Here is a 51,325-nt window from a genome sequence, read left to right on the forward strand (position 1 = left end):
CACAGGTGGGGTTGTTTTTTCTTAATCGGATTTTATTTAGATTTTTAAAATTTAGCAGATTTCACGACGAAGAACAACAATAAAAAAAGCCCCTCTCTTCATAAAAAGGGCTTCAGAAGTAAAACGGAGAGGGAGGGATTTGAACCCTCGATACAGGAATTAACCTGTATGGCGGTTTAGCAAACCGCTGCCTTCAGCCTCTCGGCCACCTCTCCAAAAAAGGTTTATAATTACGACATAAATATTATAACAAATAATGAAAAACTTTTGTTATTTTTTATATCAAACAGTTAAAAACTTTTTTTAAGCCCTTCATCTAAAGAGGTAAATTCTTGTTTACTCAATTGACGCCATTTTTGGCTGGAGCAAATCCAATGACCGTCGATAACGGCTTCCTTTACTTTGTCATAATTCAACGCAGGTTGAGCCCCGCTCAGACGGGCCGTAAGAGAGTAAATGCTGGCAGCCAATTTTAGCAACCATAACGGGGCATTGGGCATAAACGGCTTACGCACGCCCATAGCAGAGGCCATTTTTTCGATAAATACAGGCCATAAATAGGTGGTCTCTTCGCTAATGAAAAAAGTTTCTTTATTTGTACCTTGTAGATGCGTAAGCATGACTAAGGCTTTGACTAAATCTTCTACATATACAAAACTAAATAAACCTTTTCCGGAAGTGTTTACCATCAGCCCTCTGCGTACCCAAGAAGCAATTTTGGAAACGCCGGAATCATTTCTCCCGTACACAATGGGAGGGCGCACAATCGTCCAAGAAATAGATTCTTTTAATGTTTTAACGGCCTTTTCCCCTCCCAACTTGGTAATGCCATAGTCCGAGCATGGGTTGGGAATATCGGCCTCCGTACGGGGATGGTCTGCACTGTCGGCATATCCGCTGGCTGCTAAACTTGATACATAAACAAAACGTTCCAAACCTTCAGTTTGGTTGGCGGCTTTCACCATATTTTGTGTGGCAATGGTGTTTGCTCTTTCAAAATCTTCAAATTTAAATCCAAAGATGGCCGCTGCCAAATGAAATACCCCGCTGCAGCCTTTCATGGCATTTATTAAAGAATCCACATTCTGATAATCGGCTTGTACGACAGAAATATCCGGATTAGCCGGTTGTTTGGTAGGAGCACGTCGGGAAACTACCTTCACTTTATATCCGGCTTGCAATAAAGCATCCGTCAATTTTTTACCAATAAATCCATTGCCGCCAGTCACTAAAATTGTTTTTTTCATTGGAGATTTTCCTCATCGGCCTGCTCAACAATAATATCCAGCACATCTTGTGTTTTTTCTACCGCTTTTTGGATTTTTTTCTTTTGAGAGGAGGCTTTTTCCATTTGTTGATTAATGTAGTTAGCGTCGTTTTTTACATTTCTGCGTACGAAATCAAAATTAAAAGTAAGGCGCTTTATCCCAGCTTTTGCATCGGCAATCGTGGGCCAAACATTATTTTGCATGCGTTGGAAAGGAGTTTGGTTGTTTTCTAATGGGAAGTAATAAATTAATGAGGCCACTAAAGCAACCAAGAATGTTAAACTGATAAGACGGTTTAAAAATTCAAATTTATATAGAGCAAAAATATTGCCGACAATGGAAATCAAAAGAATAATACATGTCCATAGTACGGCTAACAATGCCATAAACTGCAAACTTTCTCTGTTGTATTGAGGCCATAAAATTAAGGTAAAAATACAACATACAAACAATAAAAAGAATTTAGCCCATCCATTCATATTATTTCTCCTGTTTAAACTCTACCGTCACGGTAAGTTCATCTTTTTCATACAACATAGGAAGCGGCGGGAAAGGTCCCGCATTAATAACAGCCGATTTTGCTGCAAAATCAAAACTGTCATCTCTCCGAAGATTTTTCTATTTTTAAATCTTTAATTTTTCCGTCTCTGGCAATGGCAAAAGATACCAAAGTACCCAACGTGACACCAACAGGACGGCGTTTTTCCCACTGACTCCATAAATTATTACGCACTTGTGTAATATACCAAGGATATGGGAAAGTGGCAAAATCAGTTTGAATATTCCCCCCCTCAAACTCTCCTTCACCACCGCTTCGGTTAGCGGTAGTGGCTGAAGACGTACTCTCTTTTTTGGCAGTATCATCTACTTCATCTAAAATACTTGGTGCTTCCAGCGGTGCAGGGGCGGGAGTAGCCTTTTTCTTAGTTTGTTTTTTAGTAGAAATTTCACTTTTGGATTGATAGGCTTTTTTATCTGCCTTTTTGGTGGTTTCGGCTTTTTTGGCGGGGGCCTGTGCTACTTCTTTTTTGGGTTCTGCCTTTTTGGGGGCGTCGGCTTGCTCTGCAGCAGCCGGTTTAGCCGTTGCTTGCATAGACATCACTTTTCCGCTGCCTATAAAATCAATGGTGTAGGTAGTCTTGGCTTTTTTAGTTGTAGGAGCCAACAACACCACAATAAGCAACGCAAGCGATAAATGCAATAAGCAAGAAAGTACAAAATAACGATTCATTAGTTCTTAGACAGCACCCCAATTCCTAACTTGGCGGCACCCAATTTTTTGGCAATGTCAAATACATCTACCACCGTCTGTATCGGCACGTTTTTGTCGGCCTCTACCATGATGGTTTTTTTGTTGGCTTTGCCCATACGCAAAATTAATTCTTTTTCTAAATTAGCAAGCGTATAATTGCGGTTTTCAATGCGGATTATGCCATTTTTTTGTACTTCAATGCGGATCACATCATCTTCAGCGGTGGTGTTGACCGCGTTAGACTTAGGCAAATCCACGTTCATTTGCATTTGTACCAACATGGGACTCATGACCATAAAAATAATCAACAAAATCAAGGTGATGTCTATAAAAGGCACCATATTAATTTCGGCCATGACGGTTCTTTGTTTATGAGCCATATTCTATTACCCGCGACGTTGAAAAATGATTTCGTCTGCTATATTTTCTAATTCTTTGGCAAAATAATTAGTTTTGGACAAGAAATAGTTGTAAGCGATAACCGCCGGAATAGCCACAAACAAACCGGCAGCCGTATTAATCAAGGCTTCGGCAATACCGGCTGCTACTACGGAAGCACCCCCCGTAGCTGCAGTGGCCCCGGCTAAATCTTTAAAGGCATGCATTACCCCAATAACCGTACCGAACAAACCGATAAACGGGGTAATACTTCCCAAAGTACCTAATACAGTCAGTTTGCGTTGAAGTTTTGTTATTTCCCAATCAATGGTGGAGGCGGCAATTTCTTTGAGTTCGCTTTTGGGAAGATCTATTTGGGTAATCAAAGCCATAATAACTTGGGCCGCAGGCGTATTTTTGGTTATTTCTTTTCTACAGGCATCTTTCACTTTTTCAAGGTTAGAAGAATGCAACGGATGACGGCAGTAATTAATGAGTTTACGGGAAATACCGATGTTTTTTCTAAAGTTAAAGAAACGTTCTAAGATGACGGATAAAGAATAAACGGACAGTAATAATAAAACTATTAATACCGGTCCTCCTGCTGCGAATAATTCGCGCAAATTGCTCATGTTGGAAAAGTCCATGTCAGTATCTCCTTAATATTGTGAAGTCTTTTAAAATCGGCATTCGCTAAGAATGCAAACGCATATACTAAAAAATACCTGCGCGGGAAAGCATTACAAAAATTTGTAAAACGAGATTAGCCAGCAATCCGGCGGAAACATCATCAAAAACAACTCCAAAAGCATTGGGCATACGGTCAAAGTATTTAACAGGCCAAGGTTTTAAGGTATCAAAGGTGCGAAATAATACAAAGGCGGCTAACAAATAACCCCATGTACGCGGCAAAAAGATCATTGCCGTAAAATATCCTGCTGCTTCATCAATAACAATTTTTGGATTATCATGCCCTTTAAACGTACCGCCCAACTTTGCTTTTTGACAAATCCAAATACAAAAAATCCAAAAAACCGCTAATACCGCCAAATATAAAATGCAATTATGTGGAAAGAGCAATACAAAAGGTACAGATAACGCAGTTCCTAAAAATCCGGCACCGGTATTTTTTTTAAAGGGAATAACAAGCGCCGGCAAATAGCTGATAAAAAAGCCGGTGGCTAAGGCATTGATTATTTTTTGCACGGTAAACTCCAAGATTTTTTGAGTAATTCCCAATTATTTTTTAAATAAGAAATGGCGCTAATCCATGTAATGACGGCGGCAATAGCCGTAATAGCATAGGGAATCTGGCGCAAGGTACCAAAAGCAATTTGGCAAACAATTTGCGCATTACCTTTTAAGAGGTGAGAAAAGTGATATAGGTCTAATACAAAAAAGATAGTACCTACCGCTACCATTTGAATGACCGTTTTAAATTTTCCCCATCTTTCTGCAGCCATTACTTTGCCTTCCAAAGCCGCTATAACGCGCAACGTAGAAATCATTAACTCACGCAAAAGAATAAAAAATACAGCCCAAATAGGTACATCTAACTCTTTAATTCCTACAAAGGCAAATAAGGCTGCCGCTACTAAAATTTTATCTACAAAAGGATCTACAATAGCCCCAAAAGGAGTAATGGTGTTGGTCTCTCGGGCAATTTTTCCATCTACCCAATCTGTACTAGCTGCTACAATAAAAATAAGCGTGGCCGTCAAACGAGCCCACGCAAAAGGCAGTAAAATAAACACAAACATCACTATAGACAAGGCTGCACGCGTAAGCGTAATTTTATTGGCTAATGTCATCATATTATTTAATCCTCTTAAATAAACCTTCGTTTAGTTTGGTATTAATCTGCGTATCAGAAAGTACCGCAGACGTTTTCATTAAGTCTGAAACAATCCGTATGTCCGTAGGAAAACAATCGCTCTGTTTGATAGCCACATAAAGCGTATAATTTTCTTGTTCAGATTTAGGTGTTAATTTTAACAAAACGGTGTCTTGCTTATATTCTAAAACAGTAGCATTATGGTTGGCAATAAGGGCCGTATAATTACCAAAATCAAATAAGGCTTTGTTAGGCTGGCCGGCACTCCATTCTTGCCATGATAAAGAAGATATTTCCTTTTCTTTATCATCTAAAATCCAAATTTTCTTTTTATCCGTTAATGCCGTTTGGGTAATATGTTCACCGTCTAAATTATCCAAACGCAACTTAGAGCCGTCTTTTTGATAAGACAGTTCCCCTTCCGAGCGGCTGATGAGTAAGCCGTCAAATTCAGTCGTTTGGATAAAATGCGTTTGTAAAGTGTGCAATTTATTATCCCACTGAGTAAAGCAAGAAATATAATCTTTTTTGTTCTGCGGTTGAGAGGGTTTTTCCGCCTCGTTTGCCCAAAGCAAAGCCGTAGAACATATTATCAATAATAAACTATTTATAAACCGTTTCATATTCAGGCTCCTGATATTTGTCGGTATCTTTGTTTTGAAGGGATTGTATTTGTGCTTCAATTAAGTCGTAATGAATTTCCCAACGGTTGGACCCTTCGGGTTTGGTGATAAATCCTTTCATTTCCAATACACTTAAAATGTTGGTAGCGCGGGCGGAAGAACCGAAATTGGCTTTTAGCAAGTCTTGAGAAACACGTCTTCGTTCCATGATTAATGTCAAAGCCTGCAATAATTCCTCAGGTGAAGTGCCTAATCCGTCTTGAGGGCGCACCATAGAGTGGTCTGCCATGATTTGCACCGGATAGTCTGGCCCGCCTTGACTGCGCAAGAAGTCGGCCACCGCTGTAATTTCGCTTTCGCTTACATAGGCACCTTGTATACGCAGAGGGTCTTTGTCAGAAGTGCTTTGATAAAGCATGTCCCCTTTACCCAATAAGTTTTCCGCGCCCATCGCATCTAAAATAACTTTTGAGTCAATGCCGGACGCTACCTGCAAAGCAATACGAGAAGGACAGTTGGCCTTGATATTACCCGTAATTACTTTGACAGACGGACGCTGCGTGCATAAAATTAAGTGAATGCCAAGAGCGCGCCCCATTTGTGCTAAACGTTGTACAGAATCCTCAATAGAGGCTTTGGTTTGCAACATTAAGTCTGCCATTTCATCAATAATGACAAAGATGTAAAACATCTTTTCTTCGTTGTGTTCTTTAGCCCACTGATTGTAGCCTTCAATATTTTTTACCTTAGCAAGTTGCATAATATTGAGGCGTTTTTCCATAACTTTCACTAACATTTGCAGCGATTTTACTGCCGCATTGGCATCGGTGATGACAGATACATCATCACAAGACGTCTTGGGGTCATAGAGATGAGGAATTCCTTCGTATAATGTTAATTCTACACGTTTGGGGTCAATCATCAGAAATTTTACTTCATCGGGCTTGTGTTTAAACAACAAAGACATGATGATAGTATGCAGACAAATAGATTTACCGCTGTTAGTGGCACCGGCAATTAAAATATGAGGCCATTTTTCAGCTACAGAACCCGCAGGGTTTCCGTCTGCATAGCGACCTAAGGCAATAGGAAGTACCGCTTTTGAGGCGGCATAAACGGGGGATTGCAAAATCTCTTTCATCGTCACCATAACGGGGCGCGCATTTGGAATTTCAAACCCGACGGCATTTTTGCCCGGAATGGGTGCTTCTACACGTACAGAGCGAGCCTCCATATTGGCTTGAATATCTTTGGCCAAAGAAGCAATGGCAGAAATAGATACGCCCGAATCAGGTTTGATTTCATAACGGGTCACTACCGGACCGGGAGAAACCCCCGTCACATGTGCGCCCACTTCAAAATCTTTTAAAGTTTGTTCTAAACGTTTGGTAGATTCTTTGATTTCTTCGTCGGTAGGCCCCACTACACCGTTGTTGACGGGATCTGTTAATAAATCCAAAGAGGGCAATTGAAAAGTAGCCGGATTAAAGGGTTTTACTTCGGTTGTTTCGGGTTCTTCTTTTGAGGCTTCCGGTTCTTTTTTGGCTTTGGTTTGCGTCGTACGCGGCAATTCTTTCACCATGCCGGCTACGGGTGCTTTAACCTGAGTAGCTGGACGATAAATTTTAAGTTTAGTCGGTTCTTCTTCCGGTTCAGATTCTTCCACAGTATCGGTAGATGCTTTTTTAGAAGTTGTTTCCTTTTTCATTTCTTCATTGGCTTCTTTTACTTTTTCTTTCAATTCTGCGCGCGCATCCATCCAACCTTGAAAGTCATCACGTAAAAACTCAACCGTTTTTTGGAGAATGGTTTTCCAAGGAATAGCCACCAACATATGTAGCCCCACCAATAAAATGGCCAAAGAGAATAAAGAGGCACCTATCGGTCCGGTAAAATCAGCAAAGCAATAGAAAAGTTTTTCCCCTATTGCGCCACCGGTAATCTGGGAATCGGTGAAAATAAGTTTGAGCATGGTAAGGACGGCAGAAAAGGCCGAAAGGGTAATTAATGAACCCATTAAAAAGAAAAAGAAGGCAGTTGTTTTTTTGACGAGACTGCGCACCAACCAATAGGTCAGAAACAAAGGAATCAGTGGGGCACTTTGCCCAAAAACCTGATAAAACCAACTGTAAATCATTTCGCCGATTGTGCCTTTAGTGCGCCCAAACCATAACATGGCAAACAACCATGCATCAATGGCAAAGCCCAAAATATACAAGGCTGAAGCCAACCAATGGACGGAAGATTGTTTTTTTTGCGTTTTTTTCTTGGATTTTTTACGTGCGTAATAGTAGTTTGCCATATAAATACATTTTAGCACTTTTAGCACGTAAATAAAAGCGAATTTAGTATAAAAAAGCCCCGCATAAACGGGGCTTTAAATTAAAATTGCGGTTGTTGTTCGATATCCGGCTGAGGGAGGGATACTTTGTAATTGATTCCGTCTGCTTCAAGGCGGATTTTTCCCTGATTTAAAAGTACGCCCAAAGACATATAAAGCACAGAACTAGATAAATGCAAAGCCAACTTGAGCTGCCAAGAAGAAGCCTCTTTTTTATCCTGTAGATATTCCAACATACGACCACAAGTAGCTTGAATGTTTTCTTGTAGAGGGGTCATAATTAAATCCTTTCAATGGCAAATAACGCATCACCCTGTTTGATGGGTTTTCCGTTTTCTACCAATACTTTTTGAATTACACAATTAAAATCGGCACGTACTTCATTGAAAACCTTCATGGCTTCAATCAAGCAGATGACTTCTCCTTTCTTAACTTCTGCACCTTCTTTTACAAACGGAGGAGCACTGGGAGAGGAACCGCGAAAGAAGATACCCATTAAAGGCGCTTTAATAGTTTCTTTATACTGCTCTTGCGCCACAGCGGCAGCCGCACCGCCAGCAGTGCTTACAACGCCCGTCGCCACCGGTACGGGTACAACGGCAGGTTTAGATTTTACTAAACGCAGGTAGAGACCATTTTGATCATACTCAATGGTGTCAATATTGTTATCCTGCATAAAGGAGTACAACTGTTTAACATCTTTCAAAATTGGGGATTCTTTCGCCGCTGTTTTAGGGGAAGTGGAATTTTTAGGTGCAGCTTTTTTTGCAGTTTTTTTCATAAAGAAAATACCCTCATTTAAAGTCAGGCCACAAACGGCCTTATCAGCATCTTATATATTCTACATAATTTGAAAAAGTTTGGGTAAACCTTATCAATATTAATCAATGGAAACAGATTTGGAATCGGGTGTTTCAAATTGCATTATTTCTAATGTTCTTTCCACTTCAAAAGAGGAAATGGCAAAGGCAATATTGTCGCCTATATCATCTAGAGATTGGGCCCTTTTTCCGTAAGTATTTACGCCTAGCACTTTTCCGCTTTCCAAAGAAATAAGAGGCCCTCCACTATTGCCGGAATTAATGGCGGCATCAGTTTGTAGTACATCACGTCCGTTGTCATCTCGCACTGCTCCGATAATCCCTTCCGAAACACTCCACTCTATGCCAAAAGGTGCCCCGATGGCAACCACTTTTTGACCGGTGAGGTATTGGTTGCGGTCAGTTTCCAATTCTAAATAAGGAAAGTTTTCCCCCTCTATTTTTAGCAGAGCCAAATCTCGTTGTTTGTTGGTTTTTAACACTTTGGCAAAACGAACTTTGTTGCCAATAGATTTATTATCCATTTCTTGCAACGGACGAGTTTTATCCATTAATTTTCGTTCTTCATAGAGGACTACGGCCACATCTCGGTCTTTGCCCACTACGTGGCGATTGGTAATAATATAGCCGTCTGAACTGATTAAGAAGCCGGATCCAAGACCTTGTGAATTTTGAATAAATACGGTTGCCTGCATGAACGGGATAAATTTTCCGTCTATGCGAATATTTGTTTTTTCGGTTTCGTGTTGTTTGGTAAAGTTAACGCGGTCTTCTTTCATGGCTGGCATGATTTCTTTAGCCAAACAATTGTGTAATGTTTCCTCAATTTTATTTCTTACCTTTCCGCCATATATTTGTATATCCAACGGCAATAATACCCCAAAACTTACAATGGACATAATATTGCTTAACAACAGTGCCGGATCTGAACGGTAGGTGGGCAATAATGTTGCTGACTGGGAGGCATATCGCGCAACGGCATACTCGGTGTGCGGATTACGTACCGTTAGTTGTAATCGGGTAGCTAAAACGGGGCTGAAAGTATAATCAGCCGACAGTACACCTTTTCGTCTATATTTTGCAAACCCCATATCCACCATAGACTCATAATCTATTTCTACCACATAATCATAATTTTGGCGGTATTTAAATTCGTTTACTTCCACTTCCGTAAAAAGCGTGGCTAAGGCATCGGCTACGGCTATCGGCAAGCCGTCATTAACTTGAAATGTATAAATGTGGTCATTATCCAAATAAATCGTTTTTTCATAAAACTTATCAGAAACGATCATCACGCGGGCCTGAATTTTTTCTGGATAATCTTTATGGTTTTTATAGATGTCGTGTCGAATAATACCCCGATAACTACAACCTTGTAAAAAGGTTATACAAGTAAACTAAAATAGAAATAAATAAGGGAAAAGTTTCTTCATAAACTAGATTTTAACTTATTTATAAGTACAAAATACGAACTATCTATTTTTTCTTCTCATAAACATAAAAAAACACGGGGTTAAACCCGTGTTTTTTTATAAAAGGGTGTTCTTATTGGATCTTTCTTAAAATAGGGGCAGAAAACGTATGAACACCGGATTTGGTGACACCAGCATGTTGCAAGGCAAATTGATAGATCGGAGATTGACCATTATCTAAGATTATTTTTACATTTGCAATATGCATTACTCCCTCAGTAAGTTCTTTCGGAGCAACAAAGTCAAGCAATTCAATAGAATCAATGAGTTGAATTTGATGTAAAGAATGTAATTGCAATAACGGCTGCAAGAAAGTTTTTGAGGCATTACCAAAAGGATAGGATTCATCTAATTGTTCTTGCAACTTTTTAAATAAATCTCTTTCTTCTTTCATGATGGCTTTGCCATATTTAAAGATGCTTTGTGTAGAACCAACAGAAGTTGTTTTTTGGTGCAAGAGTTTGACGTCTCTTAATTCATAAGTCTCCCCACGACGATACAAGTCTACCTGATAATAATAATTGGTAGCCGCACTACGATGAGAGGGATAAGACACATGGAAATAGTAAGACAGAAAGTGCTCATTGCGAAGTTCGGTGGAAGTGACAGACAAATCATACATAGTACCGATATTAAATACGGCAACCGCGTGAGCGTGTTTTTCGGCCAGTTTGCTTAAGATTTGTTTGCGGACTTGTTTGTCTTTTACAACTCCGTCTAAGTTAACAAACGGTTCTGTTTTAAATTCAACAAGTTTTTCTTCGGTTTGTATCTGCGGAATGAAGTTTCTTTCCAAGTTAGCCAATTTCTCTTCTAAAGAAAAAGCCCCTGCAGAAACAGATACAGATAATAGCAGGAAAACAACTATTTTTTTCATCTTTTTTTCTCCTTAATTAAAACAACAAAACAATTTTATTAAAAATTAATTTTTTCTGACAAGGGCCAAAAGACCTATTTTGTTATGGGACCTAAAAAATCCCCCCGTTTTGGGAGGATTTAAATGTTAGATGAGTTTTTCCATTTCACTGAAAAAGTGGCAAGCTCTGGAAGTTTGAAAGATTAACTCTTTATTTTCATTTTCTATCGTTTGCATCTGGTTGCACAGTGCTTTTGAATCCTCAATAACATCATTTTCGGACATTCTGCTTTTTTGTATTAAAAAGCTCATCTGCGGAGAATCCAAAAAGGTCAGTTGCCCCCCTTTAAGCATCAAAATCAGTTTCCATTGATACTGCAAGGAGCAGATCCCTTGATCCGAAAAGGGTTTATCTGAAGTACGCTGAGCTTGCAATGTCCCAACTTTACTTGTCAAAACAAGCGCCTCGTCAGAAGGCTCCAGCGGATTGATGGTTGCAAAGTATGTAGTAGTACTCAATGGGCTTCTTTGATTATTAAATAACACTTCTACAGAGAAATTAGGCGCAAGAGGCAGGGCGACTTTGCATAGATTTTCCGACAATTCTACAGACGCCATTCTGTCTTGATAAGGGAAATCCCATATCACTTTTCCATCTTCCTCTTCTTGTCGGTTCGCAAATATCTTATACGGCCCACTTATAAACTTAAGGCCATTTTTCTCTTGAGAAATATCCCATTCTTCATCTTCTGGTGTTTTTAATTGCCAATATCCTTTTTTTATCTGGGAATTGATCTCAATATTTTCATGCAAAAAAGGATGTTTGTATTGAGTGCTTTTTAAATCTCCTTGTGCAGTATAGTCATATCTTCTATTTCCGATCATATAAGGATCGCGATTAACTACTTTAGCATTTTTGTACAGAGTGTTATCACAGAAACTTCTCCAACCTCTTTTGGCTCTTCCGCTATAAGAACCGTTTGTTTGTGCCAGCGTATAATCTATTAAATTAATAAAGCCGTCCACATCATCACAAGCCAAATCTTTACCTGTATCCATAATTCCCATTTCTTTACCAATTCTATCGGAAGTAGAATGTAGCACAGAAGCATTGTCCTCGGCTCCTTGATAATATTGGTCTGCCATCCCATACCAGTGGCCTATTTCATGCGTCAAAATGCCCAAGATAGTATTATAATTGTTTTCATTTGTTTCTTCGTTTTGCTCTAATTCAGGAGCCAAAATCCATGCATTAAAGATAATACAACCCAAAGACCCACTTCCGCATTCTTCAGCAATACTGTCTGGCGAAGTAAAAAGCAGTTGCACATCAGACTTGCCTTGATCAGAAGTTTTGTCTATTTTTACGGGTTTATTTAGCAACGGTAAAATATCGGCAAATTCTTCCTCCCGCCCTGCATTTTTAATTTGTTGAGCGCTATAGGAAAACCAGGAATTAATGGCTTGAGAAACAATGCTAGGATAGGCAATATGTTCCTGCGAGGTGAAAACGTCTTCCCCCATCAAATAATAATAAATCGTTTCTTGGGAGATTATTTTTTTTAATGGGGACGATTCCGGTTTGAAATCATGCACAATCCCCCATGGTGCGCCCGCCATCAACGGCAACGCACTCAGAAGAAAAAGAAAAAGGGCGTAGATCTTTTTTGTCATATATGAAGTATACAACTGATTTAAGGTATTTCAATACCTCTATTATAACAAAAAACCCCTAGTCCTAGAACTAGGGGTTTTGTAATTAAGTTGAAAAGAATTATTTCAACAAGGCCTTTCTGGAAAGGCGAACTTTACCGTTGTTGTCAATTTCAATACATTTGACTTCCACTTCATCACCCATGTGCAATACATCTTCCACTTTGTTGATGCGGTGTTTTTCAATTTCAGAAATATGCAACAAACCATCTTTTCCCGGTAAAATTTCCACAAACGCGCCAAACGGTTGAATGGATACCACTTTGCCTTTGTAGACCTTTCCTACTTCGGCTTCGGCAGTAATCATTTCGATTTCGGCTTTGGCTTGGTCCAATTTATCACCGTTTCCGGCAGCAATGGTGACAGTGCCGTCTTCTTGGATATCAATTTTGGTATCCGTAGATTCGGTAATACGTTTGATGTTTTTGCCACCGGGTCCGATTAACATACCGATTTTGTCTACCGGAATTCTCATTTTGAAAATTACCGGAGCAAAGCGGGATACATTTTTGTTCGGTTCGGCAATGGTTTTTTCCATATGGTCCATGATATGCAAGCGGCCGCGCGTAGCTTGAGCGATAGCTTGACGCAAGATGTCCAAAGGAATACCCGTTTTAAGTTTTACGTCCATTTGGAAGGCCGTAATACCCTGACGGGAACCGGTTAATTTGAAATCCATATCGCCCAAGTGGTCTTCTAAGCCCATAATATCGGACAATACGACAAATTTTCCGTCACCAGAGATGGCACCCATTGCAATACCGGAGCAGGCCGCTTTCATCGGCACGCCGGCATCAAACAAGGATAAAGAACCACCGCATACGCTGGCCATAGAGGAGGAACCGTTAGATTCCATGATGTCAGACACCACGCGAATGGTGTACGGGAACTCAGCCTCGCTGGGGATCAACGGCAATAACGCTCTGCGAGCTAACTCACCATGACCGATTTCGCGGCGACCGGGACTGCGGTCCGGTTTGCACTCACCTGTGGCAAAACCGGGGAAGTTGTAATGCAACATAAAGCGTTCATAGCTGGTTTCATCCAAGCCTTCCACCATTTGTTGATCGTCAGGTGTTCCCAACGTGGCAACGGCTAAAGATTGGGTTTGACCACGTGTAAACAAGGCAGAACCATGAACACGAGGCAAGAGACCTACCATAGAACTTAAAGGACGAATTTCGTCCGGTTTGCGGCCGTCTACACGTACATTTTCATGAAGAACCATATTGCGGGATTCTTCATACATAATGTTTTCTAAGGCAAAGGCAGCATAGGTAGCAGCATTATCGCCATAGTTAGCGGTCAATTCTTCAGTGAAAGAGGCTTTGAGCTGAGCAACCTGCAAATCGCGGGTTTGTTTGTCAGCAAAAGCATGTAAGATCTTTTTGGCTTCTTCGCGGAATTTGCCGTTAGCCAAATCAGCCACTTCTTGCGGCAATTTTTCTACGGTGTAGGCAAATTTGGGCTTTCCGGCCAATTCACGCAATTTGAGCTGTACGGCGCAAAGTTTGTCAATTTCCGGTTTTGCCACTTCCATTGCTTTGATGATGGCTTCTTCTTCTACTTCTTTAGCACCGCCTTCTACCATCAAAAGACCTTGAGCAGAACCGGCGATGACTAAATCCATATCGCCTGCTTCTTCTTGGGCTTTGGTAGGGTTGACGATGTACTCACCGTTTACGCGGCCAATGCGCACAGCGGCTACGGGCTCGTTAAACGGAATAGAAGATACCACAAGGGCAGCGGAAGAAGCGAGTACGCTTAAAATATCGGCACCGCGTTCTTCTTCGTAAGAAAGCACCATAGCCGTGACGTTGGTTTCGCAAGCAAAACCTTCGGGGAAAATCGGGCGTAAGGTGCGGTCAATAATACGAGAACAAAGAGTTTCTTTTTTGCTGGCGCGGCCTTCACGTTTGAAAAATCCACCCGGAATTTTGCCGGCAGCATAAGTGCGTTCTTTGTAATTTACGGTCAAAGGCATGAAATCAGACAAGCCGGGTTTTTGCTCTTTGGTACTGACGGCGGTGGCTAATACTTTAGTATCACCCAAAGTGGCCATAATAGCACCGTCAGACTGTCTGGCAATTAAACCGGTTTGCAAGGTAATTGTCTGACCGCCGACTTCCACTTCTACGGAGTGGATGTCAAAATTATGGTTAAAATTTTCCATTTAAATTATTTCCTCAATTTGAGTTCTTTGGTCACTTGCTGATATTTTTCGAAGTCAGATTTTTTCAAGTAAGCGAGCAAGCGTTTGCGTTGTCCAACCAATTTGTTTAAGCCGCGTTCACCGGCAAAGTCTTTCGGATTGGATTTGAGGTGGTTAGAAATGTAGCTGATGCGTTCGGTAATCAAAGCAATTTGCACAGCAGCAGAACCGGTATCGCCGGGTTTGCTTTGAAATTTACCAATAATATCTTTTCTGTCTTGTAAAGAAAGTACCATCTTATTTTACACTTAGGTTGAAGACTAATAACGACCAAGCGTACCATCACCTTAGGTCACGCCGAGCCGAAGTCCAACCTTCTCCTTTTTTAATATTTTTACAACACTACAGATTTATTATACAAAAAAATACCCCTTGTAGGGGTAGAATTATTATACAGAAAGGAAAGAGTTTGAAAGTTTAAACTACAAGGCCACAGATAAAGCAAGCATTCTCTGCATTTCTGCTTTCAATAATCTGCTTGTAAAGGATAGGTTTGAGACAGTGTGAAATCTGCAATGGAAATGGCCTTTTAAAAATCAAGAATTTCTGCAAAGATCGTTTTTCTGTCTAGATTTATCTTACCATAATGAATGTACACAGAACAATAAATTTATGCAAAAATGCCTGCCGTTTATATTCGGCAGGCATAACTTTTAGGAGGAGATATGAAGGATAAAATTAACTAAAAATGGCTCCCAAACATACAGCGGCATAACGCTCTGTATTATATAGTTCTATATCACTTAACGTTCTGAAATCTTGAAATTCATGTTTCACCCAAGAAATTTCCCGCTCCAAACGTTTTTTCTTTGTGATTTGTATCTTGCGTGTTAAAAAGAACTTTTCCATATTTGCACCCCACTTTTTTCAAACTCGTTTTCGTTATACCATATCCTAACTTTTCTATCTTTTTAACAACAGGGTCATTAGACCCAAACGGAGATATTTTTTGGGCCTAATAAAAAATATGTAATAAGGCCCATAAAAAAACAGGTAGGACCCAGATGATTTTTGGGCCATTGGACCTAAAGAAGAAAAAGACTTTATTTTAAATAGGAAATATAATACAATATGAGAGTGCAAAACCTGTTTTACGGGGTGGCTGTCGTCGTCCCGCACGCTATATATTTATGGAGAAAAGAAAAACATGGTAAAGAAAACTGCAAAAAAGACCGCAAAAAAAGTTGTAAAATCTGCGGCAACGAAAATGGTGTACGCTTTCGGCGGCGGTAAAGCTGACGGAAACGGTAAAATGAAAGAATTGTTGGGTGGTAAAGGGGCCAACTTAGCCGAAATGGCAGGCCAATTAAAACTCCCCGTCCCTCCCGGATTTACGATTACCACCGAAGTTTGTACCTACTACTGGAATAACAAAAAATCCTATCCCAAAACCTTAAAAGCTGATGTAGAAGCCAACCTCAAAAAAGTTGAAAAAATTACCAAAAAAGAATTCGGTTCCGAAAAAAACCCCCTCTTGGTCTCCGTTCGCTCCGGCGCTCGTGCTTCCATGCCGGGTATGATGGAAACCATTTTGAACATTGGTTTGACCGAAAAAACTATTCCGGGTATGATTGCCAAAACCGGTGATGAACGCTTTGTTTATGATGCATACCGCCGCTTAATTATGATGTACTCCGACGTAGTAATGGAAAAAGCCGCCGGTATTGAGCCCAAAGACGGCGAAGGCATTCGCAAAATTTTAGATGGCAAATTAGGTGACTTGAAAAAGAAACTCGGCGTCACCGATGATACCGCCATTCCGGCCGAAGAACTCAAAAAATTATGCGTAGAATTTAAGAAAACGGTTAAAAAAGTATTGGGCAAAGAATTTCCCGACAATCCGAATGAACAATTGTGGGGTGCCATTGGTGCCGTATTTGCCTCTTGGAACGGTAAACGCGCCATTGCCTATCGCAACATTGAAAACATTCCGCACGATTGGGGTACTGCCGTAAACGTGCAAACGATGGTATTCGGTAATATGGGTGAAAACAGTGCTACCGGCGTAGCCTTTACCCGCAACCCCGGTAATGGTGACAGCCATTTCTACGGAGAATATTTAATCAATGCTCAAGGTGAAGACGTGGTGGCCGGTATCCGCACCCCTTCTCCGATGAACAAATGGTCTTCTAATGCTCACTCTGCCCACTTGCCTACCTTAGACAAGACCATGCCGAAAGCATACAAAGAACTTGATGCTATCCAAAAACGCTTGGAAAAACACTTCCGCGATATGTTGGATATTGAATTTACCATTGAAAACGGCACCTTGTGGATGTTGCAATGCCGCGTAGGCAAGCGCAACGGTACCGCTGCTGTGCAAATGGCCTTAGACATGCTTAAAGAACGCCTTATCAATAAAGAAACGGCTGTTTTGCGTGTGACGCCGGCTCAATTGGGCGAATTGTTGCTCCCTGCCATTGATCCTAAAGCCGAAGCCAATGCCAAACCGGTGGCCAAAGGTTTGCCGGCCGGCCCTGGTGGTGCTTGCGGTGTAATCGTTTTCAATTCTGACGATGCCATTAAATTGCAATCTCAAGGCAAAAATGCCATTTTAATCCGCGAAGAAACCAACCCTGAAGATATTGAAGGTATGCGCGCTGCTGCCGGTATTTTGACCCAACGCGGCGGTATGACCTCTCACGCTGCCTTAGTGGCTCGCGGCTGGGGTAAATGCTGTATCGTAGGTTGCAGCGAATTAGAATTAGATACTGCTAAGAAAACCGTTAAGATGGGTGGTAAGACCTATAAACAAGGTGATAGCATTACCTTAAATGGTACCCGCGGTTGGGTATATGACGGTGCTTTGAAAATGTTGGAAGCCGGTGAAGGAAACAAAAACTTGGCCGCTTTCCTCAAATTGGCTGACTCTATCCGCACCATGAAAGTTCGCGCCAATGCCGACACTGCTGAAGATGCTGCCAATGCCCGCAAATTCGGTGCGGAAGGTATCGGTTTATTCCGTATCGAACATATGTTCTATGGCAAAAACTCCGAAGCCCCGTTGTTCATCTTGCGCAAAATGATTTTGGCCGGCAGTGAAGAAGAACGCAAAGCCGCCGTTAAAGAGCTTTTCCCGTTCATGAAAAAATCCATCAAGGAAACCATTAAAGCGATGGCTCCGTACAGTGTCACCATTCGTTTGATGGATCCTCCCTTGCATGAATTCGTGCCGACCTTGTCTGCTAAACAACAAGAATTGGCTAAAGCCTTAAAGATTTCTATGCCCACGTTCCAAGAACGTGCCGCCGGCTTGCATGAAGTAAACCCGATGATGGGTCACCGCGGTATCCGCTTGGGTGTCACCTATCCGGAAATTACCGAAATGCAGTCTCGCGCTATCTTTGAAGCTGCTGCCGAATTGATTAAAGAAGGTGTAAAGGCTGTACCGGAAGTGATGATTCCGTTAACTTGTGATGTAAACGAAATCGTAAAACAAAAAGCCATTATTCGCCGCGTATATGAAGAAGTGGTAGCCAAAACGAAAGTAAAAAAATTAAACTACTCAGTCGGCACCATGATTGAAATCCCGCGTGCGGCGGTACTCGCTTATGAAGTAGCCGGCGAAGCCGACTTCTTCTCCTTCGGTACGAACGACTTGACCCAAATGACCTTTGGTTTCTCCCGCGATGATATTGGATCCTTCTTGCCTGAATATTTGAAACAAGGCATCTTAGAAGCCGATCCGTTCCAAACCTTGGATCAACGCGGTGTAGGTATGCTCATTCAACATGCCGTCACTGAAGGCCGCGAACAGAAACCGAATCTCAAAGTAGGTATCTGTGGTGAACATGGCGGTGACCCCGAAAGTGTGGAATTCTGCCATCGTGAAGGTTTTAGCTATGTTTCCTGCTCTGCCTTCCGCGTACCTATAGCCCGTTTGGCTGCTGCTCAAGCTGCTGCTAAAGACGTATTGGCTAAGAAAAAATAAGTTGTTTTAAATCCCAAAACCCCTTGCTGATGCAAGGGGTTTTTTGTATTTTAAATAATAAATTTGTTTGGAGACGTGATGCCTGATGAAAAAGGTAAAAGATTTAATGGCGCTTCTGTTTTGGGGAGTTGTGGGCGGAGCGCTTTTTTGATTTTTTCTTTTATTTTTTTCCATGAGGATTGCCTTCCATAAAAAAATCTTCCGCTACAGAAACCGGCCGATATGACAGAGCATTACTTTCTGCTTTTAGTATTTTTGTCACAAATTCAAGAGGAACCTTTTAAGTGATTTAATAATGAAAAGGGGTATTTACCACGCTTTAAATATTTACTAAAATATACAAATGAAGCCTTTTCCCATTATTATTTCATCTCCTTCCGGTGGCGGTAAGACTACTGTGGTGGAGCGTTTGTTAAAAAAAGACAAGACGCTTTCTCGCGTTGTGACGGCTACGACGCGTGCTCCGCGTACGGGAGAAAAAAATGGAAAAGACTACCATTTTTGGACGGAAAAACAATTTCTTACTGCTGTAGAAAAGGGACAGATGTTGGAGTGGGCCAAAGTACATGTAAATTACTATGGTATCCCCAAAAAATCTGTAGACGGACTGGTGAAGCAGGGGCTTTGTCCGGTATTGGTAATAGATGTGCAAGGCGCTAAAACCGTATCGGCTAAGTATCCTCAGGCGGTTAAAATTTTTATTTTACCCCCCAGTTTAGAAGTGTTAAAGGAGCGCATAGCTTCTCGTAAAGATAACACACAGAACGTTGAAGTACGTTTAAAAACGGCTAAAAAAGAGTTAAAAGAGATTGCGCATTATGATTATGTTGTCTTAAATGACGACTTGAAAAAAGCGGTAGCTGATACTTTTGCTATCATTAAAGCGGAACAACTCAAAACCGTTCGAAATTTAAAAGATTTAAAACAATCCAAAGTTATTTAGAGGGAGCAAGAAATGGCTAACAATAAAATTGAAAAGAAGTTTGAGTCCGAACTTATGAACTTTGACGGAGATCGCTACGACGTGGTAGTATTGGCCTCCATCTGGGCAAAAGAACTTAAAAAACAAGCTGAATATAAAAATCAACCTCATGCTGTGGTCATCAAAGTAGCTTTAGATGATATTTTATCTGGCAAAATGAGCAAAGATGCCGTTTTGGAAATCAGCCGCCAAAATTTGGAAGCTGAACTCAAAGCTCAAGAAGAAGCCCGCAGAGAGGCTGAACGCAAAGCCAAAGAACCCATGAGATTATAATCATGAAAGATAGCGTGCGTGCTTTGGCAGCGGAATTCAAACAATTCCTCTCCACTCGGCAAGAAGACGATTTGACGCCGGCGGCCTTTTCTCAGGCCGCCGCGCACGTATCTGAGCCTAAAGCCGCACCTACTACTGCAGAATCTCAACCTCATTTAACTATTGAATTTGCCAGAGTTGCCAAGAAATCTGCACCATCTACCACTTCTTCTGCGGCAGCTGTTGCTTCTCAGAGCACGCCTGCGGCAGTTGAACCCGTTTCTGATTTATCTACTTCAAGTAAGGAGTCTTCTTCCATGACTGCTGCAGAAAAGCAAAAAATTTTAGACCAAATTGCCGAAGAAATAAAGGCTTGTAGACGTTGCCCATTGGGTTCTGCGCGCTTGAATGCAGTGCCGGGAGAAGGGAAGCCGAATGCCGCCTTAATGTTTATTGGAGAAGGGCCTGGTTTTGATGAAGACCACAAAGGACGTCCGTTTATTGGACGGGCGGGGCAATTGCTCGATAAAATGATAGCGGCTATGGGTCTTAAGAGAGAAGATGTGTTTATTGCCAATATTGCTAAGTGTCACCCGATGGTAAATCCGGAAAATCCGCAAGCGCATGGTAATGACCGCGCACCCAATGCCGGCGAAATAGCCGTTTGTCGCAAATTTATTGAAAGGCAAATTGCTGCGATCTCTCCTAAGTATGTAGTGGCTTTGGGAAGCGTGGCCGCTAAAGCATTGATTAGCGATACGAACTCTCTGGGGGCATTACGCGGTAAATTTCACACCTTACACTTAGACAGTGTAGAACTAAAAAAACCTGTCAAAATTATCGCCACTTATCACCCTGCTGCTTTGCTGCGCAATCCGAATTGGAAGAAAGATGCTTGGGCGGATTTGCAAATGGTTATGGCAGAGATGGGACTGAAACGTCCGCAATAGGGCCGATTATGTTTTGTAAAGTTGTTTTTGATGTTCCCTTAGATAGAGATTTTGACTATTTGGTACCTGCCGAATTGGAAAGCAAAGTAAAAGCCGGTGTACGCGTGAGCGCTCCTTTTGGACGCATGTTAACGACCGGACTGATTACCGCCGTTTCCGACACTACTTCTTTGCCTGATAATATATTGATGAAAGAAATTGCTTGTGTTTTAGATGAGAAACCCGTTTTTGGTTCGGATTTGTTTTCTTTGGCACAGTTTATGAAAAAAACATGGGGTGGCCCTATCGGGCAAATTTTATTTGCATTGGTTCCCCCCCAAGCATTTTTCAAAGTGAATCAACCAGAATCTTTGGCAGAAATGAAGTTTTTATCTGCTCCCTTTTCTTTTACCGATGAACAAAAAAAGACTCTGAAACAACTATCTTCTTATTTAAATAACGGTTATCATAGCGCATTATTATCAGGTCCTTTTAAAAGTGGCAAAACGGAAGTGATTTTAACATTGGTAGAAGAAGTATTGAGAGGTTTTGGACAGGCTTTGCTTACTTTGCCTGACGTAATATCAGCTAAAAACTTCGCTGAAATATTGGAAAAAAGATTTGGAAAAGAATATGTTTTTTGTTGGCACAGTCGTATGCTGCTAAGCCAAAAGAAAAAAATTTTCTCACGTGTGTCCAATGGCCTGCCTTGTTTAATTGTTTCCGCACGATCCGGAGGCTTGTTGCCTTTTAAAAATCTTCGTTTGGCTGTTATGTTGGAAGAAGAAAATGATAATTACAAGCAAGAAGAAAATAAACCTTATTTTCATTTGAGAGATTTACTTAATTTCCGAGCGAAACAGCATGAATCTCTCTTTATTGCTTGTTCTGATACCCCTTCTTTAGATATGCTCTATTGCCAACAGCAAAAAGAGACGGAACATTTTTCTTTCCACAAAGTCTTTGCAGAGAAAGATGCTTCTTTTCAATGGAAAATCACTCCTAAAAAAGGCGATAAATCTTGCTTACTTTCGGACTTTCTAATCCAAGAATTAAGTGAGAATTTGGAGCAGAAAAAAGCCTCTTTGATTATTTTAAACCGTCGTGGATATTCCAACGCCTACTATTGTTTAAATTGCGGTACTTATGCCAAATGTCAAGGATGCGGTGCGATTTTGGCGTGGGAAAAATCTGCCATTGGGGAAGATTACTTAATTTGTAAGAAATGCGGTAAAAAGTATGATTTAAATCAAACCTGCCCGAAATGTCAAAATAAAATTTTTAGGTCACGCGGTGGCGGAACTCAAAAAATCGTTTCCGAACTGAACAAACTTTTCCCGACGATGCGTGTGTTGCGCTTGGATTCCGATACCTTGAAAAAGAAGGATGATCAGGGGCATTTGGCTACTGCTATGCTAGATAAAGGTCAGGCGGATGTTGTTGTGGGTACGCGACAGGCTTTAGAAGTAGCTTTGTCTTCTCGTATCACATTGGCGGCTGTGGCAGATGCAGACTTGGAGTTGGACAGTCCGGATTTCCGCTCATCAGAAAAATTTGGGCAGTTATTATTTAAACTTAAAAACCTTTTATCTACACGCCACAATGGTCGTTTGATTATTCAAAGTTCTTCTGCAGATATTTATCCGTTTGAGGCACTTTCAGAAGGATACGATACCTGCGCGCAAGAGGAAATGTTGGCAAGGGAGAGTTTCGTTTACCCACCTTTTATCAAACTCGTGAAAGTGTTAATTAAAAGCAAGGATCCAACCTTATTAAAAGCCGAGACCGCCCGCCTTATGAGCGAGGCTGCACCTTTGGTTTGCGAAACATTGGGGCCTGTTCGTACCGGTAAAAAAACAGATGTGCTAAAAAAACAATATCTTTTATTTAAAACCAACCCCTCACAATATGAAGCACTGATCAGCGTGTTGGACCGATTAAACCCCTCTAAACAAACTGATTTTAAATTAGTAGCAGATCCGTATGATTTCTATTAAGGAAAAAGACATAGATTTGAAATTATAAATTTTTCCCTACGCGCGTATATGGTAAAATAGAATAAGATCTACTTTAATGGAGGAGACAAAAATGAAAAAATATATCAATAGGGTTTTTTCTTGGAATGGAGAAGCTGGCCGAAAAGAAATGATCGGTATGAGTTGTATTTGTTTATTGGGTCCTATAGGATTAGCAATTGCTTTAACCGTTCTTAATAAAGTGTTAACGTTTTTGTTCGAAATTCCTTCTTTTTCTTCCATCATTAATGTTTTGGTATTTTTTCTATTCATATTGGGTGTAATTGGTTTTCTTTTTGTTTCTGCCAGAAGATTGCGCAACATCGGTTGGCCGTCTTTTCTTGCGTTTGTTTTTTTAATTGCTTCTTTCATACCTTTTTTGGGCCAAATACTCATCTTGTTATTATGGGTGCTGCCGGCCGGTAAAAATAAAAATCCCCAACCTTACTCTCCCACGTATTTTTCAGTAAATATTATCTCGTCTCTTTCGATATTGCTGTTTCCTGTAGTATTGCTTTTTCTATTGACTGCTTTGGCTAAATATTTCCCGGAAAAAGCAAGCCAATTTCCTGCTGTAAAAAAAGAATTACAAATACAAAAAGATTTAAAAAATCAAACATTAAATAATAAATATTTTTAGAGGATAATTATGACGATTGAAGAACAAATTTCTTTTTTAACACGCGGTTGTGTAGACATCGTAAATGTTGAAGGACTACAAAAAAAGTTAGAAAGTGGTAAAAAACTAAAAGTTAAACTTGGCTGTGACCCTACCAGCGCCGATTTGCATTTGGGACACAGTGTGGCTCTTTCTTTGCTTCGTCGCTTTCAGGACTTAGGTCATACAGCGGTGCTAGTAATTGGGGATTTTACCGCCGCAGTAGGGGATCCCTCCGGCAGAGACTCAACCCGTCCGGTATTGGGCAGAGAACAAATTTTAGAAAATGCCAAAACCTATACGGACCAAGCCTTCAAAGTTTTAGATCCGCAAAAAACTGAAATTCGTTTTAACAGTGAATGGTTAGACCCTTTTGTCAGTGGGAAAGAATTGTTGCAAACCTTACAAAAAGTGACGGTTGCTCAAGTATTGGAAAGAGATGACTTTAAAAAACGTATGGCTGCCGGAAGTCCTATCAGCATGTTGGAAGTATTATACAGCCTGTTTCAAGGTCAAGATTCCGTCGCTTTAAAGGCCGATGTGGAACTTGGCGGGACGGACCAAATTTTCAACTTACTCGTCGGCCGTCAATTACAAAAACAAAACGGTCAAGAACCGCAAGTGGCTATTACCGTTCCGTTGTTAGTAGGTACGGACGGAGTGAAAAAGATGTCTAAATCTTATGGAAACTATGTCGGTTTAAATGACGCCCCCAACGATATGTTCGGTAAGTTAATGTCAGTTTCTGATGAATTGATGTTAAGTTATTATGAACTGTTAACATCTGAAGATTTGGCAACCGTAAAAACCTTACACCCGATGGAAGCCAAAAAACAATTAGCCGGTTTATTAACTCAGCGTTTTCATGGAAAAGAAGCGGCTTTGGCAGCGCGTGAAAATTTTGAAAAGGTATTTTCTAAAAAAGAAAATCCTGATGACATGCCCGTTCTCAAACCGCAAGATGCAGCGATGCTTTCTGCTGTTTTGTTCCAAGCCGGTGCTGCTCAAAGCAAAAATAAAGCCCGGGCTTTAATTGAGCAGGGGGCCGTTCGCTTAAATGGTGAAAAACTTCTACAAGATACCCCCCTCTCCTTCAAAGACGGTGATGTCTTGCAAGTAGGTAAAAGATCTTTCTTTAAACTCTCTCATTAAGGTAATCAATGAAAAAGCGCATACTTCTTTTTTCCCTGTTTACTGTCGTGATCATCACGGCGTTTGCGCTATTTATTAAATTACATTACTTTCAAGAGGGTACTGCGGTTGTTTTTGAAATCAAACCCGGTCAAACTGCCGGGCAAGTGGCCTATCAACTTAAACAAAAGGGTATTATTAAGAGCACCACTTGGTTTAAGTTGATTTTAAGGTTATCTGCCTCCGCCTCTGATTTAAAAGCCGGAAAATATGATTTGCGCACGAACATGCCTGCCGAGTCGGTATTAAACTGCATCAAAAGCGGTCAATGCCTGCATCTAACCAAACTGACTACATTGGAAGGTTGGAGAAGTGAAGAAATAGCGGAGATGTTGGCCGAAAAAAATATTACAGATCCTCGTGTTTTTTTGGATATTGTGCGCAAACGTCAATTGGAAGGATACCTTTTCCCTTCCACCTATCATTTTTCCGAAAACACCCCTGCATGGGCCGTAATTGATGCTATGGTAAACCAATACAACAGAAAGATAAAACCGCTTTTTAAACAGTATCCTACGCATTTATCGGAAAAAGAAGTATTGACTGTGGCATCTATTGTGGAGAGAGAAGCCATTTTTCATGATGAGCGTCCCAAAATTGCAGCTGTTTATTTAAACCGTTTAAAAATAGGAAAACGCCTTGAAGCGGACCCTACGGTACAATATGCGTTAGGTTTTAATTTTAGGGAAAACCGCTATTGGAAAAAAGGGCTGACCTACCGGGACTTAAGAAACCCCTCTCCTTACAATACGTATCGTCACGGCGGTTTGCCTCCGGGACCGATCGCCAACCCAAGTTATGAATCTGTAAAAGCGGTTTTAAACCCTCAGCCGGATTTTGATGCTATTTACTTTGTGGCTGACAACACCGGACGACATGATTTTAGCCGTACTTATAATGAACATATTTTAAAGAAAAATAAATATCGCAGAAAAAAATAATTAATAAAAACCCCATTAAAAAATGGGGTTTTTATTTAAAGGCTTTTTAAGATTTCTGAAATTCTTTCAGAAGCAGTCATCGGATTGGGTAAATCCAATTTAGAAAAGTTCTCCTTCATATTTTGCAAAGTAGAGTTATTAGGAGCATTTAAAATGCGGTCCATTACCGTATAAAGTTCTTTTGTTAAATCTCCTCTCTCCTCTATCAAAGAAGCGCACCCCACACTTTGCAATACTTTGGCATTATAAAACTGATGATTGGCCGCCGCCGTCGGCAAAGGAACCAAAATAGCCGGTTTTTGACAGTACATCAGCTCCGCCAATGTGCCCGCCCCACTACGACAAACCGCCAAATCACAAGCATGAATTAAGTCATAAATTTCATTGGAATAAGGCAATACAAGGACCCGGTTTGTTTTTCCATATCGATTGGTAATGGTCTGATACCAGCGTTCGCCACTGATATGGATAAATTGGATTTGCTCATTTTCTGCTACTAACTGCTTGACGGCATCAATTAAAGCAAAATTTAAGGCTTTTGCTCCCTGACTTCCACCAAAAAGCAAAACCGTTTTATACTGCGGATTAAGCCCTAAATTCTCCAACACTTTTTCTTTATTTACCTTTTCAGCAAATTCAGGACGGATAGGTGTGCCTACCAGTTGGCTATGGCGAATTTTTTTATTGACCGGAAGCCCTAACATAAACAGATCCGTAAAAACAGAACAAGCCTTATTGGCCAAACCGATTTTGGTGTTGGAATCATGTACAGCCGTTTTAACTCCTTTTAAATGAGCCGAAAAAATTAAAGGAAAAGAAACATATCCCCCCGTACCGACGGCTACATCCGGCTTAAATTTCTCCACCAAACGTTTGGTGTGTGCCAGTGCCTTACAAAGTTTTAGTAAAAAAGAAAAATATTTAAAAATATTTAACGTACGAGGAAATGCGCAAAAATCAATTTCTTGATATTTTAATTTGTGTTCTTCTAAAACTCGAACAGCAGGATCATTTTTGCGCACGATAAATAACACACTACAGTCTTGTTTGTTGAGTAAGCGGCCCAAAGAAAAACCGGGATAAAAATGTCCCCCCGTTCCGCCGGCAGCGATTAAGAAACGTTTATTCATACTATCTATTCCTATTTTTATAACTTGTAAAATCGTCTTGATAAGATTGTTTGGGTTGCGATTCACTGGCGGCCATATTAACCATAATCCCCATCATCACTAAAGTCATAATTACAGAAGACCCGCCATATGAGAAAAACGGCAAAGCGATCCCTTTCGTCGGCAATAGACCGATAGCCATTCCCATATTAAAGAATGCTTGCAAACAAATTGTTAAAGTAAGACCAAAAATAACCAAACTATGAAAACTATTCTTAGCAATACGAGCCAAAGAAATACCACGTGTCAGCAGCCAACAAAAAAGGGCCAAAACAATGAGAACCCTAAACAGGCCTAATTCTTCACACATGATAGAAAAAATGAAGTCTGTATGAGCCTCCGGTAAATATTCAAGTTTAAGTTCGCTGTTTCCCAATCCTTTACCAAACCAACCGCCTGAACCTACGGCCATAAAGGACTGTACTAACTGATATCCGGACGTGGAGGCCGTTGCTTCCGGATTTAAGAATGAAAGGACCCTCTCTAAACGATAGCGGTAAAAAATTAATTGATGCAAAATCAGCGGAACAGAACATAACCCTAAAAACACTAAGTGTTTAATATTGGCACCGGCTACAAATAAAAGTGCCACTACTACCGCTGCCATGAGCATTGGAGTTCCCAAATCAGGAGCCAATCCCATCAGAAAAAAGGTGATTGCCGTTATTAAAAGTGGCTTAATCAACATTTTCCAATTCTTCCCCAGCCTGCCTTGAACAGTGCTTAGGTAATTGGCTATATAGATGACCAAAGTCACCTTTGCAATTTCTGACGGTTGTATATTAAAAGGGCCTACATCTATCCAGCGATGCACATTGGCTATCGGCTCTGTAAACAAAACCGCAATCAACATAGCCCAAGTGCCGTACATTAGCCAAATAGGTTTAATGATTTGCTGTAATTTGCCATACATTTGAGACAGAAACAAAGCTGCCAAAATACCGATGGTGTCAAAAATTACTTGACGGGTAAAAAATCCGGCCGAATCAAAAGCGGAAGAAGAATAGGTAAAAATCAACCCTCCGCACACAAAGGCAAAGGTAATAAAAGCCAATGTTTTGTCAATTTGCATAAAATGCCAACCTTTGGAGAGGTTGTTTTGTTTGTGTGCGGACGTGGCGGATTTAAACAACGTATTCCGCCTTGTTGCCATGGGTCTTTTGGCTTTTGATTTAGAAAATAATTTTGGCATATATTAACGTATCTTTAAAGAAGCTAAAGAGAGCAGCATTAACATCGCTCCCATGATCCAAAAACGTACAATTACTTTTGATTCAGGTACACCACATAATTCAAAGTGATGATGAATCGGGGCCATTTTGAATAAACGTTTTCCGCGTGTTAATTTAAAATATCCCATTTGCATCATCACTGACAACGTTTCCAATACAAAAATTCCACCGGCAATCGGCAACAGAAGCTCTTGTTTTACGCACAAGGCGGCCGTTCCCAAAACTCCGCCCAAAAATAAAGAGCTGGTATCTCCCATAAAGACACTGGCCGGATAGGCATTAAACCATAAAAAGCCTAAACATGCCCCCACCAATGCACCTAAAAATACAGTAATTTCCCCCGCACCTGGTACATAGATAATTTTTAGATAATCTGCAAAGTTGATATTGCCGGCTAGATAAGCAAATACGGCATAAGTAATAGCGGCAAAAACCATACATCCGGCTGCCAAACCGTCCAAGCCATCCGTTAGGTTGGTGGCATTAGAGGACCCCACAATTACCAACATGGAAAAGGCAAAATAAAATACAGATAAATCCACAAAAGCCTTGCTCATATAGGGAATTAACATAGCAGTAGTGTACTGCCCATTAGGCGGATTCATGGCCAAATAGGCCACAACTACAATAGCCGTAAACAATTGAATGGTTAGTTTAACAGAGGAGGCGATTCCCTCCGGATTTTTCTTTACCAATTTGGTGTAATCATCTAAAATACCGGCAAAGGCTAAACTAATAGTGGTAAATAACATTAGCCCGATATAGGCACTGTCCAGTCTGGCCCATAGCAACACACTGAGCAACAGACTTACCAAAATCAGCAGTCCGCCCATCGTGGGGGTACCATTTTTGCTTAAGTGAGAGGCCGGCCCATATTCTCGTTCAATTTGTTGAATTTTAAAAGAACGAAGTTTAGCAATCAAGCTAGGTCCAAAAACAAGAGAAATCAAAAACGCAGTGGCAATTGCTCCTCCGGTACGGAAAGTAATGTAGTTAAAGATATTTAAGAAACTTAAATCATCTTTAAATAAAGACAAGTAATATAGCATGGTTTTTTAAATCTCCTTGAGTATTTTTTCAAAATTCATACTGCGAGAGGCCTTTAACAAACAGGTCCCCCCGCGTTTATCCAGCAGTCCTTTTAACATTGGGATCCATTCATTCGGATTTTCGGCATAATGCAAATTTACCGAAGTGTTATCCTTTAAAATATCGGCGGCATAACCCATTTCTTTTCCGGCTAAAAAGGCATATTCTATTTGATTATCCAAAATCCAACGGGCAATTAAACGATGAAAATCTTTGGAAGTTTCTCCCAATTCTTTCATGTCTCCCAAGACGGCAATACGCGGGGTATTTGTATCCCGTCCCAAAATTTGTAAAGCATTTTTCATGCTGGCAGGATTGGCATTATAGCAATCTAAAATAAATTGCGTATTATCTCGTTTAAGCCGTTCCATACGCATCGGCATAGGCACGTAGGCCTGCAATCCTTTTTGGATATCGTCCATAAATAATCCCAAAGCGATGGCGGCAGCACAAGCGGCGGCAGCATTTAATTTATCATGTCGTTCCAATTTTAAATCAAACACATAAGCCGTATCTTTGTATGTAAAAGAAAATTGTTCCGTTTCCAAAATATGCAAGTCTGCCCTATCTGAAAAACCAAAACTGATAGATTTGCCTTTATACGCTGCCAATCGGGACAGCATTTCATCATCTATATTGTACACCAAGCAACCGCCGGGAGCAATACAATCCACAATCTCCGTCTTTGTTTTATAAACCGTTTCCAAATCTTTAAAAAACTCTAAATGAGCAGCAGACACATTGGTAATTACGGCAACATCGGGCAAGGCTAAGGAGGCAATTTCGGCAATATCGCCCGGATGAGATGCCCCTAATTCAAAAATTCCATATTTATGTTTGTCTTGGATTTCTAATAAAGAAAAGGGCACTCCGAATTGATTATTAAAATTACCCATATTAGCCACTGTTTCACCGGCTTGTTGGCAAATGGATTTCAACATTTGTTTGGTGGTGCTTTTACCATTAGATCCGGTAATGGCAGCAATTTTAAGTGTACTGTTTTGACGGTGATATTTTGCCAAAGATTGAAGTGCGCGTAAGGTGTTGTCCACTTCCAAAACGGCTACATGATCCTTAGTGTTTGTGTAGCGGCCTTTTTCCACCACCACAAACTTGGCTCCTTTATCAATAACATCATCTAAAAAATCGTGCGCATCATGGCTTTGGCCTTTTAAGGCCCAAAACACATCACCTTGCGCAATCACGCGGCTATCGGTGACGAAAGAATTAATTTTATCTGTTTCTCGCCCTCCGGACAAAACTCCTTGCGTGATAGAAACAAGTTTATTTACCGTCAAATTCAACTTCATACTTTCTCCTTCCAATAATAAAAAAATCACTTTTCCTGTTCTTCTTCAGCCGGCTCTTGGGGTACGCCATACATAGCCAAAAGCCCTTCGGCCACTTGTTTAAATACCGGTGTAGCCGCCGTACCGCCGAAGGTATATTTAGCAGGATTATCCAACACAACCAAAATAGTAAAACGGGGGTCTTTGATAGGCGTAAACCCACAAAAAGAAACCACATGGTGTCGCTTGGCATAGCCACCTTCTTTGCTTAATTTTTCGGCGGTCCCCGTTTTTCCGGCCACACCGTAGCCGGCAATTTTAGCTCTTTGACCAGACCCTTCCAAAACCACGTGTTCCAGCACTTCTTTCATTATTTTTACTGTTTCCGGTTTTAATACGCGGCGTATCTTTTGTACTTTGGCCTTTTTTTCCACTTTGCCGTTGAAATATTCAATACGGTCCACAAGGTGCGGTTGCATTAAATATCCGCCATTGGCAATGGCAGAATAAGCGCCGATGAGTTGTATCGGAGTAAGTGATATGCCATAACCATAACCTTTACTGGCAGTGTCCACTTTTGTCCATTTATTATAAGGCGGCAGATACCCTTTTGATTCGCCATTAAAATTAATATCTGTTTTTGTACCGAAACCAAAGGCTTTAATATAATAAAAGAAGTTTTTTGCTCCCAATTCCAAAGCGATTTTCCCCGCTCCAATGTTGGAAGACAAGGCCATAATTTCAGGAATAGTTAGTTCATCTTTATCGTGTTGCTTATCTCTTACGGTGACACCGCGCGCCACTTCCCACTTACGTCCTTCCATGTCGATAGCATCATCAATAGATACCGCCCCTGCATCTAAGGCAGAAGCAACGGCTATTGTTTTAAAGGTGGAGCCTGGTTCATAAGTAAATTGGAAAGGCAGAGCCTGCCCGTCTTTACGAGGATAAGATGCAGAAGCCAAAATGCGCCCTGTTTTGGGTTCTTGCACCAAAATTAAGCCATGTTCCGGCGCATAATCAGCCACCGCTTGATCCAATGCTTTTTCGGCATAATACTGAGCCAAAGAATCAATGGTTAGATAAATACTTCCTACCGATTTTTCCTCTTTTAAACTGCGGTCGTAAATCACTTCTCCGCGTCCGCCGCGCTTGGCTCTGCGCTTGCTGATGTCTTGACTCAATTCATCATTAAACATTAATTCTATGCCGGAAAGTCCCAAATTTTTAGAGTTGGCTTCTCCCAAAATATCAATGGCACTGTCTCCGTAGGGGTGAATGCGCTCATATTCCGGAGTTAATTCTAGTCCTTGTCCCAAAGAGGTGCGCAAAACGGGCCTCATCTTCATATAGGTTTCAGGTTTTATTTTCTTTGCAACGAAGAAGAAATTTTTATGCTGATTCCACTTTTTTTCTATTTCTTTTTTAGTTAACCCCAAGTTTTCCGACAAAAACGCAATTGTTTTTGCTTTATCTTTGACATAACGTTTATTTACACCGCAAGAATGGGTGCGCACAGATTCCGCCAAAAAGTTCCCGTTCACGTCATAGATTTCCCCACGCAGGCGATCCTCTTTTAAGTAATTATAAATCGTACGGTCTGCCTTAGATGCAAACTCATCATGCAAAAAAGTTTGCATATAAAACAAGCGAATACCGATGGCCAAAGGCGCAAACAAACAAAGCATCCCGCATAATTTCATGCGTGCTTTAGTATTAAAGGAAAAAGGATTTTTCTTTCGAAACATATTAATTTTCCAACACTACGACATTTTGTGGCGGAGTACGCCGTAATTTTAATTGTTCTTGGGCTATTTCGCTTACGATTAAGGGACTTGATAAACGTGCATTTTCCAACTCTAAATATTGATTTCGCGCTTCTTTTACCTGTACTTCATTTTGTAATTTACCAATAGAACGGCCCGCACGATGAATTTCCACCCTCATCATCACGACTCCAAAAGCAAAAATAGCTGAAATAAAAACAATGATAAATACTCTCATATTCTTTCAATCACTCTTAATTTGGCACTTCGGCTGCGGCTATTGCTGCGTACCTCTTGATAACTGGGCACAATGACATGTTTATTAACCAATTTCCAAGCGCCGCCGGAGGCCAAATCTTTAAAATATTTTTTCACCAAACGATCTTCTAAAGAATGGAAGGTCAGCACAGCGGCCCGTCCACCCGCTTTAATAATATCGGGCAAGGTGGATACCACGCTTTCCACAGCCCCCAACTCATCATTCACAGCAATGCGAAGTGCTTGGAAAATTTGTGTAGCCGGATGGATTTTTCCTCTGCCTTTTACTACCTTTTCAACGATATTTTTTAATTTAAATGTAGTGTCTATGCGTCCTTCTCTGCGGCTGGCCATGATAGACATAGCGATGGCATGGGCATTTCTATCCTCTCCATATTCCACAAAAATACGCTCTAATTCGGCAAGGCCCCACTCATTGACTATCTTTTCGGCAGTTAAAGGGGCCGATAAATCAAAACGCATATCCAAAGGCCCATCTCTTAACAGGCTAAATCCTCTAGCAGGATTATCTAATTGATAAGAACTTAACCCTAAATCAAACAAAGCCCCATCAACCCCGTCAATTCCTTGTTTTTTCAGCACTTCGGCCGCTTGAGTATAAGAGGCATGGATAGCCGTCAAACGCGCATCTGCCACCCGTTCTTGCGCCATAGATAAGGCCTGTGAGTCCCGGTCAAAACCGAATATACGTGCTTGGGCAGAGAGCCTTTCCAAAAAGAATTTAGTATGACCGCCCAATCCTAAAGTGCCATCTATGTAAATGCCGTCTTTATTTAATAAAAGAAGTTCCGCTATTTCCGGAGCTAATATGGGAATATGCGTCCATTGTTGTTGCATTAAAATCCCCCTCTAAAACTGTTTGTGTCTACTTTTTTTAATTTAGGAATCACTGTTTTTTGTGGGTTTTTAACTACCGCTCTTGGCTGCTTTCTTACAGAGACCGTTTGGGTAGAAGATATTACTTCCGCCGGCAAGGGCCGTTTTTGATTAGACAAAAACAAATGTCCCTCTCCATGCTTAGCCAAATCATGCAGCCAAACATTCTGTAAAACGGATACTTTGGTAAAAGGCATGCCATAGGCTCTGTACAATGCTTGATAAATGGGAGTGCCCATCTTTAATTCATTACAAAAACGATAAAACTCATCCCTTGTCCGCTCATTGAGCAAATAATCAATAATGCTATAGGCCTGCGTATACCATAATTCTGCCTGATCAGTGGTTAAGTGCGATAAATCTTCCACTGTCACCATTTCCTCTAAAGGAATGTATCCTCCTCTTAAAATATTTCCGATACTATGGCCTATCCAGGCCGGTTTTTGACGGGTAGCATAAATCTGCATATAAACAGCCATTCCTTCAGAAAGCCAAAGCGGAGAAACAGAAGGCAAGAAATATCCATCAAAATATAAGTGCGTCAATTCATGCACAGATAACGGATAAAAATTTTTTCCTTCTATCACATACATGGTATCGGCACGCAAATCAGAAGCCGCACCGGACCACGGCGGACGTTTGGTGAACGTGGTATAAGTTTTCCTATCGCCAAAGAGCATGACCAAAATTTTATTAGGTTTAGATACCAAAGTAAAAGGAGTTAAATCCAACATTAAATTACCATGAATAGTATCTAACACACTTTTTAGTTTCTCCCCTACGGAGGAGTTTTCACGATAGATTAAATAATTAAAAGTTTCTCCCGTAGAGAAGCCCGGCGGTGGCGGCAACCAGCGCACTTTATTTTCTGCCCCTTTCGGTGCACGAAAAGCCGCCGGCACACCGATTACTTTATCTCGATTTTCATGAACAATCGATTCAACCCGTTCCAAACCGGAAATTAATTCTTTAAATTCTTTTTCCAAAACCTTTTTGTCTAGATTTTCTTCATGATAATCTTGAAACAACTCATCAAAAATCTCCTGAGAAATATCTTTCTTTTTCAAAACGGATTTATCAAAGGCATCTTTTTTATGACTGTCAATGGCTAAAATTTTGGCATAGGCCTCTTTTACGTCAACATCAAAATGACGCAAAATTGGAGGAGCTATCAGCACCGCTCCCAGCACCCACAACAAAATGGAAATTTGTTTTATGATATCCATTCTTTTTGAAATACCGCCAAAAAGCGTTCTTTATTTTCCTCCGGTAAAGTATACGCTACCGGAGTTTGTTTGCTTAAATTTAAGCGCGTTAATAAATCTTTTTTTGCTTCATGAGGGTCACTTTGATAAGGTATAAAAAATCCCCCCTCTTTTACACAAGGAGCAATCAAAGGCAAGATGTCATTGATTTGCCCCATTGCGCGCTCCGTCACAAAATCAAACGTTCCTACTTCTTTTTGTCCTAAACGGGCACAAGATACGGTCACATTTTGTAGTCCCAACTTTAAAATAGCCCAATTCATAAAAGAGCATCTTTTTTCCAAACTTTCTACCAATGTCACCTTAACCTGCGGTAATGTAATGGCAATAGTTAAGCCGATATATCCCGCTCCGGAGCCCATATCCGCTACAGAAAAAACGCCCCCTTGTGTTTTTTTGTTCAAAAAAGCAGCTGCACTTAACCCATCACATAAGTGACGCGAAAAAATTTCCTGCTTGGAACAAACACTAGTCAAATTTAAAAAATCTTTTTTTTGCCACACTAAATCAGCATACAAAGCCAATTTTTCTAAGGCATTGTCAGTTATGCTTAAACCGATTTTAAAGGCAAAATCACGCATTTTTTTCTGCATGTTTAAGCCTCCGAAAACGTTCAATATGAATAGCCAACAATTGGATATCGGCCGGTGTCACTCCCGGTATGCGAGAGGCCTGCCCCAACGTGCGAGGACATACGGCCTTTAACTTTTGTCTGCTCTCAATCAACAAACCTTTGACTGACGAAGGATCAAACCCTTCCGGAATAACGATATTATCAGATTGAGCCAACTTTTCGGCATCTTTTTTGTTGCGTTCGTAATAGCCCGAATATTTCTGATGTACTTCCACATGAAAACGAACCTTTTCGGCACTCCATGGGTAAAGGTCGGTTTCATCTATTTGATGATTTGGGTCCGCCTTTAATAATTCTACTTGTTTTTGGTAATTTTCAAAGGCCTTTTTGTATTTTGTATCTAATGTTCCCAGCGCAAAACCATGAGGACATAAGCGCAAATCGGCATTATCGTTTCTAAGCAAAATGCGGTACTCTGCCCGAGAGGTAAACATACGGTAAGGCTCATTGACCCCTTTGGTCACCAAATCATCTATCAAAACTCCGATGTAAGCCTCATCTCTGCGTAGCACAAAAGGTTCTTTATTTTGCGTCTTTCGGGCCGCATTCACACCGGCCACAAACCCTTGTCCGCCGGCTTCTTCATAACCGGTGGTTCCGTTCATTTGTCCGGCGCAAAACAACCCCGCAATCTTCTTGCTTTCTAAAGAAGGATAGAGGTCCATCGGATCGGCAAAATCATATTCTACGGCATATCCCGCCCGTGTAATAACGGCATTCTCCAAACCCGGTACAGAAGCCAACAATGCCCGTTGCACTTCTTCCGGCATACTGGTAGAAAACCCTTGAATATAATATTCTTGGGTATTGTTTCCTTCCGGCTCTAAAAATAACGGGTGAGATTTTACCTCCGGAAACTTTTTAGTTTTATCTTCTACAGAAGGACAATAACGCGGCCCTAATGCGGTAATATTACCGCTATACATGGCCGAACGTTGGAAATTCTCCCGCAAGATTTTATCTGTTTCATCAGTTGTACGCGTAATGTAGCAAGAGAGAAATTTACGCTTAGACTGCGTTTGATAATCCGTAAAATGAGAAATAGGTTGGAAAGGATTATCGCTGGGTTGCAGGCGAAACTTAGAAAAATCAATTCCCCGGGCATTAATTCTCATGGGAGTACCTGTTTTAAAGCGAATGATGTTAAGCCCTAATTTCTTTAAACTATCAGAGAGGTGATTGCTGGGCATGTCGTTATAACGACCGCCCGGAAACATAATTTCCCCGATATGAATCGTTCCACCTAAAAATGTACCCGTTGTCAGCACCACCGTTTTTGCACGGTAAAAAGTTTGACGCAGGGTGATAATGCCGCATACCCCTTTGTCATCGGTGGCTACTTCGGTTGCTTCGTCTTGAATAACGTCTAAATTATCTTGCAATTCTAGGGCATGTTTAAAATTAAATTGATAGTCTTTTTTATCGCATTGCACACGCGGAGAATGAACAGCCGGCCCTTTACCAGTATTGAGCAAATGGTAATGTACGGCAGCAGAATCTGTAATTAAACCCATCGCTCCGCCTAAGGCGTCTATTTCTCGCACAATTTGGCCTTTGGCAATACCACCGATAGAGGGATTGCAGGACATTTGGGCAATGGTATCTAAGTTTTGACTCATCAGCAAAGTTTTAGCACCGGTTTTTGCCGCTGCCAAAGCCGCCTCACAACCGGCATGTCCGCCACCTACAACAATGACATCATACATTTCTTTATATTCAAACATTTATTTACCCATGCAAAATTTAGAAAAAATAATTCCAAGTACATCATCGGGAGTCACTTCACCGATCAAATCTTTTAAAGCACCCAAGCAAGAGCGAATATGCTCAGCATATAGTTCCAACCCTGCTTGATATTTCAGTTGCACCAACGCGCTTTCCAGCTCCGTTTGTGCATGCAAGACGGCCTCATATTGGCGCAAGTTAGAAATCATTACCCCGTCTTGTTGTTCAAATTGTGGCGCGGAAACAAAAGATAAAATCTCTTTTTTTAATATGTCTAACCCTTGTCCGTTTTGACAAGAAACATAAACGGTTTTTAAGGCTTTTCCTTCCAAAGAGCAACGACCCTCCGGTGCGCGATCTGTTTTATTTAGCACCAAAATGACGGGTTTATTTTGTTTTTCCACATCTGTCCAAAGAGCCTGCTCCTCTAAGGTTAATTCTCTGGTTAAATCCGTCACAAACAACACCAAGTCAGCCTTTTCCATCGCGCGCAAACTGCGTCTCATACCTTCTTGTTCGGCAGGGTCTAAGGCATGTTCGCGGATACCGGCAGTATCGGTTAAAATAAATTTTTGCCCCTCCAAATCTAGGGTTTCTTCTACGGTGTCTCTGGTAGTGCCGCTTTGGTCTGCCACGATGGCCCGGTCAAAACCTACTAAAGCATTGAGTAAACTGGATTTACCGCAATTTGGCGCACCCACGATGGCTGTTTTTACCCCTTCTTTAATAAGACGTCCGACGGAAAAGGTATCTGCCAATTTGTTTAATACGTGGATTTGTTCTTGTAAAACAGTGGAGACATATTCTTCAGATAACGGAGTCATTTCTTCATCTACATCATCTAAACGCACTTCTATCTGCGCCAATAACTCCGATAAAGCAGATTTAATGTGGGTAAATTTTTCACTGAGTCTGCCATCTAAGGAAGAAAGGGCTAAATCATGCGCGGCTTTATTTCCGGCGGAAATTAAATCACATAAGCCTTGTGCTTCCAACAAATCCATTTTTCCGTTCAAAAAAGCCCGATAAGAAAATTCCCCCCTTGCGGCAGGTACCGCACCGGCTTGGCACAAAAGTTCCAACAATCGTCCACGAATGTAGGCAGATCCGTGTAAGGCAAATTCTACCACATCTTCCCCCGTAAAACTGCGCGGTGCCGGAAAATAACAAACCAATGCCTCATCTAACACACTATCTCCGTCTTTTAAACGACAAAACACTTGCTCACGCGGCGGAAAAACTTTATTTGCTTGCGTGAGTTTGCGCAATATAGACAAACTCTCCGGTCCGCTTAAACGGACCAAAGAAACGGCACTTTGACCGGCTGCAGTAGCCGGTGCGACAATGGTAGTTTGCATAGATTATATTTTATAATTTTTAGATTAGTTTTTGGGTATCTTTTCCGTACGCGCGCGCAAATAATCCACAAACAGGCAGGGAGACAAAAAAAGCCCCAGCATAAAACTGGGGCTTTTTAGTTTTAATGAAGTTATTTGTTTTCGTTATTTTCAACGGATTGAAATAAGGGACCGCAGGCACAATCCGTCTGAGACTCATTTTCAGAAGATGAAGCGCTATTCTCTACTTGAGAAACGGGCTGCTCTACCTGGTCTTGAGATTGTGATTCTGGGGCAAGTGTTTGAACAGTAGCAGAGACCTCATTTTCTACTACAACAGGTTCCTGCTCGATATTTTCTACTGTTTCCACATTTTCGGCAGGTACTTGTTGCAGAGGAACATTTTCCTCAACAACCGTTTCAGGTTGGGTATCTTGTGTGGCTTCTGCGACTGCTTCAACTTGGGTCGGAGTTTGCACAAAGACCTGTTCTTCTGCCGGCACTTCTGCAGGGGTAGCCTCGTTTAGCGTTGTTTCAGATACCGCATTTTCTTTTTGAACGGGTTGATCTGCCGGACGAGGACGCAACGTCACTTTACGCCATTGGCCTTCGCCTTCAGATACAGTAATGACAAACTCATTGTTTTCTGCTGCACGATGAATATATCGACGTAATTGAGCACTCATCGGGCGGAAACGATAGACACTGTAGCCGTTTTTGATTTGGTTGATACCATATTCCAAATCGGCATTAATTTTATCTTCGGCTTTGCGCCAATAGTTTTGCGTATCGGCAATAACGGATATCGGCTTATCAAAATGGCGGCTCAAACTCAATGTAGCCAAATATTGCAAAGACTCTAACGTTTTACCTTCTTTACCGATCACAATGGCCGGATGATCACAATCAAAGGTGAGCAAAATACGGTGTTGTTTTTCGTCCCACCAAGCATTCAAGTTTTCCGCTTTTACGTCCATATGAGCCAAAACATTGTTTAAAAAGTCTTTGGCCTCTTGTAAAGGGGCTTGCAAATATTCGGGCACAACGGCATTTTGGATTTCCAAAGACGGCAAAAGTTGTTTTTCATTCGTTTTTAAGATATTTTCAGCTTTACGGCCGGCTCCGTAAGAGCGACGTCCTCCACGTTTAATTTCGCGTACGGCGCCATCTTCTTGTTTACGACCGCGTCTATTGCCAGAGGAATGCCCTTTATTAGAACGTTTCTTTTTAGGAACGTCCATATAGATTTGAGCATCTAAATTAGAAGATACCCAACGTTTCTGGCGCACTTCCACAATAGCCGGACGAGCACCAAAACCTAAAAAGCCTTTGCGCGGATTTTCAATAACCGTCACTTCCACTTGATCTCGGCGAAGACCTAATTTTTTTAAGCCTTTTTCAATAGCCAAAGAAACATCTTTTGCTTCTACTTTTACTTTATGCGGCATAAAATAGACTCCTATTTCGCTTGTGCGAGTTTTTTATTAACCATGGTTTGAATACCAAAGGTAATCAAACTGTTTGTCAACCAGTACAATACTAAACCGGAAGGAAAATTCATAAACAACAAGGTAAAAATCAAAGGCATGTATTTAAACATGGCTGCCTGCGCAGGATCCATACCACTAGGTACGGTGGAACGTTGTTGGAAGAACATCACTGCCCCCATCAAAATAGGCAAGATGTAATAGGGATCTTTAGCAGACAAGTCCGTAATCCAACCCACAAATCCCGCTCCGTGCAAAGACCAAGAAGTGCGCAAGGCATTAAACAATGCCAAGAAAATCGGAAGTTGAATCAGCATCGGCAAACAACCTGCCAACGGATTAATCCCGTGCTTTTGGTACAAAGCCATCATTTCGCGGTTTAATACTTCCGGATTTGCTTTATATTTCTCTTGCAATCGCTTCATTTCAGGCTGTACTCTTTTCATTTTTACGCTGGATTTTAAAGACATTAAGGTAAACTTAAACAATAAAGTCTGTAAAAGCACCGTCAGCATGATAATAGCCACCCCGTAATTGCCGGTCCAACCATAGAAAGTTTCCAGCACATTGCGGGCTAAGCGACCCAATGTACCGAAGAAACCAAATTCAATACTGCGGCTAAAATGATAGGGCAGATGCTCAAAGGCTTGATAATCCTTAGGACCAAAGTAAAAGTCGGAATTTAACGCTATATTGGTTTTTCCGGCCAACGTTTGGCTGGGCACATTGATAGACAGTTGCGGTCCTTTCACCTCGCTCGTGCCAAATAATCCCCAAAAGCGTTCTTGGGTGTCAACCACTTCGCTCTTGGTCTGCAGTGTGGCGGCCGTCCAATTTTGAGGAATCAACACACTTAAAAAGTAGCGGTTTTGCACACCGGCCCAAATCCACTCTTTACTGGAAACAGGAGATTTATCTTTAGACGTAAACTTGACCAAAGTAGGGTGCTTTTTCCCTTCTTCCTGCATCAAATATACGGCTTTTGACTCACGTGCGTTATCCTTCAACTCACTTTTTACGGTAGATAAACCGGGCCCAAAGTTAAAAGAAAATGCCGGTAAGGTAATATCTTTGTTTGTTTTATTGGCAAAAGTAATATTGACGTGATTGATACCGTTTTCCGCAAAGGTATAGGTTTTTTCCATCACCACACCGCCGGCTAAATCACCCGCAAAAGTAATGGTATCTTTTGTGCGTTTGGTTTCACGGAAATCGACTTGCGGTAAGGTGGTCAAATACCCTTCCCCTTTATAAGGAGTCAGGTTAACATCACCCAATACATCTTTGAACAAATATTCTTTGATACCAGCGCCTTTAGATGTAAAAGTAATCTGAGCAACTGGAGATTGGAAGGTAATTAATTCTTCCGGTAATGCGGTTTTTTGAGTTTTAACAACAGATGCGGAAGACTCCGCCATAGCCAATTCTTGTTGAGTCTTGGCCAAAGCTTCTTCAGCGGCTTTTTGCTCTGCTTGTACACGAGGCACGACAACAAATTGATTATACCCCGTAAACAACAGCATAAAAAATACCGCTGCAAGTAAAAATTTTCTATCCATAAAAACCTCTGAAAATAGGCCGCTTGAGCGGCGGGCTTCTTTTCAGTAGGCTTTCAAACACGGAAAAGCGGGCTCTAAGGTACCGGATCGTATCCGCCCGGATGAAAAGGGTGGCATTTTAATACTCTGATAAGAGATAGCCACACTCCCTTAAAAACCCCATGTTTGGTTATTGCCTCTTTGGCATATTGACTGCAGGTAGGCGTAAAACGACACACCCCTCTCGGCCCCAACAAAGGCCGAACCAACAGCATAAAAACGCTAAGTAAAAATAGCAATAAATTCTTGCCCATCAGCGAAATTTTATTCATTTTGGGCACCGTAGCTCTGAATAGTTTGTTGAGCTTGTAATAATCCGGCCCTTTGGCACACCGCCAACAGGGCTTTTTCAGCCATGTTCAACGTGGCTAAGGTCTCGCTGTTGCGGGGACTGAAAATATAATACACCCCGCCTGATAATCTTTCCCGGTTAAGTCTGAAAGCTTCCCGCAGAAGCCGTTTTACGCGGTTTCTGACTACCGCGTGTCCTAACTTTCTAGATACAACTAGCCCCAAACGTCTTTGCTCTGTTCCCAGAGGGGCAGGCTTCCACCATAGCACAAGGCCGGGGCCTTGTATACGTTTACCGTCATGAATGGTACTCTTAAAATCGTTTTTAAGATGCAGACGGCAACCTCTGGGGAAGCCCTGGGAACTCATATGCTAAGCACGAATCAATTCGTGGCGGCCTTTGGCTCTTCTGGCGCTGAGGACTTTGCGTCCACCGGCGGTAGCCATACGGGCGCGGAATCCGATGTGTTTAGCTCTTTTGGCTTTATTAGGTCTGTATGTAGGTAGCATGCTTCTTTTTATACGAGCGGAGCAAAATACTCAAGCTCATATACTCCTGTTATTAAGTTAAATTCTCCTCTGCGGCGCAACTCACGCGGCAAAAAGGACCTATATATTATAGCTTATCAAAACGCAACTGTCCAACAGGATTTTTATTTTCCCTCTGTTTTACACAATGCGCTAAGAAATTTGCTACATTTATTATATGATATTTACAGATTCAGGTATTGTGCTTTTTCGTCAAGACTTTCGCGAAGCAGACCGCGTGATTGCGCTTTATACGTTAGAACATGGGCGCATCAACCTGCGTTTGCCGGGTGTTAACCGCGCCAAAGGAAAGTTAAAGGCTTTTAGCGAGCCTTTTACCTGCGCTACGTATCGTATTTATACTAAAAGAGCCAATGTAATGGGAACCGTCACCGGTGGAAAATTAGAACACATTTTCCCCTCTATTCGTACGGATTTGAAACGCCAAACACTAGCCTTGCATTTTTGTGAGTTGATGATGCGCCTTACCCCAATGCATCAACCCAGCGCTGAAAAGTACCGCCTTTTATTGCAGGCTTTGACAGAGCTTGAGTTAAACGGAGTAAATACTGCTTTTTCTGCTGCTTTTACCTTGCGTTTGATGACTGCCGCCGGTTTTGGTTTAGATCACCCTGTATTAAAAATAAGCAAAGAATTTTGGGAAAAAATGCACTTTGAATCTTTTTCCGCCTTAAATTTTCAAGAGCCGGAAGATTTGCTTTCTTTAAGTAAATGCAATGAAGTTTGCAGACGTTTTTTAAATCAATATCTTACTTTCCCTCTGCAAACATTAAAGCCTTTTGCCTTATCGGAAGAAGAATATTTTGAAAAATCAGAGCAATCCCCCGCCCTCGATTTGAAAGCGGCAGAAGTGATTGCGTAAAAGAAATGTCAAAGCGAACACATCTAGGCCAGCAAATCATCCATATCCGGATAAATATCACACATAGACCGATAGACTTTAAAGGCGTTCTCTTTTACAAAACTAGTAGGTTGTTTTAAATCAGGAATTATAATTGCACGTGCGCCGGCCGATATAGCCGCCGTAGCTCCTGCTACGGAATCTTCAAAAACGATGCATTGAGCAATATCCGTCTGTAAATTTTGCGCACAACGCAAAAACACTTCCGGATCAGGCTTGGGATTGGCCACATCGTCTGCCGTCACCACAGTGTGAAAAAACGACCTGATTTCATTTTTCTCCAGCAAGGTTTCCGCCCAGCGGCGAATATTAGAGGTACCCACTCCCAATTTAAATCCTCTATCATAAAAGTATTTTACCGTTTCTTTTGCACAAGGACGAAACGGAATGGGATATTTCTGCATATAGTCTTCAAAATGTCGGCAGCATGCATCGTGCAAAGCCTGCACGTCCACTTCCCTTCCGAAGTAGCTTTTCATAATCGGGGCAGCATCGGCTGCGCTCATACCAATACAGCTTTCAAACAAATCAAAAGTAAAATCCAACCCCATCGGTTTAGCGGCCGATTGATAACATTTAAAATAAATCGGCTCCGTACTAAACAGTGTGCCATCCATATCAAAAATAATGCTCTTAATCATCATTTTATTGTAGCAGTTATTTTTTCTTTCGCCAATCTTTCATTTTTATCTTCGCGCCTTCCCCTATGTTTTGTATAATTGTATATATGAAACACGGAATGAACTTTCAAGATATTATTTCTTCCTTAAACGATTATTGGAAGAAACAAGGCTGTATCCTTGTACAACCCTATGATATGGAAAAAGGTGCCGGCACATTTAACCCCGCCACCGTTTTGGGTTCTTTAACCAAGACCCCCGTTAACCGCGCTTATGTAGAGCCCTGCCGCCGCCCTGCCGACGGTCGCTACGGAGAAAACCCTAACCGCTTGGGCAAATATTATCAGTACCAAGTTATTATGAAGCCGGCTCCGGCCAATATTCAAGAAATCTATTTAAACTCTTTAAAAGCTATCGGCTTAAACCCTAAAGAACATGATATGCGCTTTATTGAGGACGATTGGCAATCCCCCACCTTAGGGGCGTCCGGCGTAGGTTGGGAAATTTGGTTAGACGGCATGGAAATTACGCAGTTTACTTATTTCCAAAACATGGCCGGTTACTCGTTAAATCCCATTACGGTAGAAATTACCTATGGGTTGGAACGTATTGCTATGTATTGTCAAAAAGTGGACAATGTCTTTGACTTACGTTGGAACGATACCGTCACTTATCGTGATGTACATCACGAAAATGAACGTCAATTCTCCCACTATTATTTTGAAGAAACCAATGTAGAACACTTGCGCCGCTACATTCAAGAAGCTGAAGAAGAATGCCATGCTTTATGCAAAAAAGGCCTCTACCTGCCTGCTTATGAATGTGCCATGCGCGTATCTCATTATTTCAATATGTTGGAAGCACGCGGAGCCATTTCTGTTTCGGACCGCACGAATATCATCACTAAAATCCGCAATTTAGCCAAAGCCTGCGCAAAAGTATATGTAGAAAGCGTAGAGCCTAAAGAAGAAAAAGAGGAGGTTGCTAAATGAACGCATTTTTAGAAATTGGTTGTGAACATCTGCCTTCTCGCTTTGTTAAACCGGCTATGAGCCAAATGGAAAGTTTGGCTAAATCCCTTTTAGAAGAAAAACGCATTTCTTACCATCAAGTATCTGCGTTTGGCACTTATCGCCGTCTGTGCCTGATTATAGAAGGCATTGCCGAGAAATCTGCCGATGAGAAAAAAGAAGTCAAAGGACCTCCGGCTAAACTTTTAAAAGATGCTCAAGGAAACTTCACTCCTCAAAGTGCCGGCTTTGCCCAAAGAAACGGTATTGCTCCTGAAAAATTGGTTATTAAAGAAACCGAAAAGGACCTTTTATTTTTGCCGATTTAAATATTAAAGGTGAAAAAACGATTAAACTCTTGCCGGAAATTTTTACTCGTATTATTACCGGTATTGAATTTGCCAAAAATATGGTTTGGGAAGAAAGCGGGCTTAAATGGGCGCGCCCGATTCGCAGTTTAATCGGTTTATACGGAAATAAAATCGTTCCTTTTGAGGTAGCCGGTGTAAAATCCAACCGTTTTACTTATCCGATTACTTCTTTTGGTCGCAAGCCGATTCGTGTGGAAAAAGCCGATAAATCTTACTATGTAGATCTTTTAAAATCCCAACCGCAGCCTATTTTGGCCCTTCCGGAAGAACGCAGAGAAGCCTTAATCCGCAGCGTTATGGCAGAAGCCAAAGCACGCGGTTATCATGCGGATTTAGATGCTGCCCTAATTGAAGAAACCGTTTATTTCACCGAACATCCGGTAGCAGTTTGCGGAGATTTTGAACTTAAGTTTTTAACTTTGCCGAAAGCCTTTATCGGCACCGTTTTCAAAACCCAACTCAAAATGTTCCCCGTAGTCAATGATCAAAATGAAATTCAGCCGTACTTTATCGCCGTACGGGATGGTGTTTCCGTCAATCAGCAAGAAGTATGCGACGGATTTAAAAAAGTAATGTCTGCACGTATGTCTGATGCTGTTTTCTTCTATGAAAACGATAAAAAAGAAAGTTTGGACTTATTTAAAAACAAATTGGCAGACCGCACTTTTTTGGAAGGCTTGGGCAATTTGTTGGAAAAATCTGACCGCACGCGCGAATTGGCCATGTGGCTCTGTGACCGCTTAAATCAAAATGCTATTAAAGACAGCGTCACCTATGCGGCTGGTTATGCTTATGCAGATTTGGCCAGTTCTGTAGTCTATGAGTTTCCTGAATTACAAGGCTACATGGGTGGCCGCTATGCAGAATTGGAAGGCCATAATGAAGAAGCCCAAGCAATGGAAGAATTTTACTTCCCTCTTTCTTCTAATTCAGAAATTCCCTCTACCTTAACCGGTGCTATCGTTTCTTTAGCCGGAAAAGTAGATACTTTGGCTGGAAACTTTATTATCGGGCAAATCCCCACCGGAAGTGAAGACCCCTTTGCTTTACGTCGTCAGGCCTTTGGTGCAGTGCGCATTTTACTTGAAAAAGGATTAAACGTTTCTTTAAAAGAAGTAATCCAAAAATCTTTATCTCTTTATGCCGGTAAAGATCTACAAGAAGCAGAGAAACAACTAAAAGATTTCTTCTTCCAACGTTTAGCCTTGCTCATGCAACAACGTGGCCATCAAGCCTCCACCTTACAAGCGGTCAACCATTGGTATGAAACACCCCTTGAACAAGTGGAAACCTTGATTAAAGTGTTGGAAAATAGCCGAAGCGGTGCAGACTTTGCTGCCGCAGCAGAAGCCTCCAAACGCGTATGTAATATCCTGAAAAAGGCGTCTGTTTCCGACAATCGCGTAGAGGAAAACCTCTTACAGCAAGAAGCTGAAAAAGAACTTTTCAAAACTGTACAAAATGCAGAATCCGTATTAAATGAATTGGCATCTCAAGGACAAACACAAAACGTTTGCGAACAAACTTTGTCTGTTTGTGCTGGCTTTGCCGCTCCGTTATCTAAGTTCTTTACAGATGTAATGGTCAATGTAGACGATACCGCCGTACGCAACAATCGGTTAGCATTGCTAAGCCATGTGCGCAGTATTTTAACGCAAGGCATAGCAGATATCAGCAAATTATAAGGTTAAAAACACATCAAAAACCCTCGTTTATCGACGAGGGTTTTCTTTTTTATTTTACCCCTTGACAATTTATTAAATCCGCTTATACTAAGTAATAAGTTAGTCCCGGTTCTAATGTTGTTTGGGGCTTTGTATGACTGCCAGATGTGAGAGGTTGGACCGCTGGGTTGGGCTTCATTTACGCGCGGATGTATGAGCCGCAAATGGAGTGTTGCAAGGAAGGTTGCCGTTGATGTGCGCCGCGTATGTTGTGTGTCTTCTCTGCGGCGGCTAGCGGTAAGGCCGTGCAGACGTGGCGGAAGTAGCGGAGGTTGATGTATATGGTTCGGCCGATGCGAAGTGAGCAGTTGACAAGGTGTCCGAAGCGTAATTCGTTGGAACTGAGTAGAAAAGGAAAATGCAATGACACAAACGACGTGACCCCCCGATTGGATATCGGGGGGCCTTTTTTGTGAAAAAATATATATGAATAAAAATCCCACTTTTAGCAGGGTCTTTAATTACTCAAGCACACTGGGCGGTGGCAAAGGCCCATCTGTCAACAGAGAGTCTTCCTTCGGCTGAGATGTAGCCGTTGAAACGGTACTTTGAGTACCCGTCAAATTCAACTCTTCAGCTTCAGTCATCTCTTTGTCAATTTGAGTTTCTTGGTTTTGTTCTGTCCCGTCTGTCTGTGGCAAAGGGGTTAAGCGCATTTCTTCATAGGATTCCAATGCCGGCTCAATGGATTGCTCCATCGGTTCTTCTTGCACAGTCGGCCCCATGACAACAGGTTTAGATTGAACCTCTGCTTCTTGGTGAGAGTTCGTTTTCGGGCTGTATGTACCGGAGGGATTCCACCAAGTCGGAGGATTTCCGGCACAAGCACACAAAGATAGAGCAAACAAACAAATAAATAAATTTTTCATATTTTTATTATATCCTTTTTATAAAATTTTTTGTGCTAAAAGAGCCTCTTTATATAAAGCACCTGCCCGATAACTGCTCCGCACCAACGGACCACAAGCAGCACCTAAAAACCCAATAGAGAGAGCATATTGCTGCCACTTTTGATATTCTTGCGGCTGAGGATAAGACAGTACGGGATGATGCTCTTTAGAAGGTGCCAAATACTGCCCGATCGTTAGCAAATCCACCCCTACAGAACGCAAATCCTGTAAGGTATGTTTGATTTGTTCGTTTGTTTCCCCCAGCCCCAACATGATGCCTGATTTAGTGAAAACATTCGGAGCTACTTTTTTGCAATGGGCCAATAGGTCTAAAGAACGTCTGTAATCCGCTCCCACACGCACGCCGGCATAAAGTTCGGCAACGGTTTCTATGTTATGGGCCAATACGGCAGGACGCGCCGACAGCACCGTTTCCAAATCTTCAGTTTTTCCGCGAAAATCAGGAATCAACGGCTCTACTTGTACTTCAGGAGTGCAAGCGCGTATCGCCTCTATCACGCGGGCAAAATGGCCGGCCCCTCCGTCTTTTAAATCATCGCGGGTAGGAGATGTCAGCACCGCGTAGTGGATATTCCATTCTTTGACGGTTTTTGCCACATTTTCCGGCTCTTGCTCATCAGGCGGTAAAGGGGTTTGTTTGGTGACGGCGCAAAATTTGCAACCGCGCGTACAAATGCCCCCCAAAATCATAAAGGTAGCATCACCGCAGTTGAAACATTCACCGCGATTGGGACATCGCGCCTCTACACATACAGTGTGTAAAGAGCGCACGTCTAATGAATTTTGCGCTTGCAAAGCGCGCTGAGAACGAAGGGCGGCCTTGTTTTTGCCGACCATTTCTTTTAACCATTGAGGAATTTGTGCCGTCATATTGATATAATTATAGTAAATATGAAAAAATTACTCCTTTTATTTTTAACGTTTTTTATTGCTTTTTGTGCGCAAGCGCAAGAAAAAGCAGCGGTTAGTTTGTCAGAAGCGGCAGAAACTTATTTTTCCGGCCACCCACAAACCGCTTTAGAGCAATATTTGCAAATTTCCAAAGAGAGCAAAGAAAAAGATGCTTTTTTAAATGCGGCCTATATTGAATTGGAACAAGGCCACCCCAAGCAAGCAGTAGATATTATGAGCGTGGCTTATTTGCTTTATCCGACTGATGCTGAAGTGACGGAATTTATGGCCGAAGCCTATTTGGCAGACGGCCAATATGAAAATGCTGAGAAATTTTTCTCATTATTAGAGGGCGGCGGAGAACGGTCCGAATTTTTACTTATTCACTTAGCCAGAGCACAGCTGGGTATGGGTGAAACTCAACTGGCCAAACTTAATTTACAAAGAGCCGCCAACGGCAATAATCATACCGCTTTGTCTAATTTTTTATTAGGACAAATTTACGAGAAAGAAACACAATGGCAGCAGGCAGCCGCTGCCTATGAAAAAGCGGTCAATTATGACCATCAGTTTACCGAAGCCCGCCTTGCTTGGGCACGTAGTTTGGAAAAAGCCAAAAATTATAATGAGGCTTATCGTCAATATCGCATTTTACGCTCTGCCAGCCCCAAAAATACCGTTTACAATGCCGCCCTTACGCGTCTAAAACCCAAACTTACCAAACAAGAAAAAGAGTTGGAAAACCGCAAAGAACGCCAACTGCACACCATTGTAAAGCCGGTTGTTTCGCTGGAAGGCAAATTACAAACCCTTCGTGTCGCCATCGGCACTACGGCCGGAGGAAGGCCTGCCACGCGCAACCAATTGACCTTTATCCCCTCCCACCCGTTTACAGTCACACTAAAAGCAACCGGCAAAACCTTGCTGATCGGCAAAGCCAAAGAAACTTGGAGTGTGCAACTAAATAAAGGGAAAGCAGTATTAGTATCTGCAAAAGGGAAGAAATATCCTTTTTCGGGCAGTATTATCATAACTGTAAAACCCCCCTCCTCGTTTGAGGGTGCTACCATTTTGGTGAAAAAAGTAATGAGCGGCGCCGGTATGACGTGGGCCAGTGTTGATGATAAAGAGTATCGTGGACAATTGGAAATAAAACACGACGTCAAACGCGCCACATTGTTGGCAATCAATATCGTCAATATTGAGGAGTATTTAATGGGGGTTATGTCTTCGGAAATGCCCAAGCAATTTCCTATGAATGCCTTGCGTGCACAAGCGGTATTGGCACGCACATATGCTATGAAGCACTTAGGTAAGCATAAAGCCTACGGCTATGATTTATGCGATACGCAAAACTGCCAAGTATATGGTGGGGTCACAGCCGAAAGCGAAACGGGAAACGCAGCCGTAGAGTCTACGATGGGTCAGGTACTCTTGTACAAAGAAAAACCCATAGAAAGTGTGTTTTCGGCTAATGCAGGAGGTTTTACACAGAGTGCCAAAGAAGCAGGCTGGTATGCTACGGACTATTTAAACCCCGTTTCCGATTATAAAGATTTTGATTTTACCGCCCTTCAGCCCTATCAATTTAAAAATTTACTTCAGCATCCGCATGATGCATATAGTAAATATGACAAAAATGTCAGCCGTGCGGCCTATCGTTGGACGCGCGTCGTGGAAGAAAAAGACTTGCGCCAGATTATTAAACGACAGAAAAAAGACATCGGCACCATTACCGCCATTATTCCGCAAAAGCGGGGACGTTCCGGTTATGTCAGCCAAGTTTTAGTCAAGGGAACAAAGGGTAGTGTGACACTTAAAAAAGAAAATGTAATCCGCAATAACCTTTGTCCCGGCATGCTTAGAAGCAGTTATTTCATTGTGGTGCCTAACTATGAAGACAGAAAACTGAAAAACTTTGTCTTTTACGGTGGCGGTTGGGGGCATGGGGTAGGCTTTTGTCAAACAGGTGCTGCCGGCCGGGCTGAAGCTGGGCAAGACTATAAAGAAATTTTACAACATTACTTCCCCAATACTGATTTAACCGATACCAGAAAAGAATAAAATCCCACTCCGATTAGAGATGCTAATCTTGCTGGTTCCCATTCTCGATGAACGATAGACTATTTTTAATTGCACGACGAGAAAATGAATTTATAAAATCCCACATTAATTGTAAATCTTTACTGTTTTTCCAATTTAAGGAACGGTAAAAATTAGTTGTCAAATCTTGTCTATATATACTAATCTGTAAGATTTCAGGGGAAATCTCTGCCACTAATTGATCAGATATTTTGACATAAATCGGATTAATACTTACACTAGTTACGCTGAAACCGTCAGGGTCACGAATAAGGTATCCGTCGACATTGACCATAACGTTTGGAGCAGATCCTAGAAAATATTGCCAACCTTCAGTCAGTTCCGCCCCAGAAAAGAAGGCGATCAAGGTTTCATACTCTTGTTGATTTAAAGATTGTAGGTCTGCAAAATTACGGTTTAAGACATAATATTTAAAGATCGGGTTTTTCTCCATATAATACACCCATTTTTCCCGGACCTCTAAAATATTCTTAAACTCTTGGAGTTTTCTCTCGCCGTACTTAGCTCTATACGTTTCTTCGCAAGCTTCCAAACCGCCA

Annotated in this window: 50 protein-coding genes and 1 tRNA gene; 13 read left to right on the forward strand and 38 right to left on the reverse strand. The window is 41.5% G+C overall.

Annotation, left to right across the window (positions count from 1 at the left end; all coding sequences use genetic code 11):
* Window positions 1-124: 124 nt before the first annotated feature.
* The 18 genes from IKL48_06745 to IKL48_06830 form a co-directional block, all read right to left on the reverse strand.
* Window positions 125-215 (reverse strand) — tRNA-Ser (locus tag IKL48_06745).
* Between the two features lie 75 nt (window positions 216-290).
* Entirely contained in the window at window positions 291-1,247 is a 957-nt protein-coding gene (locus IKL48_06750; GenBank protein ID MBR3604345.1) for an NAD-dependent epimerase/dehydratase family protein, read from the reverse strand.
* A complete protein-coding gene (locus IKL48_06755; GenBank protein MBR3604346.1) occupies window positions 1,244-1,747 on the reverse strand; it encodes a hypothetical protein in 504 nt (167 codons plus the stop codon). The genes IKL48_06750 and IKL48_06755 overlap by 4 nt, the downstream gene beginning before the upstream one ends.
* Window positions 1,748-1,866: 119 nt before the next feature.
* Entirely contained in the window at window positions 1,867-2,499 is a 633-nt protein-coding gene (locus IKL48_06760) for a TonB C-terminal domain-containing protein (protein ID MBR3604347.1), read from the reverse strand.
* Complete coding sequence (locus IKL48_06765; protein ID MBR3604348.1) at window positions 2,499-2,900, reverse strand: biopolymer transporter ExbD; 402 nt, start codon at window positions 2,898-2,900, stop codon at window positions 2,499-2,501. The genes IKL48_06760 and IKL48_06765 overlap by 1 nt, the downstream gene beginning before the upstream one ends.
* 6 nt (window positions 2,901-2,906) lie before the next feature.
* A complete protein-coding gene (locus IKL48_06770; protein MBR3604349.1) occupies window positions 2,907-3,545 on the reverse strand; it encodes a MotA/TolQ/ExbB proton channel family protein in 639 nt (212 codons plus the stop codon).
* Window positions 3,546-3,612: 67 nt separating this feature from the next.
* Window positions 3,613-4,104, reverse strand: a complete 492-nt coding sequence (locus tag IKL48_06775) for a phosphatidylglycerophosphatase A (protein ID MBR3604350.1) — start codon at window positions 4,102-4,104, stop codon at window positions 3,613-3,615.
* The gene (pgsA, locus tag IKL48_06780) at window positions 4,092-4,712 is read right to left on the reverse strand and encodes a CDP-diacylglycerol--glycerol-3-phosphate 3-phosphatidyltransferase (protein MBR3604351.1); all 621 of its coding nucleotides are present in this window, start codon (window positions 4,710-4,712) and stop codon (window positions 4,092-4,094) included. Before pgsA ends, IKL48_06775 begins: the two co-directional genes overlap by 13 nt.
* 1 nt (window position 4,713) lies before the next feature.
* On the reverse strand, window positions 4,714-5,355 hold the full coding sequence (locus IKL48_06785) for an outer membrane lipoprotein carrier protein LolA (protein ID MBR3604352.1): 642 nt from the start codon (window positions 5,353-5,355) through the stop codon (window positions 4,714-4,716).
* Window positions 5,336-7,657 carry a DNA translocase FtsK 4TM domain-containing protein gene (locus IKL48_06790; GenBank protein MBR3604353.1) on the reverse strand — a complete coding sequence of 774 codons (2,322 nt, stop codon included), beginning with the start codon at window positions 7,655-7,657 and terminating at the stop codon, window positions 5,336-5,338. Before IKL48_06790 ends, IKL48_06785 begins: the two co-directional genes overlap by 20 nt.
* Before the next feature lie 80 nt (window positions 7,658-7,737).
* The gene (locus IKL48_06795) at window positions 7,738-7,974 is read right to left on the reverse strand and encodes a hypothetical protein (GenBank protein MBR3604354.1); all 237 of its coding nucleotides are present in this window, start codon (window positions 7,972-7,974) and stop codon (window positions 7,738-7,740) included.
* Window positions 7,975-7,976: 2 nt separating this feature from the next.
* Window positions 7,977-8,477 (reverse strand): hypothetical protein, encoded by a 501-nt coding sequence (locus IKL48_06800; protein MBR3604355.1) that lies wholly within the window; start codon window positions 8,475-8,477, stop codon window positions 7,977-7,979.
* 99 nt (window positions 8,478-8,576) lie between these two features.
* Entirely contained in the window at window positions 8,577-9,809 is a 1,233-nt protein-coding gene (locus IKL48_06805; GenBank protein MBR3604356.1) for a trypsin-like peptidase domain-containing protein, read from the reverse strand.
* Window positions 9,810-10,062: 253 nt separating this feature from the next.
* Window positions 10,063-10,866 (reverse strand): hypothetical protein, encoded by an 804-nt coding sequence (locus IKL48_06810; GenBank protein ID MBR3604357.1) that lies wholly within the window; start codon window positions 10,864-10,866, stop codon window positions 10,063-10,065.
* Between the two features lie 126 nt (window positions 10,867-10,992).
* The gene (locus IKL48_06815) at window positions 10,993-12,519 is read right to left on the reverse strand and encodes a hypothetical protein (protein MBR3604358.1); all 1,527 of its coding nucleotides are present in this window, start codon (window positions 12,517-12,519) and stop codon (window positions 10,993-10,995) included.
* A 100-nt stretch (window positions 12,520-12,619) separates the two neighbouring features.
* Window positions 12,620-14,731, reverse strand: coding sequence for a polyribonucleotide nucleotidyltransferase (gene pnp / locus IKL48_06820; protein MBR3604359.1), 2,112 nt, complete (start codon window positions 14,729-14,731; stop codon window positions 12,620-12,622).
* A gap of 5 nt (window positions 14,732-14,736) precedes the next feature.
* Window positions 14,737-15,006, reverse strand: coding sequence for a 30S ribosomal protein S15 (gene rpsO, locus IKL48_06825; protein ID MBR3604360.1), 270 nt, complete (start codon window positions 15,004-15,006; stop codon window positions 14,737-14,739).
* Window positions 15,007-15,448: 442 nt separating this feature from the next.
* Window positions 15,449-15,619, reverse strand: a complete 171-nt coding sequence (locus tag IKL48_06830; protein MBR3604361.1) for a hypothetical protein — start codon at window positions 15,617-15,619, stop codon at window positions 15,449-15,451.
* A gap of 358 nt (window positions 15,620-15,977) precedes the next feature.
* Here IKL48_06830 and IKL48_06835 point away from each other — a divergent pair, with 358 nt between their 5' ends.
* From IKL48_06835 to mltG, 8 genes are all read left to right on the forward strand, one after another.
* Window positions 15,978-18,701, forward strand: coding sequence for a pyruvate, phosphate dikinase (locus IKL48_06835; protein MBR3604362.1), 2,724 nt, complete (start codon window positions 15,978-15,980; stop codon window positions 18,699-18,701).
* Between the two features lie 343 nt (window positions 18,702-19,044).
* Window positions 19,045-19,644, forward strand: a complete 600-nt coding sequence (gene gmk / locus IKL48_06840; GenBank protein MBR3604363.1) for a guanylate kinase — start codon at window positions 19,045-19,047, stop codon at window positions 19,642-19,644.
* Between the two features lie 12 nt (window positions 19,645-19,656).
* Window positions 19,657-19,956, forward strand: a complete 300-nt coding sequence (locus tag IKL48_06845; GenBank protein ID MBR3604364.1) for a hypothetical protein — start codon at window positions 19,657-19,659, stop codon at window positions 19,954-19,956.
* A 2-nt stretch (window positions 19,957-19,958) separates the two neighbouring features.
* On the forward strand, window positions 19,959-20,885 hold the full coding sequence (locus IKL48_06850; protein ID MBR3604365.1) for a uracil-DNA glycosylase: 927 nt from the start codon (window positions 19,959-19,961) through the stop codon (window positions 20,883-20,885).
* 8 nt (window positions 20,886-20,893) lie between these two features.
* Window positions 20,894-22,861, forward strand: coding sequence for a primosomal protein N' (gene priA / locus IKL48_06855; GenBank protein MBR3604366.1), 1,968 nt, complete (start codon window positions 20,894-20,896; stop codon window positions 22,859-22,861).
* A 91-nt stretch (window positions 22,862-22,952) separates the two neighbouring features.
* Window positions 22,953-23,519 carry a DUF805 domain-containing protein gene (locus tag IKL48_06860; protein MBR3604367.1) on the forward strand — a complete coding sequence of 189 codons (567 nt, stop codon included), beginning with the start codon at window positions 22,953-22,955 and terminating at the stop codon, window positions 23,517-23,519.
* 6 nt (window positions 23,520-23,525) lie between these two features.
* Window positions 23,526-24,689, forward strand: a complete 1,164-nt coding sequence (locus IKL48_06865) for a tyrosine--tRNA ligase (GenBank protein MBR3604368.1) — start codon at window positions 23,526-23,528, stop codon at window positions 24,687-24,689.
* 8 nt (window positions 24,690-24,697) lie between these two features.
* Window positions 24,698-25,669: an endolytic transglycosylase MltG gene (mltG, locus tag IKL48_06870; GenBank protein MBR3604369.1), complete on the forward strand. Its 972-nt coding sequence runs from the start codon at window positions 24,698-24,700 to the stop codon at window positions 25,667-25,669.
* A gap of 35 nt (window positions 25,670-25,704) precedes the next feature.
* On the opposite strand, the gene IKL48_06875 is transcribed toward mltG, so the two are convergent.
* The 16 genes from IKL48_06875 to rpmH all read right to left on the reverse strand — a co-directional run bounded on the left by IKL48_06875 (window position 25,705) and on the right by rpmH (window position 42,216).
* Entirely contained in the window at window positions 25,705-26,799 is a 1,095-nt protein-coding gene (locus IKL48_06875; GenBank protein MBR3604370.1) for a UDP-N-acetylglucosamine--N-acetylmuramyl-(pentapeptide) pyrophosphoryl-undecaprenol N-acetylglucosamine transferase, read from the reverse strand.
* A gap of 1 nt (window position 26,800) precedes the next feature.
* Window positions 26,801-28,030, reverse strand: a complete 1,230-nt coding sequence (locus IKL48_06880; GenBank protein ID MBR3604371.1) for a cell division protein FtsW — start codon at window positions 28,028-28,030, stop codon at window positions 26,801-26,803.
* 3 nt (window positions 28,031-28,033) lie between these two features.
* Window positions 28,034-29,119, reverse strand: a complete 1,086-nt coding sequence (locus IKL48_06885) for a phospho-N-acetylmuramoyl-pentapeptide-transferase (protein ID MBR3604372.1) — start codon at window positions 29,117-29,119, stop codon at window positions 28,034-28,036.
* A gap of 6 nt (window positions 29,120-29,125) precedes the next feature.
* Window positions 29,126-30,469, reverse strand: a complete 1,344-nt coding sequence (gene murF / locus IKL48_06890) for a UDP-N-acetylmuramoyl-tripeptide--D-alanyl-D-alanine ligase (protein ID MBR3604373.1) — start codon at window positions 30,467-30,469, stop codon at window positions 29,126-29,128.
* A 26-nt stretch (window positions 30,470-30,495) separates the two neighbouring features.
* Entirely contained in the window at window positions 30,496-32,196 is a 1,701-nt protein-coding gene (locus IKL48_06895) for a penicillin-binding protein 2 (protein MBR3604374.1), read from the reverse strand.
* A gap of 1 nt (window position 32,197) precedes the next feature.
* Window positions 32,198-32,452: a cell division protein FtsL gene (ftsL, locus tag IKL48_06900; GenBank protein ID MBR3604375.1), complete on the reverse strand. Its 255-nt coding sequence runs from the start codon at window positions 32,450-32,452 to the stop codon at window positions 32,198-32,200.
* Window positions 32,449-33,330: a 16S rRNA (cytosine(1402)-N(4))-methyltransferase RsmH gene (gene rsmH, locus IKL48_06905; GenBank protein MBR3604376.1), complete on the reverse strand. Its 882-nt coding sequence runs from the start codon at window positions 33,328-33,330 to the stop codon at window positions 32,449-32,451. Before rsmH ends, ftsL begins: the two co-directional genes overlap by 4 nt.
* Window positions 33,330-34,595, reverse strand: a complete 1,266-nt coding sequence (locus IKL48_06910) for a hypothetical protein (GenBank protein ID MBR3604377.1) — start codon at window positions 34,593-34,595, stop codon at window positions 33,330-33,332. The genes rsmH and IKL48_06910 overlap by 1 nt, the downstream gene beginning before the upstream one ends.
* The gene (gene rsmG, locus IKL48_06915) at window positions 34,583-35,227 is read right to left on the reverse strand and encodes a 16S rRNA (guanine(527)-N(7))-methyltransferase RsmG (protein MBR3604378.1); all 645 of its coding nucleotides are present in this window, start codon (window positions 35,225-35,227) and stop codon (window positions 34,583-34,585) included. Before rsmG ends, IKL48_06910 begins: the two co-directional genes overlap by 13 nt.
* The gene (gene mnmG / locus IKL48_06920) at window positions 35,208-36,992 is read right to left on the reverse strand and encodes a tRNA uridine-5-carboxymethylaminomethyl(34) synthesis enzyme MnmG (protein MBR3604379.1); all 1,785 of its coding nucleotides are present in this window, start codon (window positions 36,990-36,992) and stop codon (window positions 35,208-35,210) included. The genes rsmG and mnmG overlap by 20 nt, the downstream gene beginning before the upstream one ends.
* Complete coding sequence (gene mnmE, locus IKL48_06925; GenBank protein ID MBR3604380.1) at window positions 36,993-38,351, reverse strand: tRNA uridine-5-carboxymethylaminomethyl(34) synthesis GTPase MnmE; 1,359 nt, start codon at window positions 38,349-38,351, stop codon at window positions 36,993-36,995.
* 131 nt (window positions 38,352-38,482) lie between these two features.
* Window positions 38,483-39,778: a Jag N-terminal domain-containing protein gene (locus tag IKL48_06930; GenBank protein ID MBR3604381.1), complete on the reverse strand. Its 1,296-nt coding sequence runs from the start codon at window positions 39,776-39,778 to the stop codon at window positions 38,483-38,485.
* An 11-nt stretch (window positions 39,779-39,789) separates the two neighbouring features.
* Complete coding sequence (gene yidC, locus IKL48_06935; protein MBR3604382.1) at window positions 39,790-41,376, reverse strand: membrane protein insertase YidC; 1,587 nt, start codon at window positions 41,374-41,376, stop codon at window positions 39,790-39,792.
* A 74-nt stretch (window positions 41,377-41,450) separates the two neighbouring features.
* Window positions 41,451-41,687: a membrane protein insertion efficiency factor YidD gene (gene yidD / locus IKL48_06940; GenBank protein MBR3604383.1), complete on the reverse strand. Its 237-nt coding sequence runs from the start codon at window positions 41,685-41,687 to the stop codon at window positions 41,451-41,453.
* Entirely contained in the window at window positions 41,680-42,075 is a 396-nt protein-coding gene (rnpA, locus tag IKL48_06945) for a ribonuclease P protein component (GenBank protein MBR3604384.1), read from the reverse strand. The genes yidD and rnpA overlap by 8 nt, the downstream gene beginning before the upstream one ends.
* 3 nt (window positions 42,076-42,078) lie before the next feature.
* Complete coding sequence (gene rpmH, locus IKL48_06950; GenBank protein MBR3604385.1) at window positions 42,079-42,216, reverse strand: 50S ribosomal protein L34; 138 nt, start codon at window positions 42,214-42,216, stop codon at window positions 42,079-42,081.
* A 196-nt stretch (window positions 42,217-42,412) separates the two neighbouring features.
* On the opposite strand from rpmH, the gene recO reads away from it, so the two are divergent.
* Entirely contained in the window at window positions 42,413-43,117 is a 705-nt protein-coding gene (gene recO / locus IKL48_06955; protein MBR3604386.1) for a DNA repair protein RecO, read from the forward strand.
* Window positions 43,118-43,140: 23 nt separating this feature from the next.
* On the opposite strand, the gene IKL48_06960 is transcribed toward recO, so the two are convergent.
* Entirely contained in the window at window positions 43,141-43,800 is a 660-nt protein-coding gene (locus IKL48_06960; GenBank protein ID MBR3604387.1) for an HAD family phosphatase, read from the reverse strand.
* Window positions 43,801-43,895: 95 nt separating this feature from the next.
* On the opposite strand from IKL48_06960, the gene IKL48_06965 reads away from it, so the two are divergent.
* The 3 genes from IKL48_06965 to glyS are packed head-to-tail and all read left to right on the forward strand — an operon-like array spanning window position 43,896 to window position 46,842.
* Window positions 43,896-44,768, forward strand: a complete 873-nt coding sequence (locus IKL48_06965; GenBank protein ID MBR3604388.1) for a glycine--tRNA ligase subunit alpha — start codon at window positions 43,896-43,898, stop codon at window positions 44,766-44,768.
* Entirely contained in the window at window positions 44,765-45,115 is a 351-nt protein-coding gene (locus tag IKL48_06970) for a glycine--tRNA ligase subunit beta (protein ID MBR3604389.1), read from the forward strand. Before IKL48_06965 ends, IKL48_06970 begins: the two co-directional genes overlap by 4 nt.
* The gene (gene glyS / locus IKL48_06975; protein ID MBR3604390.1) at window positions 45,100-46,842 is read left to right on the forward strand and encodes a glycine--tRNA ligase subunit beta; all 1,743 of its coding nucleotides are present in this window, start codon (window positions 45,100-45,102) and stop codon (window positions 46,840-46,842) included. Before IKL48_06970 ends, glyS begins: the two co-directional genes overlap by 16 nt.
* Window positions 46,843-47,342: 500 nt before the next feature.
* On the opposite strand, the gene IKL48_06980 is transcribed toward glyS, so the two are convergent.
* Window positions 47,343-47,750, reverse strand: coding sequence for a hypothetical protein (locus tag IKL48_06980; protein ID MBR3604391.1), 408 nt, complete (start codon window positions 47,748-47,750; stop codon window positions 47,343-47,345).
* Between the two features lie 18 nt (window positions 47,751-47,768).
* Window positions 47,769-48,662, reverse strand: a complete 894-nt coding sequence (lipA, locus tag IKL48_06985; GenBank protein ID MBR3604392.1) for a lipoyl synthase — start codon at window positions 48,660-48,662, stop codon at window positions 47,769-47,771.
* 21 nt (window positions 48,663-48,683) lie between these two features.
* Between lipA and IKL48_06990 the strand changes: the two genes are divergently transcribed.
* Window positions 48,684-50,747 carry a SpoIID/LytB domain-containing protein gene (locus IKL48_06990; GenBank protein MBR3604393.1) on the forward strand — a complete coding sequence of 688 codons (2,064 nt, stop codon included), beginning with the start codon at window positions 48,684-48,686 and terminating at the stop codon, window positions 50,745-50,747.
* Window positions 50,748-50,769: 22 nt separating this feature from the next.
* On the opposite strand, the gene IKL48_06995 is transcribed toward IKL48_06990, so the two are convergent.
* On the reverse strand, window positions 50,770-51,325 hold a 556-nt coding region (locus IKL48_06995), incomplete at its 5' end, for a hypothetical protein (GenBank protein MBR3604394.1).

The organism is Elusimicrobiaceae bacterium, assembly GCA_017520185.1.
Lineage (GTDB): Bacteria > Elusimicrobiota > Elusimicrobia > Elusimicrobiales > Elusimicrobiaceae > Avelusimicrobium.

Coding starts and splice junctions, on each gene's coding strand:
- rnpA (MBR3604384.1), bottom strand. CDS start 42,075: ATGAGTTCCCAGGGCTTCCCCAGAGGTTGCCGTCTGCATCTTAAAAAC.
- IKL48_06760 (MBR3604347.1), bottom strand. CDS start 2,499: ATGAATCGTTATTTTGTACTTTCTTGCTTATTGCATTTATCGCTTGCG.
- mnmE (MBR3604380.1), bottom strand. CDS start 38,351: ATGCAAACTACCATTGTCGCACCGGCTACTGCAGCCGGTCAAAGTGCC.
- IKL48_06755 (MBR3604346.1), bottom strand. CDS start 1,747: ATGAATGGATGGGCTAAATTCTTTTTATTGTTTGTATGTTGTATTTTT.
- IKL48_06990 (MBR3604393.1), top strand. CDS start 48,684: ATGAAAAAATTACTCCTTTTATTTTTAACGTTTTTTATTGCTTTTTGT.
- rpsO (MBR3604360.1), bottom strand. CDS start 15,006: ATGGTACTTTCTTTACAAGACAGAAAAGATATTATTGGTAAATTTCAA.
- yidD (MBR3604383.1), bottom strand. CDS start 41,687: ATGAATAAAATTTCGCTGATGGGCAAGAATTTATTGCTATTTTTACTT.
- IKL48_06805 (MBR3604356.1), bottom strand. CDS start 9,809: ATGATCGTTTCTGATAAGTTTTATGAAAAAACGATTTATTTGGATAAT.
- IKL48_06815 (MBR3604358.1), bottom strand. CDS start 12,519: ATGACAAAAAAGATCTACGCCCTTTTTCTTTTTCTTCTGAGTGCGTTG.
- rpmH (MBR3604385.1), bottom strand. CDS start 42,216: ATGCTACCTACATACAGACCTAATAAAGCCAAAAGAGCTAAACACATC.
- IKL48_06750 (MBR3604345.1), bottom strand. CDS start 1,247: ATGAAAAAAACAATTTTAGTGACTGGCGGCAATGGATTTATTGGTAAA.
- IKL48_06835 (MBR3604362.1), top strand. CDS start 15,978: ATGGTGTACGCTTTCGGCGGCGGTAAAGCTGACGGAAACGGTAAAATG.
- IKL48_06880 (MBR3604371.1), bottom strand. CDS start 28,030: ATGCCAAAATTATTTTCTAAATCAAAAGCCAAAAGACCCATGGCAACA.
- priA (MBR3604366.1), top strand. CDS start 20,894: ATGTTTTGTAAAGTTGTTTTTGATGTTCCCTTAGATAGAGATTTTGAC.
- rsmH (MBR3604376.1), bottom strand. CDS start 33,330: ATGCAACAACAATGGACGCATATTCCCATATTAGCTCCGGAAATAGCG.
- recO (MBR3604386.1), top strand. CDS start 42,413: ATGATATTTACAGATTCAGGTATTGTGCTTTTTCGTCAAGACTTTCGC.
- IKL48_06860 (MBR3604367.1), top strand. CDS start 22,953: ATGAAAAAATATATCAATAGGGTTTTTTCTTGGAATGGAGAAGCTGGC.
- IKL48_06785 (MBR3604352.1), bottom strand. CDS start 5,355: ATGAAACGGTTTATAAATAGTTTATTATTGATAATATGTTCTACGGCT.
- IKL48_06980 (MBR3604391.1), bottom strand. CDS start 47,750: ATGAAAAATTTATTTATTTGTTTGTTTGCTCTATCTTTGTGTGCTTGT.
- lipA (MBR3604392.1), bottom strand. CDS start 48,662: ATGACGGCACAAATTCCTCAATGGTTAAAAGAAATGGTCGGCAAAAAC.
- IKL48_06765 (MBR3604348.1), bottom strand. CDS start 2,900: ATGGCTCATAAACAAAGAACCGTCATGGCCGAAATTAATATGGTGCCT.
- IKL48_06875 (MBR3604370.1), bottom strand. CDS start 26,799: ATGAATAAACGTTTCTTAATCGCTGCCGGCGGAACGGGGGGACATTTT.
- rsmG (MBR3604378.1), bottom strand. CDS start 35,227: ATGCAGAAAAAAATGCGTGATTTTGCCTTTAAAATCGGTTTAAGCATA.
- pgsA (MBR3604351.1), bottom strand. CDS start 4,712: ATGATGACATTAGCCAATAAAATTACGCTTACGCGTGCAGCCTTGTCT.
- yidC (MBR3604382.1), bottom strand. CDS start 41,376: ATGGATAGAAAATTTTTACTTGCAGCGGTATTTTTTATGCTGTTGTTT.
- IKL48_06810 (MBR3604357.1), bottom strand. CDS start 10,866: ATGAAAAAAATAGTTGTTTTCCTGCTATTATCTGTATCTGTTTCTGCA.
- IKL48_06895 (MBR3604374.1), bottom strand. CDS start 32,196: ATGTTTCGAAAGAAAAATCCTTTTTCCTTTAATACTAAAGCACGCATG.
- IKL48_06930 (MBR3604381.1), bottom strand. CDS start 39,778: ATGCCGCATAAAGTAAAAGTAGAAGCAAAAGATGTTTCTTTGGCTATT.
- IKL48_06965 (MBR3604388.1), top strand. CDS start 43,896: ATGAACTTTCAAGATATTATTTCTTCCTTAAACGATTATTGGAAGAAA.
- IKL48_06830 (MBR3604361.1), bottom strand. CDS start 15,619: ATGGAAAAGTTCTTTTTAACACGCAAGATACAAATCACAAAGAAAAAA.
- IKL48_06800 (MBR3604355.1), bottom strand. CDS start 8,477: ATGAAAAAAACTGCAAAAAAAGCTGCACCTAAAAATTCCACTTCCCCT.
- gmk (MBR3604363.1), top strand. CDS start 19,045: ATGAAGCCTTTTCCCATTATTATTTCATCTCCTTCCGGTGGCGGTAAG.
- pnp (MBR3604359.1), bottom strand. CDS start 14,731: ATGGAAAATTTTAACCATAATTTTGACATCCACTCCGTAGAAGTGGAA.
- mltG (MBR3604369.1), top strand. CDS start 24,698: ATGAAAAAGCGCATACTTCTTTTTTCCCTGTTTACTGTCGTGATCATC.
- murF (MBR3604373.1), bottom strand. CDS start 30,469: ATGAAGTTGAATTTGACGGTAAATAAACTTGTTTCTATCACGCAAGGA.
- IKL48_06885 (MBR3604372.1), bottom strand. CDS start 29,119: ATGCTATATTACTTGTCTTTATTTAAAGATGATTTAAGTTTCTTAAAT.
- IKL48_06850 (MBR3604365.1), top strand. CDS start 19,959: ATGAAAGATAGCGTGCGTGCTTTGGCAGCGGAATTCAAACAATTCCTC.
- IKL48_06770 (MBR3604349.1), bottom strand. CDS start 3,545: ATGGACTTTTCCAACATGAGCAATTTGCGCGAATTATTCGCAGCAGGA.
- IKL48_06970 (MBR3604389.1), top strand. CDS start 44,765: ATGAACGCATTTTTAGAAATTGGTTGTGAACATCTGCCTTCTCGCTTT.
- IKL48_06960 (MBR3604387.1), bottom strand. CDS start 43,800: ATGATGATTAAGAGCATTATTTTTGATATGGATGGCACACTGTTTAGT.
- IKL48_06795 (MBR3604354.1), bottom strand. CDS start 7,974: ATGACCCCTCTACAAGAAAACATTCAAGCTACTTGTGGTCGTATGTTG.
- mnmG (MBR3604379.1), bottom strand. CDS start 36,992: ATGTTTGAATATAAAGAAATGTATGATGTCATTGTTGTAGGTGGCGGA.
- IKL48_06910 (MBR3604377.1), bottom strand. CDS start 34,595: ATGGATATCATAAAACAAATTTCCATTTTGTTGTGGGTGCTGGGAGCG.
- IKL48_06790 (MBR3604353.1), bottom strand. CDS start 7,657: ATGGCAAACTACTATTACGCACGTAAAAAATCCAAGAAAAAAACGCAA.
- IKL48_06845 (MBR3604364.1), top strand. CDS start 19,657: ATGGCTAACAATAAAATTGAAAAGAAGTTTGAGTCCGAACTTATGAAC.
- ftsL (MBR3604375.1), bottom strand. CDS start 32,452: ATGAGAGTATTTATCATTGTTTTTATTTCAGCTATTTTTGCTTTTGGA.